We start from the raw sequence: 55,742 nt of genomic DNA, 5'->3' as shown, positions 1-55,742 counted from the left end.
GCCGGAGCCTTCGGGCCCCGCGAGCCACATGATCCGGCTCGGCCATTCCGGCCAGCTGTCGATCAGGGCTAGGCCGGCCGCGTTGGCCGGGCCCTCGAGGAAATTGTCCCGGCTGAGGCTCTCCGCGTGCGGAAGCGAGAACGCCAATTGTCGAGGATGAACGCGGCCTGCCACGCTTGCTTTGCTCCGTGCCGGCGCGCCGGCGCTGTCTGAAAGAGATTCGACTTTATTTGGTCGGGAGTTGGCCTTTTACGGCGCCATGTCCCAGCTCATTTGGCCTCGATCGTGCTCATGTGCCGCAGCCACTCGACGAGATAGAGCGACACGGACGAGAGCGTGAACACCGTGACGAGGCCCATCAGCACTATATCATAAGGTGCCGGCCCAAAGCCGAAGGCAAGGGCGGCCAGCACCAACGCCGCATAGGCCACCTGGGCTACTGTGTTGAGCTTCGACACCTTCGACGGTTTCATCTCGACCGGCTTGTCGAACAGCCAGGATACGATCACCGCGGCGACGATCATGATGTCGCGCGACACCACCAGAATGACAATCCAGCGCGGGATGTCGCCCCAGATGCCGAGAGACAGGTAGATCGAGACCAGCAAGGCTTTGTCAGCCAGGGGGTCGAGCAGGGCGCCGAGCTCGCTCTGCATGTTGAAACGCTTGGCCAGGAAACCGTCGACGGCGTCGCTGATGCCCGCGATCAGGAAGACGGCGAACGCCACTTCCATTTGGCTCGACACGATGGCCCAGACGATGATCGGGACCAGCATGATGCGGCCCAGGGTAATGATGTTCGGAATACTCACGCGGCGCTTCCCGGCACCCGGCCTGACCTCGAATCCGGCCCCTTGGAAGGCTGAACCGGTTGATATCTACATAGTATAGGCGGGCGCGCCATGCGAGCCATTGCGCGTCCCCGGAATTCGACGTAACCAGCCGCAAACCCACTGGAAATCGGGCATGACCGACCGCAAAAACGGCCTCACTTACGCCGATTCAGGCGTCGATATCGACGCGGGCAACCGCCTGGTCGACCTGATCAAGCCGATGGTGCGCGCCACCGCACGGCCGGGCGCCGACGCCGAGATCGGCGGATTTGGCGGCCTGTTCGACCTCAAGGCGGCTGGCTTCAAGGATCCCGTTTTGGTCGCCGCCACCGATGGCGTCGGCACCAAGGTCAAGATCGCGATCGAGACCGGCCTGCATGGCGGCATCGGCATCGACCTCGTCGCCATGAGCGTCAACGACCTCGTGGTGCAGGGCGCCGAGCCGCTGTTCTTCCTCGACTATTTCGCCTGCGGCAAGCTCGACCCTGAGGCCACCGCCGCCATCGTCGCCGGTGTTGCCGAGGGCTGCCGCGAGTCCGGCTGTGCCCTGATCGGCGGCGAGACTGCCGAAATGCCCGGCCTCTACAAGGACGGCGACTATGATCTCGGCGGCTTTGCCGTCGGCGCGGCCGAGCGCGGCACGTTGCTGCCGCGCAAGGATATTGCCGCGGGCGATGCCGTCATTGGCCTCGCCTCCTCGGGCGTGCACTCCAATGGCTTCTCCTTGGTCCGCAAGATCGTGGAACAGTCGGGCCTCGGCTTTGCTGCGCAGGCGCCGTTCGCGCCTGTCATGACGCTCGGTGGGGCGCTGCTGACGCCGACGAAGCTCTATGTCAAATCCTGCTTGCGGGCGATCCGCGAAACCGGTGCGGTGAAGGGCCTCGCGCACATCACCGGCGGCGGTTTCACCGACAACATCCCGCGCGTGCTGCCCGCAGATCTCGGCGTCGGTATCGACCTTGCGCGCCTGCCGGTGTTGCCGGTATTCAAATGGCTGGCCGCGCAAGCCGGCATCGCCGAGCTCGAAATGCTCAGGACCTTCAATTGCGGCATCGGCATGATCGCGGTCGTCGAGCCTGACAAGGTCGACGAGGTCGTGCGGGTCTTCACCGATGCGGGCGAGACCGTCGCGCAGCTCGGTACCGTGATCCCGGCCGAAGGCGAGCACCGCGTCGTCTACAACGGCAAGCTCGATCTGGCGCTGTGATGAAGCGGCGCGTCGCCATCCTGATCTCCGGCCGCGGTTCCAACATGGCCGCGCTGATCAAGGCTGCCAGTGCGTCCGATTTTCCGGCGGAGATCTCGCTGGTCATCTCGAACAAGGCCGATGCGCTCGGTCTCGAGCGGGCCAAGACCGCCGGTGTGAAAACACTGGTGATCGAGAGCAAGCCGTTCGGCAAGGACCGCGCCGGTTTCGAGAAACTGCTGCAGGCCGAGCTCGACCAGCACGGCATCGAACTGATCTGCCTCGGCGGCTTCATGCGCCTGTTCACGGCCGAGTTCACCAAGGCCTGGTACGGGCGGATGCTCAACATCCATCCGTCGCTGTTGCCGTCGTTCCCCGGTCTCGACCCGCATGGCCAGGCGCTGCGCGCCGGCGTGAAACTGTCCGGCGCGACGGTGCATTTCGTGATCCCAGAGACTGATGCCGGCCCGATCGTGATGCAGGGCGCGGTGCCCGTCAGCGATCAGGACACGGCCGAGACGCTGTCCGAGCGCATCCTCGAAGTCGAGCACCGTATCTATCCGGCGGCGCTGAGCCTGCTTGCGACCGGCAAGGTCAGGATCGAAGGCGACGTCTGCAAGACGGCGGGAAGTGCGGCGTCGGGGAATTTTTTGGTTGCTCCGGTGCTGAGCTAAAGCCGTTTCGGACTCACGAGCTGCGAAATGACCGATTGATCAGCTGGTAATTCGGCCGGGGCTGATCGAACACACCAGCGAAGCCTCATCGGGAAGCTCAGAGCCGAAAACGTCGAAAGCGGTCGTCATTCCAAAATCAAGGCGTGCGGCGTCCCGAGTTGAAATCGGGCGCTGGTGCTCGCGAATCGTTGTTTCCGGTCGTTTGATCGTGATATTCGAAGCTCCGGCCAAGCGCTTAGTCCGCTTGTACTGTCTAAACAAAATCCCCCGGCAGAGCCGGGGGCATCGTCATGGTCTCTCGCTGATAGCTTTGAGACTCAGGAGACCTTGAGGTTCTCCGCGGACGATTTGCCGCGGTTCTCCACGAGGTCGTATTCAACCACCTGGTTCTCGTTCAGGGTCGAGAGGCCCGCACGCTCGACGGCCGAGATATGGACGAACACGTCCTTGTCGCCGCCGTTCGGCTTGATGAACCCGTAGCCCTTGGTCGGGTTGAACCATTTGACGGTGCCCTTTTGTGGCATCGTTAGTCTCCTCCGCTAGATAATAAAAAGACGCGGCCGCTTTTTCGCGTACCACGTCACAAACGGGCTTCCGGAAGTCTGTTCGAGTCTTGAGTCTGTCGCGAAACGCACAGCCGAGCGGCCAATTCCGATTGTGTACGATATTCCAACACGAAAACCGCGCGCTAGCAAGCCGCGCGCGAATTTCAAGACCGCAGCGAAGATGTCCCGCGGCAATTTGCGAGCTGTGGCAGCGGAACCACAATCAGGGGCAATCACCCTGGCGAGAGCATGCCAGCCGGTTGACCCTTCGTGGCAGTTCGGCACAAATCGCCGCACCTGCTCGCGCTTCGTGTTGCATTTTTGCGAGCCGTCTTTTTGCTTCAGGATTTGTCGTCATGTGCTGCACGCGGCAGCTCCAGGGGATACGGCGGACGATCGGGCTGGACCGTGTCCACGGGATCGTGACGGCAATTGCCTTGGCCGTTTCAGTGATCGTGATGATGCCGGCGTCCTCGGGCTTTGCGCAGAGCCCGACACCTTCAGCATCTCCGACGCCGACTCCGACACCCACCCCGTCGCCGACCCCACGCCCAACGCCGACCAATTTCGACCAGTCCCCGGGCCGCAGCACGCTCGATCTCGGCTCGAACTTCCTGGAGCGCCTCGGCAACCAGGCCTCCGGCGGCATCAACCGGGTCTCACGCACCAATCCCGGTGGGGGCGGTGCCTCCGAGAGCACCGAGGATCCGCGCTATCGCACCTGGTACGAGGGCTACGGCATCTCGATCCGGACCGATGCTCAGGGCGACTTCGTCGGCGACAAGCGCAAGACGTTCGGCGGTGTCGCCGGTTTCGGTGCGCGGATCGCGCCTGGGGTCAATCTCGGCTTCTCCGTCGACCAGAGCCATACCGACATCGACGTGCCGCTCGCGCTTCAATCGGCGACGCTCGATCTGACCCAGGTCGGCTTCAACGGCTCCGTCGACAAGGGGCCGTGGACCTGGGCCTTCGCGGTCGTGCATGGCTTCGGCAAGGTCCGTTCCAGCAGGGACACCGGCTTTGGCTTTGCGACGGCGGGCTATCGCGCCGCGGTCGACGGCGCGCTGACCGAGATCAGCTATTACTGGACCAGGGACCAGATGCGCGTCGTGCCCAAGGGCGCGCTTGAATATGTGCACGCCACCGGTGCTGCATTCCAGGAGGCCGGCGGCCTGGATCCCCTGAGCGTCGGCGCGAGCGCGATCGCACGCGCGCGCGTCATGATCGGCGCCGAGATCGGGCGCTATTTCATCTTCGACCGGAAGATTCTCGACCTGTCGGCCTACGGCAAGTTCGTCGACAATTTCTATCAGGACCTCGGCTCGGTGCAGGTCAGCCTGGGCACCCAGAACATCATCGTCCCCGGCATCGGCGAGAGCCGTTACGGCATGGATGCCGGCGCATCCGCCTCGCTCAGCCTCACCAACACCGCGCGGCTCTACGTCGTCTACGACGGCAAGTTTCGCAACGAGCTGACATCGCACCAGGGCACGGTCGGCTTCGAATACAGGTGGTGATACGCCGGCGCGTCTTTATGCCGGTGTTGCCGCAACGTATCCGGACAATCCAAAGCCCTCGCGTGCACCCGTCATCATCGGCACCAGCGCGTTCGGATGGATGAACTCGTCGCGGAAGCAGGGATAGGTCCTGGGATCGAAGATCTGCTTCAGCCAGTCGACCACGATCCTGTGCCGCTCGGAGGTGCGAAATTCCTTGTGATAGGTCAGCCAGAGATCGGCGTGGTGGCTGACGCCGAGGTCGACGGCGATCAGCGACGCGCCTAGCGCGATCGACACCGTCGGCAGGAAACCGATGCCGGCGCCGCGCTCGACCGCATAGAGCACGCCGACCGAGGAATTGGTCTTGATCCCGACGATGCCCTCGAGGGATTTCAACCCGAGCACGCGGGCGTAGGCGCCGTCGTCGACCTGAGGTGCGCTCTGCTTGATGATGCGGTGGCTCGGCAGTTCGGCGAGCGTCGCCGGCACACCGTAGAGATCGGCATAGTCCCTGGAGACGAACGGATAGATATGCAGGCGGCCGAGCTTGGCGACGATGAGATCGGGATTGGTCGGCGGCTCGAGCTGAATCGCGATGTCCGACTCCAGCCGGGCGACGTCGGCCTGCTCCATGGCGCAACGCAGGTCGACGGTGATCTTGCGATAGGTCTTCTGGAAGTCGATCAGCCGCGGCAGGATCCAGAAATTTCCGGGGCCTTCCGTCACCGCGACCCGCACCGTGCCCGACGTGTCGTTCGACGAGCGCGAGGCGCGGCGGAAGACGTTGAAGGCGTGACGCTCCATGTGTGCGACGTCGGCGATCATGGCAGCGCCTTCGTCGCTGAGCGTGAGCCCGCTCGGGTCGCGCAGGAAAAGCTTGCAACCGATGCTGTCTTCGAGGCGGTCGATGCGGCGCATCAACGTGGTGGAGGTGGCGCCGAGCTCTTCGGCCGCGTTGCGGAAACTTTTAAATTTCGCGCAGGCTAAAAACAGTTTCAAATCGTCCCAGGACGCGTTTAGCGCTTCTTCATGGTGCTGCATCATTGCAGCACCCCGGTGCAATACTTGCTGCATACTCCTGATCTCCAGCCGCTAAGCTTCTGCTCATGGCGGCGTACAAAACCTCCGAACGATAGAGGGACGACATGAGTATGGAAAGGGGCACGTTTGCCGCAAGGCATGATTTCGATGCCTTGCCGCTGAGCCCCGAGGTGGACGTTCGTTGTGCGCAATTCTCCGAAATCGACGCGCTCGCGGAGATGGCGCACCGCCTGGTGCCGGGTGTTCAGATCGAGGGCATGGAGCTCGCGAAGTATTTCGCCTTCGATCCGCAGAGCATCCTGACATTCTCTCGGAAAGGCAATCTGCTCGGCGGCATGGCCTTCCTGTTTCTCAACGACCGCGGGCATGATGCATTGCTGCTCGACGATATCTGTCTGACCGCGCCCGAAACGCGTTATCTCGCTGCCGCGGATGAGGACGTCGCCGCCATCTACATCTGGGCGATCGCCGCGACGGGCCGCGGCATCGCAGGTCTTGGCAAGGCTGCGGCGCATCTGCGGCAGATAAGATTTCGAAGCGCAGATTGCTATGCGCAGCCGTCAACCGTGGCCGGCCGCGAGATCATGAAGGCGACCGGCTTCGCGCCGGTTTCGAGCTTCCAGCCCGACCTCTGGTGTTACGAGCGCCCCTGGCATCGGCAGCCGATGCGGATGTCGGGCGCAATCATCCAAGCAAGGAGTTTCGCAGATGCACGGCACTAGGATCCCTCTCGCTAAGCCCGACTCCCGCGCGATCACCATTCGCCTCGCGCGAAATCCGAGCGACCTCATGCTGGTGACCGCCATTCGCTCCGCGGTCTATCTCGCCGAGCAGGATTGCCCGTTCGACGAGGAGTTCGACGGTAACGACATGGTCGCTGCGCATTTCATCGGCTATATCGGCAATGAGCCGGCGGGCTGCCTGCGGGTCCGCTTCTTTGGCGACTTCGCCAAGGTCGAGCGGCTGGCGGTGCGGCATCAATATCGTCGCTCGCGGCTCTCGTTCAAGCTGGTGCAGGCGAGCATCGACTTCGTGAAGCGCAAGGGCTTTCGCAAGATCTACGGCCAGGCGCAGGACCGGCTGGTCGATTTCTGGGCTCATTTCGGCGCCAAGCCGCTCGGCCACAACAGGAAGATCACCTTCTCGGATTTCTCCTACACCGAGATGCTGCTCGAGATCGAGCCGGGGCCCGATGCGATCACGCTGGACAGCGATCCCTACGTGATCATCCGCCCCGAGGGCGACTGGGACCGCCCGGGCGTGCTCGATGCCTCGTCGGGACGGGCGGTGACGTCGCCGCTGCGGGACCTCGCGCTCGCCGATCGCTGAAACAGATGCAGCTCTGCGCAAGACGATGCCGATCTCCCATGATGATCCGCTGGTCCTGATCTGCGCGGACCTCCAGGTGGAATATCTGATCCCAGGGCGTCGCCACGTCATCCTCGACGGCGACGCCACCATCAGGCGCGGCCTGGAATTGTTGGCGCTATGGCGGAGCAATCTCTGGCCGGTGATGCATTTGAAGCGCATCGCGCAGGCGTCGTGGTTCAATCCGTCATCCAGGCTGACCGATTGGATGGCAGAGGCAAAGCCCAGGCCGGGCGAGATGACGTTCGAGCACCCGCTGCCTTCGGCCTACAGCTCGGCGCGTTTTGCCGACCACATGTCCAGCGTCCGCCATCTGCGTTGCGTCATGACTGGTTTTTCCCTCGACGAGACCATCCTGGCCACCGTCGTCGAGGGCTTTCATCGCAGCCACCGCTATCGCGTGATCAGCGATGCCGTCGCCTGTCGGACGCCCGGCACGATCGAGGCGGCGACCTACAAGCCGTCCGTGATGAATGTCATCGCCAATTTTGCTACAATCCAGTCCAGCGCCGAACTGATCAAGACGAGCGGCGCCGTCGCGGTCTAGCTTGACGCGATCGGCGGATGGATGGGGTGGAACATTGTCTCGGGAGGACGAACTGAAAGAGCTGGCGAGCGACCTGTCGCGTGCCGTTGAGACCGCACGCCGGGTCGGTCTGCCCACGACCGTCTATCTGCTCTCGATGGCGCTGGTCGAGGTGAGGGAAGCCGCAGGGAAGGGCGAGGATGACGACGGCGCGGCCTGAGCGCTGCCCGGCGTCCGGCTTTGTGCAACGCTGCTGAGCGCCCGCTGCCGACGAATTGGCATTGCAAGTTTGGTCCCGCCGCAATAGCCAAGTAAGCCTGATCCACGTGACGTGACAATCGCGTGCGAGGCCGGCCCGCCCTGCTGCCGTCACGAGTTAAAGGATATCTGCAAATGTCGATGCTGCCCAACTCGCAAGAAGCCCGGGATGTGGCTTACCAGCTCCATGCTTACACCAACGCCCGCGCCCATCAGCAGGCGGGTCCCCTGGTGATCGAGCGCGGCGAGGGGCCTTACGTGTTCGATGCGTCGGGCAAGCGCTATTTCGAGGCGATGGCGGGCCTGTGGAGCGTCGGGCTCGGCTTCAACGAGAAGCGCCTGGTCGAAGCCGCGCACAAGCAGATGCAGGTACTGCCGTTCTATCACACCTTCTCGGCCAAATCGCACGGCCCTTCGATCGACCTCGCCGAGAAGCTGGTGGCGCTGGCGCCAGTGCCGATGAGCAAGGTGTTCTTCACCAATTCCGGCTCGGAGGCGAACGACACCGTCCTCAAGCTGATCGCCTACCGCTCCAATTCGCTCGGCCAGCCGCAGAAAAAGAAGATCATCAGCCGCATGCGCGCCTATCACGGCGTCACCATTGCGTCGGCGAGCCTCACCGGCCTGCCCAACAACCACCGCTCGTTCGACCTGCCGCTGCCGAACATCCTGCACACCGGCTCGCCGCACTTCTACAAGGACGGGGTTGCAGGCGAGAGCGAGGAAGCCTTCGCGACGCGCCGGGCCGAGGAGCTCGACGCGCTGATCCAGAAGGAAGGCCCTGATACGATCGCCGCCTTCTTCGGCGAGCCGGTGATGGGGGCGGGCGGCGTCGTGGTGCCGCCGGCGGCCTATTGGGACAAGCTCCAGGCGGTGCTGAAGAAGTACGACATCCTGCTGATCGCCGACGAGGTGATTTGCGGCTTTGGTCGCACCGGCAAGATGTTCGGCTGCGAGACCTATGGCATCAAGCCCGACGCGATGGTGGTCTCCAAGCAGATCACCTCGAGCTATTTCCCGCTGTCGGCGATCATCATGAACGACCGCATGTTCGAGCCGATCGCCGACGAGAGCAACAAGATCGGCGTGCTCGGCCACGGTTTCACCGCCGGCGGCCATCCGGTCGGATCGGCGGTTGCGCTGGAAAACCTCAAGATCATCGAGGAGCGTGGCCTCGTCGCGCATGCGGCCGAGCTCGGCGGCTATATGCAAGGCAAACTGCGCGAGCTCACCAGCCATCCCCTGGTCGGCGAGGTCCGCGGCGTCGGCATGATCGCAGCGCTCGAGCTCGTGCTCGACAAGGGCCGCAAGACCGCCGCCGCAACGCCCGGCGCGGTCGGCGGCATGGCGAGCCGCATGCTGCAGGAGCGCGGCGTCATCTCGCGCAACATGCTGGATGCCATCGCCATCTGCCCGCCGCTGATCACCACCAAGGCCCAGATCGACGAGCTGGTGGCGGCGATCACGGGCGTGCTCGATGACATGAAGGGCGAAGTTGCGAAGCTGACGCCGGCGTAGGAGTTCAGTCTCTCCTCGTCATTGCGAGGAGCCCTTGCGACGAAGCAATCCAGACTGTTGCTACGGAAAGATTCTGGATTGCTTCGCTACGCTCGCAATGACGGTGTGGTTGGCATTGTGCGATGCCATAGGCCCGCGAGGCCTACGTCCGCTGCACCCCGATCACGCGGCCCTTCTCGATCGCCAGCGCAAGCTCGCCGCGCTTCAGCTTCAGCGCGGCATCGCCGAACAGCTCGCGGCGCCAGCCGCGCAGGGCCGGTACGTCGGCGTCGTCGTCGGCGGCGATCTCCTCGAGGTCGTCGACGGTCGCAATCACCTTGCTCGCCACCGCATGACGCTCGGCGGTCATGCGCAGCAGCACCTTCAGCAGCTCGACGGTCGCCGCGCCGTTGTTATTGTTGCGCGGCTTCTCCAGCTTCGGCAGCGTCGAGAAATCCCGCGCCAGCCCGCGTTCGACCGCGGCGACGATGTCGGCGCCCCATTTGGACTTCTCGAAGCCCTTCGGCACCGAGCGCAGATGCGCAAGCTTCTCCAGCGTGTTCGGCGCGTGGGTGGCGATGTCGGTGACGGCTTCGTCCCGCAGCACGCGGCCGCGCGGCACGTCGCGGCTTTGCGCCTCCTGCTCGCGCCAGGCGGCGACCTCCATCAGCACGGCGAGGTCTTTCGGCTTGCGCACCCGCGTCTTCAGCCGTTCCCAGGCCCGCTCGGGGTGGAAGTCGTAGGTCTTGGGCGAGGTCAGGACCTCCATCTCGATCGAGACCCATTCGCTGCGGCGGCGCTTCTTGAGGTCGGCATCGAGCGCGGCGAAGACGTCGCGCAAATGGGTGACGTCGGAGACTGCGTAATGCATCTGCTCCTTGGTCAGCGGCCGGCGCGACCAGTCAGTGAAGCGGTGGGTCTTGTCCGGGCGGTGGCCGGTGACCTTCTCGACCAGGGCATCGTAGGCGATGCTGTCGCCGTAGCCGAGCACCATCGCCGCGACCTGGGTGTCGAACACCGGGTGCGGAATGATGCCCGCCTGGTGCCAGATGATCTCGATGTCCTGGCGCGCGGCGTGAAACACCTTCAGCACAGCCTCGTTAGCCATCAGCTCGAAGAACGGCTTGAGGTCGATGCCCTCGGCCAGGGTGTCGATGACGACAGCTTCCTCGGGACTGGCCATCTGCACCACGCACAGCAGCGGGTAATAGGTGGTCTCGCGCAGGAACTCGGTATCGACGGTAATAACGGGGTGCTTGGCCAGCCGGCTGCAGGCAGCCGCGAGGTCAGCGGTGGTGGTAATCAAATCCATGAACGGCCCATGACACTTGCCATCAGCCGTTCTGCCGAAAGCGCTGTGATGTCAAGGGGCTCTAAGCGAATTCGAGCCTTGCATCGCCTGGGAATCGCTCGTTGCGGCTAAAATTCCTATTCGTAGCGGACCCGACCTGACGATTTGCGGGCGCAGGGCAGGGCCACCACTACGAGGCACATGCCGACCAGCGCCAGCCCCAGGAACTCGAAAACCAACAAATCCACGGCGGAAATCTCCAGAAACATCGGTCAATTTGTCGGGACCGCGTTGAGGGTCTGTTAATTGCAATGGTTACCGGCGGCGGGCCGGGCGGGATGGTGGACGCGGGGTTAATGGGGGGCGGACGCCGCATCATGTCATCAGCTCCGGCAGCGCGGCGGCGAGCACATCCACGGCCGCGCGGACTTTGGGCGGCATCTGTGGCGAACGGGGCCACAGCGCATGGCAGTCGTAGAGGAATTCGCCCTGACCCCTGAGGACAGCAACCAGCGCGCCGCCATCAAGACGTTCACGGACCAGCCAATAGGGCAGCCAAGCGAGCCCCATGCCCTGCGATGCGGCGTCGGCAATCGCCTCGAGATCATCGAGCCTCAGCCGGCCTGACGGCATGATCGCGCGCGGCGGCTGGCCTTGTTGCGGAAACAGCCATGGCCGGACGCGCCCGGAGCGGCGGTAGATGATCGCCTGGTGCGCGGCGAGATCGTCGAGCGTCTTCGGCTTGCCATGGGCGCGCAGGTACGACCGCGCGCCGCACACCACCATGCGCTGGCCGCCGATCTGCCGCGTGATCAGGCCGGACTGGTCGTCGAGGTCGCCGGTCCGGATCGCAAGATCATAACCGCCTTCGATGATGTCGGCGATCGGATCGCCGAAGAAGAGATCGAGCTCGAGAAGCGGATATTTTCGCGCAAGCTTCATGAGCAGGGGCGCGATGCAGTGGCGTCCAAGCAGGGCCGGCATCGTCACGCGCAGCCTGCCGCGCGGCTCGGTGCGGTCGTCGGCCACGACGGCATCTGCGGTCTCGGCTTCCCTGAGCACGGCGCGGCAGCGCTCGTAATAGGCCTGCCCGGCCTCGGTCAGGCTCTGGCGACGCGTGGTCCGGTTGAGAAGGCGGACGCCGAGGCGCTCTTCGAGGAAGCGCACATGCTTGCCGACCATCGGCCCCGACATCTCCAGAGCGTCGGCCGCCGCTGCGAACGAGCCGAGATCGACGGCCCTGACGAACACGGCCATGCTGGTCAGGCGGTCCATGATTGAAAACTCCTGGTTTCGACTGCTCGCCGATTTCCGCGATTTATCCGTTTCCGCGGCTGCGGCATAGCTCCATTCAATTCAACTGTTTTGGAGTGGATCCATGGCCCGGATCTTTCGTTTTCATCAGCATGGCGGTCCCGAAGTGTTGCGCATCGAGACCGTCGACGTCGCGCCGCCGGCGCGCGGCGAGGTGCAGATCCGCGCGAGGGCGCTCGGCCTCAATCGTGCGGATGCGCTGCTGCGCAGGGGCACCTATATCGAGACCGCGACGTTTCCGTCGGGCCTTGGGCTGGAGGCGGCGGGTATCGTCGAAGCCGTCGGCGAAGGCGTGGCCGGGTTTGCGCCGGGCGACGCCGTCAGCATCGTCCCGCCGCGCTCGATGGTGCGATCGCCGGCCCATGCCGAGCTTGCGACGTTTCCAGTCGACCTCATCGTCAAGCATCCGCGCGAGCTTAGTTTCGAGGCGGCGGCGGCCGTGTGGATGCAATATCTGACGGCGTATGGCGCACTGGTGGACATCGCCGGGCTGGGGCGCGGCGACGTCGTCGCCATCACGGCCGCATCGAGCAGCGTCGGGCTCGCGGCCATTCAGATCGCGAACCGGATCGGCGCAATCCCTGTCGCGCTGACGCGGACCTCGGCCAAGCGGCACGCCTTGCACGAGGCCGGCGCCGCGCATGTCATCGCCTCAGCCGAAGAGGACATCCGATTGCGGCTGGAGGAGATTGCCGGTGCAAACGGCGTTCGCATGGTGCTCGACGCGGTTGGCGGTCCGGCGTTCGAGCCGTTGACCGCGGCCATGGCGCCGGGCGGCATCCTGCTCGAATATGGCGGGCTCAGCCCCGAGCCGACGCCGTTTCCACTGTTCAACGTGCTGACCAAGAGCCTGGTCTTGCGCGGCTACCTCGTGCACGAGATCACCGGCGATGCCGCTCGCCTGGCACGGGCCAAGGCCTTCATCCTCGACGGGCTGGCGGACGGCTCGTTGAAGCCGATCATCGCCCGAACCTTTCGGTTCGAAGACATCGTCGAGGCGCATCGGTTCCTGGAATCCAACGAACAGTTCGGCAAGATCGTCGTGACGATCTGAATGGGTGCGCCCGAAAACGCGTTCGGCGCCCCGTAGGGCGGGGCGCCGAAGTTCGTGTGCCGGTGCAGTCGCCTTACGGCAGCTTCAGCGAGGTCTCGGCGTTGTACGGCTTCAGCGTCTCGTCGGCGGCTTTCTGGGCGGCGGCGAGGGCTTCCTTCGGCTGCTTCTTGCCGTTGAGGACCAGCATCACCTCGTCCTCCAGGTTCTTGCGCACGGGCACGGTCTTGTAGGTCGCGAACCAGGGCTTGGCGACGTCGAGCTGCTCGACGGCGGTCTTGGCGTCCGGGTTCTTGTTGAGGAAATCGACCATGTCAGGCGTCTTGTAGGCGGCCATGTTGGGCGCGAAATAGCCGGTGGCGCGGCTCCACCAGGCGCTCTTCTCGGGCGAGGTCATCCACTTGATCAGCGTCCATGCGGCCTTCTGCTTGTCGGCCTCGACGCCCGAGGGAATGATCAGCGAGGCGCCGCCGATCGGCACGGCGTTGCGGACGTTGCGCGGGATGAAGGCGACCTTGTAGTTGAACTTGGCGTTGTCGCGCACGTAAGTCAGCGAGCCCGTCGACAGCATCATCATCGCGGCATTGCCTGAGATGAAGGAGGTGCTGACGGCAGGGCCGGGCGTTGCGCCGGGCGGGTGGACCTTGTGCTTGCTCACGAGGTCGTTCCACCAGGTCAGCGCGCCGAGCATCGAGGGCGTATCGTAGTAGACCTCGCCGCCGAACTCCTCGTTGTAGTAGCGCCCGCCATTGCTCATGGTGAGCGTTTCCATCATCCAGCCGCAATAGTCATAGGCGCAGGGGATCGCGATGCCCCATTGCGTCACCTTGTCGCCCTCGCGCTTGGTGAGCTTCTTGGCCCAGTCGGTGAGCTCGGCCCAGGTCTGCGGCGGCTTCTCCGGATCGAGGCCGGCTTCCTTGGCCTTGTCGGCGTTGATGTAGAGCAGCGGCGTCGAATTGTGGAAGGGCACGCCATAGACCGAGCGGTTGATCACCGCGTTGCCTTGCAGCGCGGGGAAGAACTGGCCCAAGAACTTTTCCTTGGTGCTGCCGTCGGCGGCGATCAGGGAGTCGAGATTGGTCAGCTCGTTCTCGATCTGCATGTCGAGCAGGAAGTTCGCCGACATGATCACGGCTGAAGGCGGCTTGCCGGCCTTGATCGAGGCGCGTGTCTTGATCAGCGTGTCGTCATAGGAGCCGGTGTAGACCGCGGTCGCCTTGATATCGGGATGACCCTCGTTGAACTCCTTGATCAAGGTGCCCATGTCGCGGGCGAGCTTGCCGTCGACGGGGACCGGGAAAAACAAATCGATCTCGGTCGGGCCTTCGGCCATCGCCGGGACGGCGAGGGCACTTGCCATGGAGCCTGCCATGGCGAGGCCCAGCATGAGCCTGCGGGAGAACAGCATCGGAAAATCTCCTATTTGATGCCTGAGGTGACGAAAGAGCTGATGAAGCGCTTCTGGAAGATCAGGAAGGTGATGAGGAGCGGCGCGATCACCATCAGCGTGCCGGCGGCGATCGTGCCCCATGCCTGCGTGCCTTCGGCCGTCTTGGTAAAGACCGAGAGCCCGACCGTGAGCGGCCGCTTGTCCGGCGAGTTGATCACCATCAGCGGCCACAGGAAGTCGTTCCAGTGGCTGGTGACCGAGATGATCGCAAACGCCGAGAAGCTCGGCAGCGACAGCGGCACGTAGATGTGGCGGATGCGCTGGATCAGGCTGGCGCCGTCGATCAGCGCGGCGTCCTCGAGCTCGGTCGGAATCGCCTCGAACGCCTGGCGCATCAGGAAGGTGCCGAAGGCGGAAGCGAAGAACGGCATCATGACGCCGGCGAGCGTGTCGTAGAGGCCGAGCTGCACCACCAGGCTCAAATTCGGCACGATCAGCAGCACCGGCACCAGCATCAGCTGCATCAGGAACAGATAGAAGATCGGCGTCTTGCCGGCGAAGTCGAGCCGCGCGAAGGCAAAGCCCGCCAGCGTGATGGTGACGAACTGCACCAGGAGGATGCCGGTGCAGATGATCGTGGTGTTGAGGACGTAGCGCGGGAAATCGCCGATCTCCCAGGCATCCCTGACATTGTCGAGCGTCGGCTTCAGGCTCGGCATCAGCTCGGCCATCAGATTGATGCCGTCGGAGGACGGGCGCAGCGTCGCGACGCCCATCCACAGGAACGGGATCAGCCAGGCGAGCGCGAGCACGACCGTGAGCAGGAAGCCGAGCTTCGGCGTGATCTCGTTGCGCGTGGCGAGCGGGGCGTCCTTGTAGAGGGCGTCGATCAGCTTCATGGCCCGCCCTCGCGCTTGGCCATGGTGCGGAACGACAGTGCGGTGAGGGCCATCAGGGCGGCGAGCGTCAGAAGCGTCGCGGCCGAGGCCTTGCCGACGTCGAAATGCTCGACCGCCTGCTGATAGATGTAGAACAGCACGAGGTTGGTTGCGTTGGACGGGCCACCCTGGGTCAGGACGAAGACGTGGTCGACCTGCGTCACCGCGTTGAGGGTGGCGATCACGGTGACGAACAGGAAGGTGGGCTTGAGCTCCGGCAGGATGATGTAGCGCAGCCGCATGAAGGGGCCGGCACCATCGAGATGCGCGGCTTCCATGACGTCTTCAGGGACGGCCTGGAGGCCCGCCAGGAAGAACAGCATGTAGTAGCCCGCATTCTTCCAGATCGTGATGATCATGATCGCGGTGAGCGCGACGTCGGGGTCGCCAAGCCAGTTCGGCAGCACCGGCAGCAGGCGGCCGATGTAGTGGTCGAGCAGGCCGACATTGGGCAGGAAGATGAAGAGGAACAGCGCGGAGGCCGCCACCATCGGGATCAGCACCGGCAGGAACAGCGCCGCCCGCAGCGCACTGGTGACGGCGTTGGTGCGCGCCAGCGCCAGCGCGAACAACAGCGCAAGGCCGATGCTCGGGATCGCGGTGCCCAGTGCATAGATGAGGTTGTTGACGACAGCGCCGGTGAAGGCGGGGTCGGTCAGCACGGCACTGATATTGTCGAGCCCGACGAAGCGGAGCGGCGCCTTTGGCGTCGCGCGCTGGTAGAGTGCGTCGATGAGCACGCGGCTCATCGCGCCATAGGTGAACAGCGCCAGGAAGATCAGCGAGGGCAGCAGCAGCAGGTAGGCCGGCAGCGAGGCCTTGAAGCGGCTCGTGAACCGCTTCAGGACATTGAGACGCGGTGCCGCCGACGTCGCGACCGGGAGAGCCGCGGGTTCGGCAAGGCTCATGTCACCGCGCCGGGAAGTTGAGCGCATAGTCGCGACCGTCCACTCCGGCAGGGGGCTCGAACGGGAAGCGCAGACTGGTGTCGAGGAAGTCGTGGCTGTGCACGACGAGGTTCTGATCGTCGATCAGCACCACGCCATAGGCCGGCGGCTCGTGGCTGGCGAGATGGTCCGCGGCGTTGGCGTCGAGTTCGAACCAGACCTGATGATTGGTGCCGCGCAGCGTCGAGAACGGAATCTTGCCATAGCTGCCGAAGATCGGCCGGTGCACATGGCCGAAGAAGAGATGGCGGATCCGCGACCGATAGGGCGCGATCACCTCGGCGAACTCCGCGCTCTGCTTCAGCGCGATGTCGTCCATCGCGCGGACCCCGACCGGGAAGGGCGGATGGTGCATGAACACGACGAACGGCTGGTCGGCGGGCGCGGCCGCCAGCGTCTTCGCCAGCCAGTCGAAGCGCCTGGCGCACATCTCGCCGGCGTGGCTGGTCTCGTCCAGCGTGTCCAGGAACACGAACAGGCCGTGCTCGGTGGTGCGGGTGCCCTGCACGAAGCCATTGGGATCGCGCGGCGCGGCCTTGAGGCCGTCGAGGCAGGCGACACGCTTGTCGTGATTGCCGACCATGGCGACGTAAGGCATTTTCAGCGCCGCCATCGCCTCGGCGAAATTGGCGTAGGACTCGGGTTCGCCCCAATGGGTGAGGTCGCCGGTCACGACCGCAAACGCGGCATCCGACTGGTGCCTGTTGATGTCGGCGACCGCCGCGTCCAGCCGCGCGCGCGGGTCGAGGCCATAGAGTGTCAAGCCGGGGTTCGCGAGATGCGTGTCGGTGATGTGGATGAACTTGAAGGGCATGGTGCGCTTTGTCGGGGCTGCTGGAGGATGGGCGCCCCCGGCAGGACGGCCCTGGCAGGGCGTTAGAGCGCGTATGTTTCAGTTTGATGACAGCGGTTCCCGTTTCCACAACACGCGCTGCGTAGGGTGGATTAGCGAAGCGTAATCCACCTCTTTGCTTCCCGCGCGCGTCGGAGACGTGGTGGATTGCGCCTTCGGCTCATCCACCCTACGTACCCGGCTTGTCGCCATCAGCGATGCACGGCACTTTCAATCAACTCAAAATTGCGATATCCGTCGCGCATGTCCGACTATCGCCGCGCATTCGTTCCCGGAGGATGCTGGTTCTTCACGGTGAACCTGCTCGATCGGTGGAAGGCTCTCTTGACCGACCGGATCGACATTCTGCGGGACGCCGTCGCTGCAACGCGCAAGAGACATCCTTTCGAGATTGATGCTTTCGTGGTCCTTCCGGATCATCTGCACGCCATCTAGAAGTTACCGCCTGGCGACGCGGATTTTTCGCTCCGTTGGCGATTGATCAAGACACGTTTCGCGAAAGCGCTCCCGGCAAATGAACGGCTGAGCGCCGTTCGGCGCGCCAGGAATGAGCGCGGCATCTGGCAACGCCGGTTCTGGGAGCATCTGATCCGTGATGAGGCCGATTACGCGCGCCACGTTGAATATTGCTATTACAATCCCGTCAAACACGGGCTTGTTTCGAAGGTGAGCGACTGGCCTTATTCATCATTTCATCGCGACGTCCGCGCGGGGTTGTTTCCGGAAGATTGGGGTGGCGACACGAAGGTCGCAGGCGAATTCGGAGAACAGGCAGGCCCGTAGGGTGGATTAGCGAAGCGTAATCCACCTCTTTGCTTTCCGCGCGCGTCGGAGAATTGGTGGATTACGCCTTCGGCTAATCCACCCTACGCACCGAGCTTGCCTCACGTCCCGCAAAACGTCTGCAACACCCGCTGATCCGGCAGCGGCGGATCGGCGTAGGCCGCGTAGGCCGGTTGATCCTCATACGGCTTCGCCAGCACCTTTACCAGTTCCTCGAACGGCGCGTAATTGTCGTCGTTCACCGCGGCCTGGATCACGGCCTCGACGCGGTGGTTGCGCGGGATGAACATTGGGTTGACGGCGTGCATCGCGGCTTGCCGCTCAATCGCAGTCTGCGGCTCCAGCGCGATGCGTGCGCGCCAGCGGCCGGCCCATTCGTCGAAGGCTGCGGGCTCCATGAACTGCGCGCGGACATCGGCGCCGTCATCGACGGCGGCGTCGCCGAGCTTGCGGAAGGTGAGGGTGAAGTCGGCCTGGTCCTTGGCCATGGCGTCGAGCAGGTCCTGGATCAGCGCCTCGTCGCCGTCGCGCTCGGTGAACAGGCCGACCTTCTTGCGCAGGCCGGCCTGATAGGCGGCGCTGAACGTCTCGCCGAAAGCGCCGAGAATGTCCTGCGCTTCCGCGACCGCCTTCTCCTGGTCGTCGGAGAACAGCGGCAGCAGGCATTCGGCGAGGCGCGTCAGATTCCACAAGGCAATGCGCGGCTGGTTGGCATAGGCGTAGCGGCCCATCTCGTCGATCGACGAAAACACCTGCGAGGGGTTGTAGGCATCCATGAAGGCGCAGGGGCCGTAATCGATGGTCTCGCCAGAAATGGACGAGTTGTCGGTGTTCATCACGCCATGGATGAAGCCGACCAAGAGCCAGCGCGCGATCAGCTCGGCCTGGCGCGCGACGACGGCGGCGAGCAGGGCGTGATAGGGCCGCTCGGCCTGCAGCAGATCCTGATAGTGCCGGCTGATGACATGATCGGCGAGCCGGCGCAGCGCCTCGGTGTCGCGGCGCACGGCGAAGAACTGGAAGGTGCCGACGCGGATATGGCTCGAGGCGACGCGCGTCAGCACCGCGCCGGGCAGCGCGGTCTCACGGATGACGTGCTCGCCGGTGACGACGGCGGCGAGCGAGCGCGTGGTCGGAATGCCGAGCGCGAACATGGCTTCGCTGACGATGTATTCGCGCAAGACCGGCCCCAGCGCAGCGCGGCCGTCGCCGCGGCGGGAGAACGGGGTCGGGCCTGAGCCCTTGAGCTGGATATCGCGGCGAACGCCGTCGCGATCGATGACCTCGCCGAGCAGGATGGCGCGGCCGTCGCCGAGCTGGGGCACGAAATGGCCGAACTGGTGGCCGGCATAGGCCATGGCGATGGGATCGGCGCCCGATGGAACCGTCTTGCCGGCCAGGATCTCGGCGCCCTCAGGGGTCTCCAGGAGATCAGGATCGAGCCCGAGCTGGACCGCCAGCGGCCGGTTCAGCTTGATCAGCCGGGGAGCCGAGACAGGGGTCGGCGCGACGCGGGCGAAGAAGCTGTCCGGCAGCGCCGAATAGGAGTTCTGGAACGGGAAATGGACGGTCATGGAGGTAAAGATAGGCGGGGAACGCGGGATGGCAAAGGCCGGGAGCCCAATCGGCTAAAAATGGGCGCTTTCGGCCCAAAACAGCCCGTTCCCTTGGTTGCCGCACCCGGTCTCGTCGGGTAAACCCTGCCGCAACGTCGGACCGGCCCTTGGCCGTCCGATTCGTATCCTCCGACATTGATTTTGGGACGACCATGCATCGCTACCGGTCACATACATGCGGCGCGCTCCGCGAGAGCAACATCGGCGAGACCATCCGCCTCTCGGGCTGGGTCCATCGCGTTCGCGACCATGGCGGCGTGCTGTTCATCGATTTGCGCGACCATTACGGCCTGACCCAGTGCGTGGTCGACCCGGACTCGCCGGCGTTCTCGCTGGCCGAAAAGCTGCGCTCGGAATTCGTGGTCAAGATGGACGGCAAGGTCCGCCGCCGCCCCGAGGGCACCGACAATGACGATCTGCCGACCGGCAAGGTCGAGGTCTATGTCAGTGAGATCGAGGTGCTGGGCCCCGCCGGCGATTTGCCGCTGCCCGTGTTCGGCGACCAGGAATACCCTGAAGATATCCGCCTGAAGTACCGCTTCCTCGATTTGCGTCGCGAAAAACTGCACCAGAACATCATGACGCGCGTCGAGATCATCAAGTCGATGCGCCGGCGCATGGAAGGGCAGGGCTTCTTCGAGTTCAACACGCCGATCCTGACCGCGTCCTCGCCGGAAGGCGCGCGCGACTTCCTGGTGCCCTCGCGCATCCATCCCGGCAAGTTCTACGCGCTGCCGCAGGCGCCGCAGCAGTACAAGCAGCTCTTGATGATGTCGGGCTTCGACCGCTACTTCCAGATCGCGCCCTGTTTCCGCGACGAGGACCCGCGCGCCGACCGTCTGCCCGGCGAGTTCTACCAGCTCGACGTCGAGATGAGCTTTGTCACGCAGGAAGACGTCTTCGCGGCGATGGAGCCTGTGATCACGGGCGTGTTCGAGGAATTTGCCAAGGGCAAGCCTGTCAGCAAGAACTGGCGCCGCATCCCGTTCGCCGAGGCGCTGCGCAAATACGGCAGCGACAAGCCGGATCTGCGGAACCCGATCGAGATGCAGGATGTCTCCGAGCATTTCCGAGGGTCAGGCTTCAAGGTGTTCGCGCGCATGCTCGAGGATCCCAAGAACCAGGTCTGGGCCATTCCCGCGCCGGGCGGCGGCAGCCGCGCGTTCTGCGACCGCATGAATTCGTGGGCGCAAGGCGAGGGGCAGCCTGGCCTCGGCTACATCATGTGGCGTGAGGGCGGCGAGGGCGCAGGGCCCCTTGCGAACAACATCGGGCCGGAGCGCACCGCCGCGATCCGCGCGCAGATCGGTACCAAGGAAGGCGATGCCGCCTTCTTCGTTGCCGGCGATCCCGACAAGTTCTGGAAGTTCTCAGGCCTTGCCCGCAACAAGGTCGGCGAGGAGTTGAACCTCACCGACAAGGAGCGGTTTGAGCTCGCCTGGATCGTCGACTTCCCGATGTACGAGTACAACGAGGAGGACAAGAAGGTCGACTTCTCGCACAACCCGTTCTCGATGCCGCAAGGCGGCCTCGACGCGCTGAAGGGCCAGGACCCGCTGACCATCAAGGCGTTCCAGTACGACATCTGCTGCAACGGCTACGAGATCGCCTCCGGCGGCATCCGCAACCACGTGCCGGAAGCCATGGTGAAGGCGTTCGAGATTGCCGGCTACGGCGAGCAGGAAGTGGTCGATCGCTTCGGCGGCATGTACCGCGCCTTCCAGTACGGCGCCCCGCCGCATGGCGGTATGGCCGCGGGCGTCGACCGCATCGTGATGCTGCTCTGTGGCACCACGAATCTGCGCGAGATCTCGCTGTTCCCGATGAACCAGCAGGCCATGGACCTCTTGATGGGCGCGCCGTCGGAAGCCACCACGAAACAGCTCCGCGAGCTGCATATTCGGGTGAACCTGCCGCAGAAGTGAAGCGGCTCTTGCTTCGCCCCTCTCCGCGGTCGCTAAAGGCGGATGCGGAGGAGGCTGCCTCCACATCGTCATTGCGAGCGTAGCGAAGCAATCCAGATTCTCTCCGCGGTCTGGATTGCTTCGTCGCAAGAGCTCCTCGCAATGACGGGGAGAGAGCTTGCTCTCTCTCTCTCCTACAGCCCCGTCGATGCTTCGATCCTGAACTGCGCCAGCGCGCTCTGCGGGTCGGTCTGCAGAAGCTGCATCAGTTGCATCAGCGGCGCCTTGGCGCGGGGCGTCAGCTTGACGAGAAGCGTCTGACCCGGCGTTTCGAGAAAGCTTGCGATGGCGTCCACGGCGGCGCCCGCGTCCGGATTGGCGGCGGCGATCTCCTCCCGGTGCGCCCTGACGCTGTCGGCGAGCGCCTGACGTGCGGCGTCGCGGCTCACATTCTTGCCGCGTGCATATTGTGCTGCGGCGGCCTCGACGCCACCCTGGTCGCGCAGTGAGAACGCCAGCGAGCCCGCCTCGATCCTGACAGCCTGGCCCATGAACTGGGCGGGATCGGCCGAAAACGCCTCGCGCGGCACGTTGCCGAGCGTGATGGCCAATTGCGCTCTTGCGATCCCTCCGATGTCGAGGGTCGCCGGCGTCAGGGCGAAGCTGTTGGACTGCTCGGTCCACGCGGCGCCAAGATCAAGGTCGATCGCGAGCTTGTCGATGCCGGCTGCAATCAGCGCAAGCTGCTTCGGATCGGATGGATCAGTCGGGGTGACGAACTTCGCCACGACATGCGCTTTGCTCGGGATCGCGCCGATCAGTTGCCCCCAGTCCAGGCTCACCGTGTCGATCGTGACCAGCTTCCTGGTGTTTTTGAAGGGCGCTGTCACGCCCTTGATCTCGGCGCCTGCGAGCACGCCGAACAAGGCGAGCATCTGGTCCGGCACGGGCGGCCGCCCGGCGTTCTTGCTGAGGTCGGCTGCCCAGCGCAACAGGTTCGGCGCGCTGAAGGACTTCAGCGCGAAGCGCTCCATCCTGAACTGACCTTGCGGCGACGGCGTGTCGACGCCTTCGACCGCGATTTCCCCGTCCTTGTACCTGATCAGATTGACGCTGCCCGTTCCTTGCGGGGTCGCGATCGAGGTCTTGCCGACCTCGATCTTGCCGACGCGCAGGCCTTCATAGAAGTCGGCCAATTTCTCCAGCATCGCGCGCGCCTGAGCCGGCGTCGGCGGCGCCGACTGGTCCTTGGGCAGCATGGCAAGCATCTCGGACATCCGGAATTTCGACGGCTGCACGGCGATATCCTCGACCGAGAGGCCGTCGATCTGGAAGCGAGCGTCACCCGATGTCACCGTGTAGGTTCCGGCCGAAACCCGCTTGTACAGCTGACGGATGCTGTCATCATTCGTCTTTTCAGGATCGAGCGCGGCGAGCATGCCGCTCGCATCGAAATCGCTCATCGCCAGGTTCGACAGTTCTCCCGTCATCTGGCCGGGCTGCGCCACCTTGAACGTAAAGGTGAGCCGGTCCGCCTTGGTCGCTTCGACCTTGCCCTGCCTGAGGTTCTTCATCGCCAGGCCCGAATAGGTGAGATCGCCGCCTTCGGGGCTGGCGGTATCGGCCTTGGTGACGACGGTGACGGCGATGCTGGGCACCTCGACCGAGGACGCCGAGACGCTGCTGAACTGCTCGAGACCGAACCGGTAGAGATCGGTAATGGCGTTCGAGGCCGGCAAGGCTCGCGCCCTGATCGTCCCGGCGTAATCCTTTATCGTGGCCTGGGCGATCTTGTAGTCGGACTTCACCGGTGACGGACCGACGGTGCTGTCGATGGCAAACGCGATGCCCGAGATCTCGATGGTATCGGCGGAGAACTGCCCTTCGTCGCCCTGGCTCAGGCCGCTCGCCTTGACGCCGGCAATCTTGATATGCGTCTGCGACTGCGGACTGGGATCGACGGCAATGTCCTTGATCGTGAGCGTGCGGCTCGGCAGATCGAACCCGATCTTGCCGTGGCTCGCCTGGCCGCCCTGCTTGCGGATCTGCTCGAACGCCGCCTCGATCTCGGCGGTGGCGCGATGCCTGGCGTAGAGGTTGAAGCCGAACCAGCCGCCGACGGCGAGCAGGGCAGCCACGATCAGGCCAATCAGGATCCGCTTCATTCCCAGCTCCAGTTGCTCGTTGTGCGCTGCGCAACTTGCCATATTAGGGAAACGTCGCGAGGTCCAGGGAAAGCTAACGCTGTCAGATATTTGAAGGTGAGCTTTGTTGATGGGGGCACAATCGGATGTTGCCACCGGGCCTTCGGCCGTGCTTCATCCGGTTTCCACGACCCGGAAATACCATTCACTTGGATGGGCGCTCCGGATGATGCATTTTGAGGCCGGTAACGCGAGGCAAGAGACCGCATGTCGTCCTATTCCGATGATCTCCACCAGGCGGCGCTGGCCTATCACCGACTGCCGCGCCCCGGAAAGCTCGAGATCCAGGCGAGCAAGCCGCTCGCCAACCAGCGCGACCTCGCGCTTGCCTATTCTCCGGGCGTTGCGGCCGCCTGCACCGAGATTGCCAAGAACCCGGCGGAAGCGGCAACCCTGACCACCCGCGCCAATCTGGTCGCCGTGGTCTCCAACGGCACCGCGGTGCTCGGCCTCGGCAATATCGGCCCGCTGGCTTCCAAGCCTGTCATGGAAGGCAAGGCCGTCCTGTTCAAGAAGTTCGCCGGCATCGACGTGTTCGACATCGAGATCGCCGCCGACACCATCGAGCGGGTGGTCGAGACGGTGGCGGCGCTGGAGCCGACTTTCGGCGGCATCAATCTCGAGGACATCCGCGGACCGGAGTGCTTCGAGATCGAGGCACAGCTGAAGGAGCGTATGAAGATCCCGGTCTTCCATGACGACCAGCACGGCACCGCCATCATCGTCGCCGCCGCCATCACCAATGGTCTGCGCCTGAACGGCAAGAAGCTCTCGGAGGTCAAGATCGTGGCATCGGGGGCAGGGGCGGCGGCGATCGCGACGCTGAACCTCTTGGTGTCGATGGGCGCGCAGCGTAAGAACATCTGGGTCTGCGACATCGACGGCCTCGTGCATGAGGGCCGCAACACCACGATGGATCGCTGGAAGGCGGTCTACGCGCAGAAGACCGACAAGCGCACGCTCGCCGACGTCATCGGCGGCGCCGATATCTTCATCGGCCTGTCGGCACCGGGCGTGCTCAAGCCCGAGATGGCCAAGGCGATGGGCGAGAAGCCGCTCATCATGGCGCTCGCCAATCCGACGCCCGAGATCATGCCGGAAGAAGCGCGAAAAGTGCGCCCCGATGCCATGATCTGCACCGGGCGATCGGACTATCCGAACCAGGTCAACAACGTCCTCTGCTTCCCCTTCATCTTCCGCGGCGCGCTCGATGTCGGCGCCAGCGCCATCAATGAGGAGATGAAGCATGCCGCCGTCGAGGCCATCGCGCAGCTCGCGCGCGAGGCGCCGTCGGATGCGGTCGCGCAGGGCTTTGACACCGGCGAGACCCAGGGCTTTGGCCCGGGCTCGCTGATCCCGAGCCCGTTCGATCCGCGCCTGATCCTGCGCATCGCGCCGGCCGTGGCCAAGGCTGCGATGGAATCCGGCGTCGCAACGCGTCCGATCACCAATTTCGACGAATACACCGCGCTGCTCGAGCGCTTCGCCTTCCGCTCCGGCCTCGTCATGAAGCCGATGTTCGCCAAGGCCAAGACCCAGCCGGTGCGCGTGATCTACGCCGAGGGCGAGGACGAGCGCGTGCTGCGCGCCACGCAGGTGGTGCTGGAGGAGAATTTGGCCCGCCCGATCCTGGTCGGACGTCCGTCGGTGGTGGAGGCGCGCATCAAGCGCTTCGGCCTCTCGATCCGCGCCGGCAAGGACTTTGACCTCGTCAATCCCGAGGACGATCCGCGTTACCGGTCCTATGTGCAATCCTATGTCGAGGTCGCCGGCCGCCGCGGTGTGACGCCGGACGCGGCGCGCACGGTGGTGCGCACCAACAACACGGTCATCGCCGCGCTCGCGGTCACGCGCGGGGAGGCGGATGCCATGCTCTGCGGCGTCGAGGGCCGCTACATGAGCCATCTGCGCCATGTCCGCGAGATCGTCGGCTTCTCGCCCGGCATCAGCGATTATGCCGCGCTGGCGCTGCTGATCACCAGCAAGGGCGCCTTCTTCATCGCCGACACGCAGGTGCGGCCCAATCCGAGCGCTGAGGAGCTTGCCGAGATCGCCTCGCTCGCCGCGGTCCACGTCCAGCGCTTCAACATCAAGCCGAAGATCGCCTTCGTCTCGCACTCGGATTTCGGCAGCTACGACACTGAATCCTCGCGCAAGATGCGGCGCGCGACCCAGCTCCTGAAGGAGAAGCATCCGGAGATCGAGGCCGACGGCGAGATGCAGGGCGACACCGCGCTCTCGGCCGCCGCGCGAAAGATGGTGCTGCCGCACTCCAAGCTGGAGGGCGAGGCCAACATCATGATCATGCCGAGCCTGGACACCGCCAACGTCGCCTATCAGATGATCAAGTCGCTGGCAGATGCGCTCCCCGTCGGCCCGATCCTGATCGGTCCGGCGCGACCCGCGCACATCCTCACCCCCTCAGTGACCGCGCGCGGCATCCTGAACATGACGGCGGTCGCGGTGGTCGAAGCGCAGGAGCGCGCCGCGCGGCAGCAGCCGACGTTGTTCACGTAACGGGCGGTCCTACTTTCCCTCTCCCTTTGTGGGAGAGGGTGGCTCGCCGCAAAGCGGCGAGCCGGGTGAGGGGTTCTCTCCGCGGACACTCTCTGACAGTGAGTCGCGGAGAGAACCCCTCATCCGGCGCTTCGCGCCACCTTCTCCCACAAGGGGAGAAGGAGTCCGCCCACGCGGCCAGTTGAATAACTCCTACTTTTCCATTTCCCCGTTTGAAAACCACACGCGGACTCTTCATAATCCTCCGGCGAGTTTGCGTTTTGCCAAGAGGCCGACCATGCCAGCGTTCGTGACTTTCGGGCGAATCCTGTTCGCCGTGCTGTTCATCTACACGGGCGCCACCAAGTTCTTCCCGCTCCAGGCGACGGCCGATCTCATCGCCGGCAAGATCGTGGTGCCCGATGTGATCGCACCCTATGCCAAGCAGGTCGAGACGGCGACCGCGATGACCACGCCGCAATTGCTGGCGATCGCGCTCGGCGGGCTCGAGATTCTCGCGGGGCTCATGATCGCGCTGAATTTCGGCGCGCGATTCTTCGCGATGCTGATGGTGATCTACATCGCGGTCTCGACCGTGCTGTTCGCCGATTTCTGGAATCAGGCGGCACCCGAAAATGCGGCGGTGGTGGTCGACGCGCTGAAGAACCTTTCGATCATCGGCGCGCTGTTCATGATCATGGGTTATGGCCGCGAGACCCGTCCGGCCGAGGCCGCCTACGGCGACGTGTAGCGATGTGACAAATCTATGACGCTGTGCCCGGCGGAGCGGACCTCGTGTGGCGGGCGTGCCGGGCGTGCTCACCATTGATAGCGCAGCATGCCCTTTCCTGCGTAGGACCGCGTGACGTTGGAAAACTCGCCTTCGAACGTGGCGGCGGCGGACCAGCCGTTGCGCCAGCTCATCTCGGCGGAAGCGGTGGTCAGCGCCGACTCGGAGGCCAGTGCCGCGCCTGAGACCACGAAGCTCGCCCCCGGCAGAGCCTGGAATGTCGCCGCGATCGAACGGTTCGGATTGAAGTCGTGGGCCCAGGCGAGGCGGCCGCGCAGGGTCAGCGTGCCATCCGGCAGCGCGAAGGATCTGTCGCTGCGCAGGCCAAGCTCGCTGCGCGTATCCGTCACGCTCTTGGCGGCATAGCTCAGCGCGAAGCTCGATCCGCCGGCCAGCACCTGCTCGGCATAGGCCGGCAGCGCCAGCGCCGTCACCTGCGCGGCCGCATAGGGCGTGATGCCGATGCCGCCCCATGGCGAGACGAAGCGATAGCCGCCTTCGAGGCGCGCGCTTCCCGCATTGGCGTCGAACTGTGCCCGCAGCCGATCGGCGCCTGCGATGGTCACGGTGCGATCGGTGGTGATGTTTTGCCAGCCATAAGCGAGCGCGGCTGTGAGATAGGCCGGGCCGCTGGCGTGGCGCAGATAGGCCGCGGCCTGGAACAGGTCCGAGCGGCCCGAGCCGAGGCCGCTGACGCTGAAATTGGTGCCGCCGCCGGCAAGTGCGAAGCCTGCCAGGGTCTGCGGCGCGAGCCGGTAGTCGGCGCCGACCGCTGTGCCGTAGATGCTGCTGGTGGTGTTGTTGGAGCCGACGATGGTGTTGCCCGCGGTTGATTGCGAGCCGCCGAAGCCTGCGGCCCACACGTTCCAGCGCGATTCGAATGCCGGTGCTGGCGGCGCCTTGCCGAACATCGCGAACGCATGACCCGGCGGATGCGCGGCGGCCGTATCCGCAAAGCCGAGCACGGTACTGCCCGTGCCGGGTCCGCTGTCGCGAGTGGGATCGGTGAGCAGGCCCATGAACTGACCCATGGCGTTGAACGTCGTCTGCTGCGGCGAGGTGCCGAGTTCGCCGGAGGCCTGGGTGAGGGCGGCGGGCGTCAACGCACCATAGACCATCGGAATGGTGCCGTTGGTGTTGAAGTAGGAGATCAGGGCGTCGCCGACCGCCTGCTGGTTGCGGTTGAGCCCGCCGGGGATACCGAAGGCGAGCCCGAGATTGAGATAGGCATCGTTCGCATCATAGCTCAGGCTGGTCGAGAAATTCGCCGGCAGATTGGTATTCACCACTCTGCCGAAGCTGCCGGAGACGCCACCGCTTGCGGTGAGGATGGTGTAGGTCTTGCTGACATAGCTGCCGTTGGCGAACATCGCATTGACGGTGGCGCCACCGAGCGCGGCGCTGCCGGTCACCGTGGTGAAGGATGCCGTGGTGGGATTGAGCTGGACCAGATAGATCGCCCCCGACTGCAAGGCGAGATTGCCTGCGATCGACAGCGAGCTGCCGGGGGTGCCGTTGCCGGGCGCGAGCGCGCCGCCAGTGGCGATCGAGACCAGCAGCGGATCGACCAGGCCGGTCCCGGTCAGCGTACCACCGGCGTTCACCGTCACCGCCGAGGTGCCGGTGATCGCGCCCACGACGTCGAGCACGCCGCCGTTCACGGTCGTCGCGCCGGTGTAGCTGTTGGTGCCGAGCAGCGTCGTGGTGCCCGACAAGGTCGTCAGCCCCGCGCTGCCGCCGATGCCGCTGAGCGTGCCGCCGGTCGATGCGATCGCGGCATTGAGCCAGCCGTTCTGGATGGTGCCGCCATTGAGCGCCACCAGGCTCTGGGTCTGCGTCGTGCCGCCGAGATCGAGCGTGCCGCCGCTATTGATGGTGGTGACGCCCGCGACATCGCCCAGCGTGCCGGCGCCGCTGAGCGCCAGCGTGCCGCCGTTCACGAACGTGCCGCCGGTATAGGTGTTGGCGCCGGTCAGGGTTAGCGTGCCGAGCCCTGTTTTTGTCAGCGATCCCGTGTTGATGATCTGTCCAGAGAGCGTCCCGTTGAAGCCGTTGGTATCGAAGGTGCCGCCGCCCGCGAGCAGCGACACCGTTCGTGCGCTGTTGAATGCGCCCGTGAACCGCAATGTGCCGCCGTTGAAATTGATATAGGAGCCGAAGCCGAGCGGCGTCAGGGCCGCATCATTCGGGACCGAGAGCGCGCCGCCGCTCGCCACCAGCACGTTTGGCCCGATGAAGCCGGTGCCGAAGTTGCCGTAGGACGTGAGCGCGCCCGGGAGCGAGACGGTCTGGACGACGGTGTTGGTCGCGGTATCCAGGACATACACCCCGGTGCCCGCAGTGACATAGGCCCGCGTGCCATCAGGCGTGAGGGTCACGCCGAGGCTGGTCTCGGGCAGAGATATCGTCGTCATGACGCTATTGCTGACCGTGTTGATCACCACGAGATTGTTGCCCTCAGTGGTCACATAGAGCCGCGAGCCGTCCCGGCTAAGCGCGACGCTGAGAGGAGCTTTGCCGCTGAGCGAAATCGTCGCCGTCACTGTCTGCGACGCCGCGTTGATGACGGAAACGGAGCCGGTCTGATTGGCGACATAGATCAGGGCGCCGTCGGGCGAGACGGTGACCCCATAGGAGCTACCCCCGAGCCCCACCGTGCCGAGCACCGCCCGGGAGTTTGCGTCGATGATCGAGACATTGTTGCTCGTCTGGTTGACGACGTAGACTCGCGTTCCATCCGGCGAGATGGCGACACCGGTTGGCGCTGCACCGACCGCGATCGGGCTTCCGACGACCGTGTTGGTCGTGGTGGAAATCACCGAGACCGAATTGCTGTTTGCATTGGTTACATACAGCGTTTTTCCATCCGGGCTGAGCGCCAAGGCCACAGGGGTCGTGCCGACAGCAATCGTGGTCGTCACGGTCCGGCTGGCAACATCGATGACCGAGACATCATTGTCGAACCAACTGATGATATAGGCATAGCGGCCGTCCGGAGAGAACACCGCATTTTGTGGCGCGGCTCCAACGGTAAGGCTCGATCCGATCTGCGCATTGCTCAGCGTGTCGAACATGATCGCCACGCCAGGGGTCGCATTGATGCTCGTGGAAAGGCCGTAATTGTCGATTCCCGCCCGGCCCGGCGAGGTCGCCCCGAGGATCGATGGGACGATCAGCGCGGCTGTCGTCAGGAGGCGCGTTCGAAGACGCGGTCCAAAATGCCTAAATTCATTATGTGACGTCCCGCCGAGCGAAGCCCGTTCGGCGTCGTCCAATCCCCTCCGCAACAGCACCCGGCACCCCATTTCCCTAGACCAGCCCCTGATCCGGCCCGCAGTCGTAACGCGAATCTCACGATGCCGAGCGAACAAGCGAGACGGGACCTAGCAGGGCTGTAGGGAGAACACTGTGCCGAGCGTCTCACGGGCGAAAAAAACCGAGGTGTCACTGAGGAGCAAGCGACCTCATTCGGATTACCGTTTACCGCAGCGGCTCGGCGCGCAGAGCTGCGCGACACGGATCGCGTCCGTTTGCAGATGAGCGCCGTGAGCAATTCGCGGTTGGCGCGATCGATCTCGGCCCCGGCGCTGGTGGCACTGCCGACGGCCTCGGCGATGTGATCGCGTCCTCTGCCAAGCAGGTCGAGACGGCGACCGCGATGACCACGCCGCAATTGCTGGTGATCGCGCTCGGCGGGCTCGAGATTCTCGCAGGGCTCATGATCGCGCTGAATTTCGGCGCGCGCTTCTTCGCGATGCTGATGGCGATCTACGTCGCGGTCTCGACCGTGCTGTTCTCCGATTTTTGGAATCAGGCGGCACCCGAGAATGCGGCGGTGGTGGTCGACGCGCTGAAGAACCTTTCGATCATCGGCGCACTGTTCATGATCATGGGCTATGGCCGCGAGACCCGTCCGGCCGAGGCCGCCTACGGCGACGTCTAGGACAGGCTGAACGACTCGCGTCTGTGTCTTCCGAGCCACAGCTGAAACCGGGAAAGGATGGTACATGGGTCCTGCCAACTCATGTCGTCCGATGCCGAACAACTCTCTGACCTGATCGCCGCGATCTACGACACCGCGTTCGATCACGCGCGCTGGCCGGAGGCGCTGGAGCGGACAGCGTTGTTCATGGGTGCAACGGGCGCGACCTTTGTGGCCCATGACGCGGCACGCAAGGAAGGCAATCCCGTCTACACCTATGGCGGCGATGCCGCGCTCAACGAGCGCTATTTCGCCGAGACCGTGAAATTCAATCCGGCGCTGGTGCCGATCAGCCTGTATCGCGAGCCCGGCGAGGTGTTTCATCTCACCGAGCTCGTGCCGATCGACGAAGTGCGGCGCTCGCGCCTGTTCAAGGATTGGATGGAGCCGTCCGACTGGGGCGATTTCACCCATACGTTGGTGGAAAAGTCCGGCACGCGCTTTTCCACGTTCGGCGTCGCCCATCCGCTGAGCCGGTCGCCGGCCACGGAAGCCGTGAAGGATCGCTTGCGGCTGCTGGTGCCGCATGTGCTGCGTGCCGCGCAGATCTCCAACACGATGCAGCTGCAGCGGATCGAGGTCGACGGCATGACCGCCGCGCTCGATGCGCTCGGCGCCAGTGTCTTTCTTGTTCGCGCCGAGGGCGACTACGTCTATGCCAATCCGAGCGGGCTGAAATTTCTCGCCGAGGCGGGGCTGCTTGCCGAGGTCGACGGCAAGCTGCGCCCGACCGCTGCCGACGCGGCGAGACTATTGCGCGATACGGTGCAGGCCTCCGCGACGGACCTCGCGCTGGCCAGTCAGCCGGTCGCCATTCCGCTCGGTGACCATGCCGGCGATGCCTGGGTCGCCCATGTGGTGTCGCTGCGGCAGGGCTCGCGCCGCCACGCCGGCCGTCGCTACGACGCGGTGGCTGCGATCTTCATTCACCGCGCCGAAGTGCGCCGGCCGACGCTGGTGCAGGTGATCACGGCGCAGTTCAAATTGACGGCCGCCGAGGCGCGCGTGCTGTTTGCGATCCTTGCCGCCGAAGGCGTCGCGGAGACTGCCGGTGTGCTCGGAATCTCCGAGGAGACCGTGAAGACGCATCTGAAGCGGATCTATGCCAAGACCGGCGCCAGCGGTCAGGCCGAGCTGTTCAAGCTGCTGCTGGCCTATGCCAACCCGATGGTGGGTTGACGGACATCCGGCGTCTGTGTCCGGGTCGCAACATAAGTTTCCAAACGCTTCTTTCATCCCTCGCGCGGGGGACGACCGGATGCCGCAGCCTGGCTAAGCCTCTCCCATTGCAAGCAGGCGATCTGCCCGACAGCGGGTCGCGTTTGGGGGAATGATGATGAAGCGAATTGGTCTGATCGCCGCCGGCGTTGCGGTTTTCGGTTTTGCCGGCGGTGCGCAGGCGGCCGATCTGGCGGCGAAGGTCTACACGAAAGCGCCGGCACCGATCGCGGCCATCTACGATTGGAGCGGCTTCTATCTCGGCCTCAACGGCGGCGGCGGTTGGAGTCGCAAATGCTGGACCAACACCAGCACGCTGGGCGCCCCGACCGTCCCGGGCTTTAACGAGGGATGCCACGACGCCACCGGCGGCCTGGTCGGCGGTCAGGTCGGCTATCGCTGGCAGTCGGCCAACTGGGTGTTCGGGCTGGAGGGGCAGGGTGACTGGGCCAACCTCAAGGGATCCAATGCGAGCCTCGCCTCGGCCCCGATCTTCAACTTCCCGGCCATCAACCAGAGCAGGATCGATGGCATCGGACTGATCACCGGCCAGGTCGGCTATGCCTGGAACAGCGTGCTCTGGTACGCGAAGGGCGGCGCCGCCGTGGTGCACGACACCTATACGGGCGTCCTCGCCGCGACCTCCGCTTCCTTCGATCGCGGCAGCGAAACGCGCTGGGGCGGTGCCATCGGCACCGGGCTGGACTTCGGATTTGCGCCGAACTGGTCGGTCGGCGTCGAGTACGATCATCTCTTCCTCGGCCGTCGCGACGTGACGTTGACGTCCCTGCTGCCGCCGGCCGGCGGACCGTCCCGCACCGACAGCATCAAGCAGGACGTCGACATGGTCACGGTGCGGCTGAATTACCGGTTCGGCGGGCCCGTGGTGGCGAAGTACTGAAGCCGTCCGAACGCCACCACATTCAAGCTTCGACGGCACTGTGCCTGACACGACGGCCCTCGATCACCGCTGTTGGCGTGATTGTCCGCGCCAGCGGTGGCGATCGGAGACGCCTACGCGCTACGACGACGCTTTTGCGTGCGTTTGGACGATTTTCATCCTTCGCGCGGTGACGACCGATCGTCGAACCGCAGCTGGCATTTACGTGGATTTCGCGGCAGCAGACTGTGCGGCCGATCGTTTGTTGGGCTCGAATATTTGTTTGGAGGCGTTATGGCGACGCGGCTGAGTGTTGCTCTCCTGTTGGCAGGTTTCGTTTCAGTGAGCGAGGCGGAAGCCCAATCCATCGACATCCCGCTGCAGTACGAAGTGAGCTCGAACGGAGTACAGCTCTTCATCTATGTCGGCGTTGGCAGCAACGGCGCGCAGAAATATCTGTTCGATACCGGCTCGAACTCCTTCAATCTGGAAGCGACCTCGGCGACGCTCGGATCGCAACTGTCGAGCCTGTCGCAACAGGCCAACCTGCCGACCGGTCTGCACTACTCCTATTCGAGCGGGCTCGATCTCTCTGGCAATCAGGTCGGCGTCCCGTCGCTGACGTTCTACTCGCCCGGCAATCAGGCCGTCGGCACGATCGCAGCGTCGGGCTCGGGCGGAATTCTGGTCGATGCGCTCTACGCTTACAAGAATGGTTCGGCAGGACCGACCACGACCTTCTCGTCTCCGACCCTTCTGCCCGGGTTCAATGGCTATGGTGTCTTCGGCGCGGGCTATTTCACCAGTTCGACCGGAGCTGGAGCCAACAACGCCGTTTCGACTTATGCTTCGCCGCTGGGGCAGGCAGTCGTGCCCGGCACGACAGGAGGATATGTCGTGGCGGCAAACGGGCAGTCGCTTCGTTCGCTCGACTCCCAGAATCTGCTGAATACGGCCAATTACGGCAACGGACCCCAAGCCAATCAATCCATCACCTCGTGCAGCCCATGCGTCATGCTTGGCCTTACTCCGGCGCTTCTTGCGCAGTTCCCGGCGGCGAGCCGCTTGCCATGGAATTCGTCGAGCACCCCGTTTCCCAACTCGAACTATTCCGCCACGACGCAATATGGAATCAATCTGGATCTTGCGGTGGTGTCGCCGACTGGGGTGACGACGACGTACAGCAACGTCGCCACGCAATTCGACAGCGGCAAGCCGATCAACATCATCTACGACGCCGGTCTCAACCAGCACTCGCGCGCGCTTCCCGGCGGATCGACCCTCATCATTTCGCCCGCGGGATCGAACAATGCAGCCGCGGAAACGCAGACCACGGTGCCTGTCAATTCGACGCCGCAACCCTATACGCTCTCGCTCAGCAATCGCAGCGACACCAACCCTCAACGGCCACAACAGGGGCAAGGCATCGGCGTCTCGTTCTATCTCGAAAACTCGGTGCTCTACGATCTGTCCGGACGGGCGGTGGCCTACACGTCGAACTTCGTCACGGACCAAAATCTGACGACGATGACCGCTCATCCGCTTGTTATCGACGCCGCCTCTCCGCCACTCGGCCTTGCCGGCGTCATTGCGGGTGATGGCGGGGTGACGATCGGCCGCGGCGGCGCGGCTACGCTCAGCAATGCGAATACCTATCACGGGGCGACCAGCATCGATGGCGGCTCCCTCGCGCTTGTCGGCCCTGGAACGATCGCCAATTCGAGCGGCGTTGGGATCGTGAACTATGGCGTGCTGGACATCTCCGGAGCAGGGGCGCCTGCCGTCGCGCTGCAATCGCTGTCGGGCGATGCGACTGCGCAGGTCGTCCTCGGGGATCGGATGCTCGCAGTTCTCAATGGCAGCGGATCGTTCTCGGGTGTCATTTCGGGCGTCGGCGGCGGCGTGACCCTGGCCGGCGGGTTCTTGGGATTGACCGGCACCAATACCTATACGGGTGCGACGAACGTCCTGTCCGGCATCCTTCAAATCGATGGGTCGATCGGCTCATCGGTGCTGACGAGTGTGGCGCCGGGTGCGAGCCTTGCCGGCTCAGGCACGGTGGGCAATCTGCTTGTTTTCTCGCAAGGCACATTCGCGCCTGGTTCTGCTGCGGGCGGTTCGATGTCCGTGTCGGGCAACCTGACGCTGGAGGACGCGGCCCGTTACCTGGTCCGCATCTCTTCGGCGGGCGCGAGTTTCACGACCGTCAACGGAACGGCTTCACTCGGCGGTGACGTTCAGGTGCTTGCGACGGGCGGCGTCAAGTTTGGGCGGATGACTATTCTTTCGTCGGCCGGATTGAATGGAACGACCTTCAACTCCCTGTCGATCGGGCCGGCCGGTATCAGCGGTGCTCTGTCCTATACGTCAACCGCGGTTCAACTCGCGCTGACATCGAGTCTCGGTCAGTTGCCGGGCGCAGGCAGCAACCAGAAGTCAGTGGGTTTGCTGCTCGATAATGTCTTCAACTCCGCCGGCACGACGGGAGCGTTGGGCGCCATCTTCTCGGGCAATGTTCTCGTCAATCTCCAGCAGGCCACGGGAGAGACGGCTGCGGGATCGCAGCAGGTCACATTCAATGCGATGAACCAATTCGTCGGTCTGCTGACCGGACCGGATGGCGGCGGCCCCGCGCCGGGGACGGGCGTTCCGGCCTATGCGGAGGAAGCCATGACCATTGCCGATGCAGCGACGGATCGCATGCGCCTCGATGCCGAGCGGAATGCCTATGCGATGTTCGGCAAGGCGCCGCTGCGCAAGGCCTATGAGCCGCGCTGGAGCGTGTGGGCCTCCGGGTTCGGCGGCTCGCAATCGACCGACGGCAATGCTTCCGTCGGTTCCAGCAGTGCCACCAGCCGCATCTTCGGAACCGCTGTGGGTGCCGACTATCTGCTCTCGCCGCGGACGATCGCAGGCTTTGCGCTTGCCGGCGGCGGGACCAGCTTCAGCGTCGGCGGGCTCGGCTCGGGCCGCTCCGATCTGTTCCAGGCCGGTGCCTATGTCAGGCACAACAGCGGCCCTGCCTATGTGTCGGGGGCGCTCGCTTATGGCTGGCAGGATGTCACAACGGATCGCACGGTGACGATCGCCGGATCGGATCGCCTGCGGGCCGAATTCAAGGCCAATGCATGGAGCGGACGGATCGAGGGTGGCTATCGTTTCGTGTTGCCGTGGACTGGCGGCATCGGCCTCACGCCTTATGCGGCGGGCCAGTTCACCACGTTCGATCTGCCTGCCTATGCCGAGCAAATTGTGGCGGGCACGGGCGCGTTCGCGCTGGCCTACGGCGCAAGGAGCGTCACCGACACGCGTAGCGAGCTCGGTGTGCGCACCGACAAGTCGCTAGCGATGTCAGATGGTGTTTTGGCGCTGCGCGGACGCATGGCCTGGGCGCACGATGTCAATCCGGACCGGACCGTCGCCGCGACCTTCCAGTCGCTGCCGGGCGCCAGCTTCGTCGTCAACGGCGCGGCGCAGGCGCCGGACGCGGCGCTTGCGACCGTGTCGGCGGAGATGCGCTGGCTGAACGGGTGGTCGGCGGGCGCGAGCTTCGAGAGCGAGCTCTCGCAAGTCACGCGTTCTTACGCCGGCAAAGGCGTCGTCCGATATGCCTGGTAATCCCGGAGCATGGCGTGCGGTATCAAATTGCCGGTACTGTGCATGGGGTTGTTTTGAGGTTCTTCAGCGAACCTGCCGCCGCCATGGCGTCACGGTGACGTCGTGCGCGGCGTCGAGCATGTAAGGCGTGCCCGGCGATAGCCCGTGTGATCTCAGCACCTCGTGCGGCGTCCGGCTCGGTACGTCGACGAAGCAACCTTCGCCGCCGGGCAGCGCGACATGCGGAGCTTCCGACAGCCAGAACGTGTCGTAGCGGTCCATGAACATCTCGAACACGACGGGGCCGCCGATGATGGCGACGCGCCCCGAGGCGACGTCGGCAAAGGCGCAGGCCTCCTCGAAGCTCGCATGCTCCGGATTCCACAGCGTCGCGTTCGGCATCTCCGGATCGACAGTGAGGGCCTTGATCTTGCGGGTGGCAATCAGCCGCTTGCGCTTCGCCGAGTTCGGCTGCTGCTCATGCGAGTTGCGGCCGTGCACGATCAGCGCGGCGCCATCGAGCGCCTGCTCGAAGAACAGCTTGTCGCCTCTGAACTTCAGGCTGTCGGGCATAACGTGGCTGGCGTCGGCAAGCATGCCGTCCGCCGAGACGATGACGTAGCCTTCGAAATGGAACGACAAGCGAGGTCTATTCGGAAACGGTCGTCACCACGGAGTTGACCGGGCGCGTGCTCACCGTCGGCAGCTTGACGTCCTTCATCAGCTCCTGATCGTATTCGGGGAGCGAGGCGACCGGCGCCTTGGCGCGCATCGCCACCACCTTGTAGCCGCCGGCCTTGAGACGGTTCAGAAGCTCGGGCAGGGCTTCGGCGGTGTGCTTCTGGAAGTCGTGCATCAGGATGATGCCCTTGCCCTTGCTGTCGAGCTTCTTCATCACGGTGTCGATCACCTTCTCCGGCTTGGAGGCCTTGAAGTCGAAGGAGTCGATGTCGCAGGAGAAGATCGCGACGTTGCGGTTGCCGAGATAGGTGACCATCTCCGGCGGATGCTGCAGCGCCGGGAAGCGGAAGAACGCTGCCGGCGAGATGCCGCCGAGCGCCCATTTCACGGCACTGATGCCCTTCTCGATCTCTTCCTTGCGCTGCGCTTCGGTGAGCTTCTTGTTGTTGAGATTGGCGTGCGACCAGGTGTGGGTGCCGACCGTGTGGCCGGCCGCATACACTTGCTTCAAGATCTCCGGCTCGTAGGTGGCGTGCTTGCCGATCGAGAAGAAGATGCCGGTGGTGCATTGGTCGGCGAGCGCCTTCAGCACCGCCGGCGTGTTGTGCGGCCAGGGACCGTCATCGAAGGTCAGGACGACCTCCTTGTCGCGCAGGAAGTCGAGCTCCTTGAAATGCTCGAAGCCGAAGCCGGGACCGCCTGTGGTGTCGATCTCGACGGTGCGGGCAACGCCCAGCGCGTTCGGATTGTTGCAGGCCGCGCGCGCCGGCTGCGGCGCTTGTTGCGGCGGAGGCGGGAAGGCGGCGGCCGGTTGCGCGGCAGCCGGAGCCGAAGCCGCAGCCGGCGTTGCCGCAGGGGCTGCTTGCGTCGCGGCCGCTGGCTTTGCAGCCGGGGTCTGCGACCACGCCGCGCCTGTCAGCGCAGCCGACATCGCGCTTGCCAAAATCAGTCCTGCCGCCACGCGCATGGTCTTGTCCTCGAGATTGATCCCGTTGTTCGGCCGTGGCTTTTCGCCTCCGACAAAACCTGTCCTGCCCCTCATCATCCTAGCCTAGATGGTGGCCCATCGCTATGGCAACGGCCATTTGGCGCTTCGCCACAATTGTGCCCAGGCCTGTTCGGGCAAGGCCTTCAACTGTCGGCCAAGACTCTGGCGATTGCAGTCTTGATCCGGGTGTCGACAGGCTCCACGGCGGAGGGGAACACCACCGCGATGTAGCCATCACGGCCGATCAGGTATTTGTGGAAGTTCCAGCGCGGAACCTCCTTGGGCCGGGCCTCGGCGGCCCATTTGTAGAATGGATGTGCCTTCGCCCCGACCACAACGGCCTTGGCAGCGATCGGGAAGGTAAAGCCGTATTGATGGTGCGCGGTCTCCGAGATCTCGCTGGTGCCGCCGGGCTCCTGGCCGCCGAAATCATTGGAGGGCACGCCGATCACGGTGAGCCCGCCCTCGCGAAATTCGCTCCAGAGCTCCTGCAGGCCGGCATATTGCGGTGTGTAGCCGCACAGCGAAGCGGTGTTCACGACCAGCAGTGGCTTGCCGGTAAAGGCGGCGAGGCGAATGTCATCGCCTGATAGTGCTGGGAAGGAAAAGGCGTAAGCGGAAATCCGACTCATCCCGCCGTCGGCCCGCGCGCGCCTCGCCGAAGCGGCTGCCGCGAGAAGCGCCGTGGCGAGCATGGTCCTGCGGTTCAGCATGGCGGTGTCCCCGGCTGTGATCCGGCGCGAAGCTTACCCCGCCGATCCGGCCGGCCCGCTCAACACCCCGTTATCTGAGGCGGGTTGGTCTCAATAGAGCCGGACGATGAAGTCGGTGCCTTCGCCGGTCTCACCCTGGTTGATGCCTTGGTCCGAGACGATGACCGAGCCGCCTGACGTGAGCATCTCGTTGATCTTCGCCATGGCGTCGGCGGGGATCGTGATGCGATCCAGTGCCTCGGCCGGGCTGTCAGGCGTGATCACCGGCTTTGCGGCAACGGGGATCACCGCAGCGTTGCGCTGGCGACGCGCGATGTGGCCGTCGTCCTCGCGCGCCGCGGCGCGGACGTTGACGGGCAGCGAGACCACCGACCAATGCAGCGCATTGGTATCGGTCTTGTCGACTTCCGCGGTGAAAACATGGGTGCCGAGCGGTCGCTCGCTCGCCGCAATCGTCACCGGCACGTCGAACAGCGGCGCAAAGTTCTGCCGCACATAGAGCTTGGAATCCTTGCGGCTGATGAACACGGCGATCTGGCCCGTCCGCTTCGGCAGGTCGGGCTTCACGGACGGCGCCGGATCGGCGACACGGGTCTGATCTTTCTTTGCGTCCGGCGAAGCGGCTTGCGCGGGCGCACTGCTCGTCGCCGCGGTGTCAGCCTTGACCGGCTCGGATTTGGCAGGTTCGACAGCTGCGTCTGTCTTCGGCGCCTCGGCCTTCGGAGCATCTGAAGGCTCAGACTTTGCGGCCTCGACCTTGTCGTCCGACGTCGCCTTGGGCGTTTCCGCAACCTCGGCAGGCTTCGCTTCAGGCGCATCAGCCGTCTTTGCGGCCGTATCGGGCTGCTTGGCAGGCTCCGAAGGCTCGGCAGCCTTGGTCTCGGTCCGCGCTTCCTCATGAGCCGGTGCGTTGTCGGTGGTCGCATCCGACATCACGGTATGGCCGACGGTGGAGCGCAGCTCGAGCACGCCGTCAGCGCTGGCGGTCTTCCTTTCGAGCGATTTGGTTTCGACGGGCTTGGTCTCCGCGACCTTGGTCTCGGGAGCACCCTTGTCCGCCTTGTCGCCAACGCTCGTCGTCGGCTCGAGGCCTGCAGCCGGCTGCGGCGGAACGCGCAGCGAGGTGAGCATGGGATGCGAGAAGCTTTGCGGGGTCATCTGGCCGGGCGCGACGATCACGCGCGCACCCATCTTGGTCCAGTTCCACATCTTCACCGCGAACGCCATCGGCATGCGGATACAGCCGTGCGAGGCCGGATAGCCCGGCAGCACACCGGCATGCATGGCGACGCCGGACCAGGTGATCCGCTGCATGTACGGCATCGGTGCGCCGCTATAGATGTTGGAGTGGTGGAATTTGTGCTTCTGGATGACGCTGAACACGCCCATCGGCGTCGAGTGGCCTTTCATGCCGGTCGACACCGGCGACTCCGCGAACACCCCGTTGGAGTCGTAGACTGTTACCTTCTGACGGTCGATCGAGACGACAATGACGAGCGGACCTTGCGGCTTTGCGCCGGTTTCCTTCTCGACAACGGTCTCTGTCTTGGTCTTGGCCGCGCCGCGCTTCTGCGGCTTCTGCCGCGGCTCGTCAAACCGTCGCTCCTGCCGGCCGTAGGATCCGTCGGAATAATCCGACCAATAATAAAATGCCGCTTCCGCCTGGCTCACTGTGCCGATCGCACCTGCGGCCGTCAAAATGGCGACCTGCCACAGCCGCGTCGGCGCGGCAGCAAACCGGGACCCATTCACGCTATTCATTCCTCGAATCCACAATCCAAATCAGACGTTAGTGTCGCAGAGGGGATACGCGTTCACCAGCATGGCGGTTCTGCCATCAGCTACTTTTGTCCAAGACGTAGCAAAAAAGCCTCACAGAGCGGTAAACGGCGGCCGCTTCTCAAGGCACGTCGCCTTCCTGTCAGGCTGGCGCGCCCCTACATTGCGGGGACTTGTTATCGGAGAACTTCATGTCATCTCGTTTCCCTGGTCTTTCCGGCATCCGTTTGAAAGACCTTGCTTTATTGCTCCTGATGCTCGCCATGCCCGTGGCCTCCGCATCTGCCGCCGACGAGCCAGATCTCATCTTTCGACGCTCCACGGTGTTCAAATGGATGAGCCCGAATGACAAGCTTGCGACCTATGGCCTCGACGACCCCGAGGTCGAGGGCGTGGCGTGCCATTTCACGGTGCCGGAGAAGGGGGGCTTCAAGGGTTGGCTCGGTCTTGCGGAAGAGGTTTCCGACATCTCGCTCGCCTGCCGCCAGATCGGCCCGATCAAGTTCAAGGACAAGATGGAGCAGGGCGATGATATGTTCCGGAAGCGCCGATCACTCTTCTTCAAGAAGATGCAGATCGTGCGCGGCTGCGACGCCAAGCGCAATGTGCTGGTTTACATGGTCTATTCGGACAAGCTGATCGAGGGATCGCCGAAGAACTCAACCTCGACGGTGCCGATCATGCCGTGGGGGCCGGCCGACGCGAACGTGCAGAAGTGCGGCGACTTCTTTACTCAGTGATGGGATCGCGACCGATGCGCGGCTTGACAAGGTGCGAGCCGCTCAGCCGTACGAATGCCTGCGGCGCGGCGTCGTAGCCGCGTCCCGATTGCAAAGCCATTGCGCCGGGCGAGCTGTCGCGGCGGCTGCTCTGTCGATCGGTACTGTCGGCAGCCTGCGCCGGCTCGCGCCTCGTTGCGCGATCTTGCGCCATCATGTTGGCCATCCCTCAACTATGTGCCCTGACGATGACGGGCCTTTCGGTTTCGAAGGCTTCGGTCGCACCCGAGACGCGCCGGGTTCACGACCCGCCTTCGTTTGCCGATCTCTTCAGCAGAAAACCGTAAAATGCATGTGAAGTGCTGACGTCGCGGATATGACTGCGCGGCTTCAACCAAGCCGAACGAAAGCTCCCAAATGGGTTCACGCTGCCGATCGCCTCATCTGAAAAGATTGATGTTTTCCGGCAATTGTTTCGTCGCGCCGCGGCCGATGAAACAATTCTCACGAGGACGAAACCATTTTGGGCTTTGGGCGCATCACGGGAGAAACCGCTGATGGTTATCAGGATCACAACAACGACGGCGCACCGCCGGCCACGCAATCCGAAGAGAGACCCATGCGCGCGCTCAGCTTTGTCCTTGCCTTCGGCTTCGTTCTTGCAGGTTCCTCCTTCGCAGGTGCTCCTGATGGCAATCTGCCTGGGATCGGCACCTTCCAGTACTCGGGCTCACCGGTCACCATCACATCCCCGCAGCCGATCGTTCTCGCGGCGCGCCTCTGATCACCAACAAGAAAATCAGCCGGCAAAAAGGCCACCATGTACCTTCGTCTCTGCGTCGCGGCGTTCCTGTCGCTTCTGACGATCGGCCCCGTTGAGGCGCAAGTGCGCGCACCGAGCCGACTGCCGGACCCGCGCACCGAATTTGTGCGGCAATGTGCGCCGCGCATGCTGGGCCGTTGGGAACATCCGGAGGAGGTGTGCGGCTGCCTGCACGACCATGCCGCCGCCGTCGTCGAGGATCGCGACCTGCGCGAGGCGCTGTTGCGTGGCATCAGCGAAACCGGTGTACCAACGATTGAAACCGATTGGGTGCCCGCGGCAAAGCAAAGCGAGATCGGCGCGACCTTTACCAAGATCGCCAAGCCGACCTTGCAGTGTATGTTCGATCCGGCAAAGGATCGTTCCTAGCCTCGCTCTATCGACGGGTTACTTCGACTTGTTACTTCGACTTGGGACCGAACCGGGCCACGCAGGAGGCGGTTCGCACCAGACCCTTGTCGGTCATCTTAGAACCCCGCACTTCCTTGATCTGACCGGCCGGGCAGGTTCCGTCATCCACTTGCACGCGCTGACCGAGTTTGAGATCGACGATATCCTGCTCGCGCCCGACCGTGGTCGCGTGTGCCGTTGAGGCGAGGAAGATGGAGATCAGCAGCGAGAGGCGGGTTGCACGGCCAAGGGACATGACGAGTGACATGGTGAGGGATCCTGGAATGAATGTCGCGAAGGTTACGAAGCGAGCGGCGATTCTGATAGTGAACCTTCGTTATGCCCGCCGCGCGGATTTGCCACTGCGGCGCAAGGCGGTGCGTGCTTCCTCCGCCAGCCGCTTGGCGGCGGCAACCAGACGCGGAACCGTGTGCCCCGAAAATCCGAGCACGAAACCGGGCAGTGGCCGCGCTCGCGCATAGGTATCGGCGAGCAACCAGCCTTCCGCGCCGGCGGCCCGCTTCGCCTCAGTCGCAACCGCTGGGGAGACCGACGGGTCGAATCGCGCCACGAGGTGCAGGCCCTGTGACGGTACCGGGACTGTCAGCGCGCCATCCGACGCTGTTTCGAGCGCCTCGGCCAGCGCGTCGCGCGCCTCACGATAGAGCTTTCTCACGCGCTTCACGTTGGCCGTAAACGCGCCGGAGTTGAGCATGTCGGCGACCGCTCCTTCCATCAACGTGCCAGGGAAGCGGTCGAGCGTGGCGCGCGCGGCCGTGACGTCGCCGACCAGGCGCTCGGGCAGGGCGCAATAGCCAATGCGCAAGCCCGGAAACAGGGTCTTGGAAAAGGTGCCGAGGTAGATCACGCGCTGGAGGTGATCGATTCCGGCCAGCGACATCAGCGGCGCGCCGTCATAGCGGAACTCGCTGTCGTAATCGTCCTCGAAAACGAAAGCACCGGCCTGTCTGGCCCAGTCGAGCAGCTCCAGCCGGCGCGGCATCGACATCTGCACGCCCAGCGGAAACTGGTGTGACGGTGTGACATAGGCCGCGCGTGCGGACGGTGCGAGCGTGCGGCCTCTGGCGATTTGCAGGCCATGCGCGTCGACGGGGACCGGCACAGTGCGATAGCCGCACTGCGCGATGGTTCTGCGCGCAATGGGATAGCCCGGGTCCTCGCACCAGACCTCATCGTCCGCCTTCAGGATCGCGCCGAGAACAAGGCGTAGCGTGTGCAAGGTGCCCGATGTCAGCATGATCTGGTCGGGGTCGCAGCGCAGGCCTCGAGCCGACAGCAGGTGATCGGCGATCGCGACCCGCAACTCGCGACTGCCGCGCGGATCGCCATAGTGCAGGTGCTCGGTGCCGAAGGCGCGCATGCGACGGCCGACAAAAGCGCGGAAGCGCTGCATCGCGCGCTCGTCGATATGGGTGCAGCCGAGCGAGAGGACGCCTTGCTGCGGCGTCTCGACGATCGCCTTCGGTTTCTTGAACGCGGCGGTGCGGGCGGGGATGCGCGCGGCGACGAACGTGCCGGACCCCACGGTGGCTTCTGCAAAGCCGTCGACGATCAGGCGCTCATAGGCGGTGACAACGGCGTTGCGCCGAAAGCCGGTCTGCTTGGCGAGCGTGCGCGATGGCGGCAGCGGCTCGCCGGGTTTGACGAGACCGCCGACGATCATCTCGCACAGCGCCTGGTACAGTCGGTGTGCTGAAGAAGCGCCGACGGTGACATGAGGGCCCGTGAGGTCCAGCGGCAGCTCGGTCTTGCCAGGCGAATTGGTCGGAATTTTTTGCATGGAATTGGCACTATCGCAGACCAAATGTGCCGCTACAACCATCCTGGAATTCTTCCAATCCCGACAGGAGCGGCCGTGAGCCAGACCGAGAGCCAAACTTCCTATCCGACGTCAGCGCGCAACCAGGTCAAGCGTCGGCACGACCGCGGCTTCTACGATCACGCCACCGTCCATCACATCCTGGATTCCTCGATGCTCTGCCACGTCTCCTACGTGATCGACGGCCAGCCCTATTGCACGCCGACTTTCTTCTGGCGGGAGGGAACGAGGCTCTACTGGCATGGCTCGAGCGCGAGCCGCATGCTGCGCAGCCAGACCAAAGGCGAGCGCGTGTGCCTGACGGTCGCCCATCTCGATAGCCTCGTACTGGCGCGCTGCGGTTTCAACCACTCCGCCGACTACCGCGCGGTGATGGCGTTCGGAACCGCCTATCTCGTCACCGACCCCGCGGAGAAGGAGCGCGCGGTGGTCGCGATGGTCGACCGCTTCTTCCCGGATCGCACCGCGAGCTTGCGGGCAAGCAACACGCAGGAGATCAAGGCGACCTCCTTCATCGCCATGGAGATCGAGGAAGCCTCTGCAAAGATCCGCGCCAAAGGTGTCGCCGACGACGAGGAGGACTATGAGTTGCCGATCTATGCCGAGCGCATTCCGGTCCGCACTGTTCTCGGCGCGCCGGAGCCTTGCCCGCGTTTGCTCGACGGGGTGAGCCGGCCCGCGACGCTCGATGGCTATTCCGAAGGCCGACTGCTCGAAGATGCATTGCGGGATGCTTATTTTGTGGAGTACCCGAACGGCTGAAATCGGTTAGCTTGCGCGCACCCTTGATCATTTGGATGCCCGGAGTTGCCTGATGAATGTCGAAACGCAGCAGAGGATTCTTGACGCCGTCGATGCCGGCTTCGAAGCCCAGCTTGCGACCACCCGCGATTTCGTCGCCATCCCTTCGACCCGCGGAGCGGAGGGGCCGTGCCAGGACATGATCGGCGACCTCCTGCGCGCGCGGGGCTACGAGGTCGACGATTGGCATATCAACGTCGACGATCTCAAGGACCTGCGCGGCTTCGGCCCGATCGAGCATGATTTCTCGAAGGCGCGCACGGTGGTCGGCACCTATCGTCCGACGACGGAGGCCGGCAAGTCGCTGATCCTCCAGGGGCACTGTGACGTGGTGCCGGCCGGGCCGCTGGAGCTATGGGACACACCGCCGTTCTCGCCCGTCATCAAGGACGGCAAGATGTTCGGCCGCGGCGCCTGCGACATGAAGTCGGGCACGATAGGCGCGCTCTATGCGCTGGATGCGATCAAGGCGGCCGGTCTCAAGCCGACGGCGCGGATCCACTTTCAGTCGGTCATCGAGGAAGAGAGCACCGGCGTCGGCGCGCTTTCGACGCTTCAGCGCGGCTACCGTGCCGATGCTTGCTTCATCCCCGAACCCACCGCGGGCAAGATGGTGCGCTCGCAGGTCGGCGTGATCTGGTTTCGCCTGCGCGTGAAAGGTCATCCCGTCCATGTCGCACATGCCGGCTCCGGTGCCAACGCGATCATGGCGGCCTACCATTTGATCCAGGCGTTGCAGAAGCTCGAGATCGAGTGGAACGAGCGCGCCAAGGCCGATCGTCACTTCAAAACGCTGAATCACCCGATCAACTTCAACCCCGGTATCATCAAGGGCGGCGATTGGGCGTCCAGCGTGCCGGCCTGGTGTGACGTCGACTGCCGCATTGCGGTGTTGCCGGGCTGGTCGATCGCGGATCACCAGAAGGAGATCTTGGCCTGCGTCTCGGCCGCTTCGCGCACCCACCGCTTCCTCGCCAACAATCCACCGGAGGTCGAATGGTCCGGCTTCCTGTCGGAGGGCTATGAACTGACCGATTCGGCGGCGCCCGAAGCGGCTTTCGGCAGGGCCTTCAACAAGGTCTATGGCGGCGCCGTCGAGGATCTCGTTTTCACCGCGCTGACTGATACCCGTTTCTACGGTCTCAACCATGGCATCCCAAGCCTGTGCTTCGGCGCCAGCGGCGGCGAGATGCACGGATTCAACGAATTCATCGATCTGGAGTCGCTGAAGAAGACGACCAAGGCGATGGCGCTGTTTATCGCCGAATGGTGCGGGGTGGAGAAGGCGTAGCTCTCTCCGCCGTCATTGCAAGGAGCCCTTGCGACGAAGCAATCCAGACTGTTGCTGCGGAAACAAACTGGATTGCTTCGCTACACTCGCAATGACGGCTGGGGCTCCCCTTGCCCGAAACAACGGCTTGTTCAAATCCTTTAAGCTTAAAAGAAAGACTAGGACGTAGCCGTTCCCGGTGGCAGACTGGCGTCCGGTTCGCTGGACGAGTCCCGGGGAGTGACCATGCGCGATTGGGATGATGCTTACGCCAACTCGGCCCATATCCCGGGCTCGGACAAGATGCCGACGCAATGGGCGGAGCGGGCAGCGGCTTACCGCGCTGGATTGAAGGATTTTCGCGCTGACATTGCCTATGGCCCTGGTGAGCGCCAGTGCTTTGACCTGATTCTGCCCGACGGCGACAGCAACGGTCTTGTCGTGTTCGTGCACGGCGGCTACTGGATGCGCTTCGACAAATCGACCTGGACGGATCTCGCCGAAGGTGCGCGGCACCACGGCTGGTCGGTTTGCTTGCCCAGTTACACGTTGACACCGGCCGCGCGCATCTCGGACATTACCGCGGAGATTTCGGCTGCGATTGCGAAAGCGGCTTCGCTCGTCTCGGGTCCGATCCGGCTCGCCGGCCACTCCGCAGGCGGCCATCTGGTCACGCGCATGCTGTGCGACGACAGCCGGCTCGAGCCTTCAGTCTTCAACCGCATCGCCGGGACGCTCTCGATCAGCGGGCTGCACGATCTGCGTCCGCTTCTGAAGACGAAGATGAACGAGACGCTGCGGATGACCTTGGAGGAGGCGACGCTCGAGAGCGCGGCGCTGCACCTGCCGCGTGGTCATTCGCCTGTGACCGCTTGGGTCGGTGGCGGCGAGCGGCCCGAATTTATCCGCCAGTCCGACCTGATGGCCAATGTCTGGACGGGATTCGACGTGCCGACGCACCTCGTCGTCGAACCCGCGCTCAACCATTTCACCGTGATTGACGGGCTGAAGGACCCGTCGTCGCAGATCACCGCACGCCTGATCGGGCTCGATTGAGGGCAGGGATGATCGATCGAAAGGGCCTGTCATGACCTCCAGCGATTACGATCCCTCAAGCGAAGGCGCCGAGACCGATTTCGCAAGTCGCATGTCCTACGGCGACTATCTGGCGCTGGATGCGATCCTTGGCGCGCAGCATCCACTCTCCGAAGCGCACGACGAGATGCTGTTCATCATCCAGCATCAGACCACGGAGCTGTGGATGCGGCTTGCGATTCACGAGCTCAGCGCCGCCCGCCGTGCCATCGCAAGGGACGAAGTGCAGTCCGCGATGAAGATGCTGGCGCGGATGTCCCGCATCTTCGAGCAGCTCAACAGCGCCTGGGACGTGCTGCGCACGATGACGCCGAGCGAATATACGCGCTTCCGCTCCCAGCTCGGCCAGTCCTCGGGCTTTCAGTCGCGCCAGTACCGGCTGATTGAATATCTGCTCGGCAATCGCAACCATGCCATGCTGAAGCCGCACGCCCACGATGCCGAGACGACGAGGCTGCTCGAGGCCGAGCTCGCAACGCCGAGCCTCTATGACGAGGTACTGCGGCTGGCCGATCGCAACGGGTTGAGGATGCCGGCCGCGGTGCTCGCACGCGACGTCCGCGAAACGCACAGTTTCAGTGAGGGCGTGCTTCATGCCTGGCGCGAGGTCTACCAGGCGCCGGAGACGCACTGGATGCTGTATGAGCTTGCCGAGAAACTGGTCGACTTCGAGGACTATTTCCGGCGCTGGCGCTTCAACCATGTCACGACGGTCGAGCGCGTCATCGGTTTCAAGCGGGGCACTGGTGGCACCGGCGGCGTCAGCTATCTCAAGCGCATGCTGGAGGTCGAGCTGTTCCCCGAGCTCTGGCGCGTCCGCACCATATTGTAAGAGACTGATATGACAAAGCTTCGCGTCTACGACGACACCAGAGCCTTGTTTCATCTCCCTGAGGACGTCATCTATCTCGACGGCAACTCGCTCGGCGCGTTGCCGTTGGGCGTTGCCGAGCGTGTCAACCGCGTCATCACATCCGAGTGGGGCAATGAGCTGATCCGCGCCTGGAACACGGCGGGCTGGTATGTCCAGCCACGTCACGTCGGCGACCGCATCGCGCGCCTGATCGGTGCTGAAGCAGGCTCAGTGATGGTCGGCGACACGCTGTCGCTGAAAGTCTATCAGGCGCTTGCGGCTGCGCTCGATTTGAACAGCGGGCGCAAGATCGTCCTGTCCGACACCGGCAATTTTCCGACCGACCTCTATATGGCCGAGGGCCTGATCGCGACGGTCGGGCGCGGTCATCAGTTGCGCCTGGTCGCGCCGGAAGAGATCGAGGCTTCGTTGTCGGAGCAGGTTGCGGTGCTCTACATCACCGAGGTCGATTATCGCACCGGCCGTCGCCATGACATGGCGAAACTGACTGCGAAAGCGCATGCCCTCGGCATCATCACGGTCTGGGATCTCGCGCATTCGGCCGGCGCTTTGCCGGTCGATCTCGCCGGCTGCGGCGCCGATTTTGCCGCCGGCTGCACTTACAAATACATCAATGCCGGTCCCGGCGCGCCGGCCTTCCTCTACGTCTCGCCGCGTCATGCCGACGATGCCCGTGCGGCTCTCTCCGGATGGATGGGCCACGCCAAGCCGTTCGCGTTCGAGCTTGCCTACGCGGCGGCCGGCGGCGTCGAGCGCATGCGCGTGGGCACGCCACCGGTGCTGGCGATGGCGGCGCTGGAGGCCTCGCTCGATATCTGGGATCGGGTTGACATCAAGGAGGTCCGAACCCGCTCACTGGCGCTCGGCGACCTTCTGATTGCGGAAGTCGAACGCCGCTGTCCATCTCTGGGGCTCGTGACCCCGCGCGCTCACGCCAGCCGCGGCTCGCAAGTCTCGTTCGCCTTCGCGGGTGGTTATGCTGCCATGCAGGCCCTGATCGCCCGCGGAGTCATCGGCGACTTTCGCGCGCCTGACATCATGCGGTTCGGGATCACGCCGCTCTACATTGGCGAGGGCGAGATCGTGCGGGCTGCCGAGATCATCGAGGAGGTGATCGCAGGCGAAGTGTGGCGCCGATCGGAGTATCAGGTCGTGAACGCGGTGACATAAGGGAGGCGCTCTGCCCACCTGCCGCCCGAGTTAGTTGAAGCGCCCCTGAGGCCCGCGGCGACGTCACGATCTCCATTACCTCGGACGTCATTGCTTTGCGGCCTGAAGCCATTCAGGCTGAGATAACAAGGAATTGGGAGGAGATCTGATGACGCCGCTCGAGAAACTTAAAGCGATGAAGATGCCGTTCGCCGAGCTCAAGGGCGTCGAATTCGTCGAGGCGGACAGGGATCGGGTGGTGGCGCGGATGATCGTTCGGCCTGATCTCTGCACGCTGCACCAGACCATCCACGGCGGGGCCGTGATGGCACTTGCCGATTCCGTTGGAGCCGCCGCCACGGTGATCAATCTGCCTGATGACGCCAAGGGCACGACGACGCTCGAGAGCAAGACCAATTTCATTGGAGGCGCCAAGGAGGGGACCACCGTCATCGCCACCGCGACCCCGGTCCACCGCGGCCGGCGGACCCAGGTCTGGACCACCCGGCTGGAGACGGAGGACGGCAAATTGGTCGCGGTAGTGACCCAGACCCAGCTGGTCCTGTAAGACTACGGGTCCTTGATTTTGTTAACGAATTGGTCGCTGTCGCTGCCTCAAACTTGGGCGGGTTCCCGTCTTGAAAAACTTGTTGCGATGCACAATATTGGAGGCCTAGGGATTCGAACGCCTCCTCGAGGGACACCAAGAGGAGTTTTGACGTGGTACTTGAAGACACCGTCCGCACCGCCCCGGGCTATGTGCGGACCCTGATCCAGCAGGAAGAATTGCCGCTGTTGCGCGATCACCTGCTGAGGCTCGATGCCGAAAGCCGGCACGACCGCTTCAACGGTTTTCTCGACGATAGCTTCATCGAGCGTTACGCGGCGCGTTGTGCCGAGGATGGCACCGTGATCGTCGCCTATATCGTCGATGGCGTGGTCCGCGGCGCGGCCGAGCTGCATCCGCCGGAGGGCGATTCACTGCCCGAAGTCGCTTTCAGCGTCGAAGCCTTTGCGCGACGTCAAAACGTCGGCACCGTGCTGTTCAGCCGTCTGATCGCGGAGGCACGCTGGAAGGGCTACAAGAGCCTTCGCATCACAACGGGTGCGGAGAATCACGCCATGCGCGCGCTCGCCAGGAAGTTTGGCGCGCACCTCGCTTTCCGCCATGGGGAATCGACCGGCACGATCGATCTTGCCAAGACTCCCGAGGACGAACTTGCCGATCTCGCAGCGGCACCGTTCAAGGCCGGCCGCGCGCTTCTGAGCTTCAATTCGACCTGCTGGAAGCTGATCTCCAGCATGTACGGCAATCGCGCGGCCTGAATCAGAAAGCGGACCGGCTGAGCCGGTCCGCTTTCTGTTGAAGTGAGGAGATAAAGGTCAGGTGCCGGTGCGCTTGTCGTTGCCGAAGCGGCGGACGACGCGACGTTCGACCACGACGGAGCGCTGCGCGCCCTGTTCGCCGGCAATCACGCGCGTGGCCGTGATGCGGCTGTTGGTGCGAGCCTGCTTCTTGACCTCGGCCTGAACAACGTCGAGTGGCATCCCCATCAGCGCGGCAGCGATCTCGGCCTGCTGCTCCTGATCGTCGGTGATGCCAACGGCGGCGAAGATCGCCTCATCCAGGGTGGGCGGATCGTGGCGGACGCGCCGCGTGCCATATTTGGTATTCCAGTCTGCGCTCATAACGGCCTCGTTTTGATGCCGGGATACCTAGTGCCCTTGATGTTGCATTGCAATATGAAATCGGTGTGGCATCTCAGCTATGCACCGCTTGGGTGTCGCAGCGGTGACGCAACACCGGAGCCAACCTCAACCCGTTGCTGCGGCCAGCGCTGCAGCGCCGCACGTCCCGCCTCAGTCAGTCCGTAGATTCCCCGGTCTGCACGCTCGAACCAGCCATACACGTTGTTAAGCAAGATCTTGCCGGCATCGGGACAGCGCTCGCGCAAATCGCGCACGCGCCGCGGGCCGCTCGCGAGTTCTGATGCGCAGGCCAGCGCCTGCTGCCGATAGGCTGTCATGATCGGTGCGCGGGTGCTGCCGCCGAGGACGGGATCGCCTTGGCGACGCTGATGTTCGGCCACGAGCCGCGAGCGCGTCTTTGGCTCGCGGCGAGGGGCGGCGGTCGGGGGCTTTACCAGCACCTCGACCTGGCCCTTGTCGGTTACCCCGAGCATACCAAAGCCGAGGCGGCGACACAGATTGCGATAGCGCGCGTCGCTCTCGCGCCCTTTGCCGCGCGCCGAGATTTTGGCCGCGATCCAGATTTCGTCGCCCGCCGGTGCGCGATCGACCGCTTGCAGGATCAGTTCGAGATTAAAGGCGAGCTTGAGTTCCCCGATCACCACTATCGGAGGATCGCCGGCGCTCAGACCGACGAGATCGCAGCCGCGGATCTCGCCCTTCACGTCGAAGCCGAGGCCTTCGAGGAAGCGCTTGACGGGGAGGTAGAGTGCGGTTTCCAAGGTGAGTTTCCGATCGAGGAATCAGTTGCTTCCAGTCTAGCCCGGATCATGACTAGAGAGCTGACGGGCATTTGCCCGAACACGGCCGGGCCGGCTATATCCCTGTAGGGGGAACAGGGCGCTTGCGGCATGACGATCAGGAACGGGCTTTATCACATCCGGATCGAGTTCCTGGATAGTGTCCAGGGCGGCAATCAGGGCGTCATGGTGCTGCGCGACGGCACCATGCGCGGCGGCGATTCGTTCTTCTTCGCCTATGGCAGCTACACCTCTGCCGACGGCAAATGGAAGGGTGAGCTGACCAACGAGGAGCATTCGCCCTCGTTCGACGAGCGGCCGGTGTGGGGCCGCAAGGTCGTGACCATCGGATTCAGCGGCACCTACACCGACGAGACCGCCTATGGCGAGGGCATCGCACTCGCGGGCAAGCAGAGCATCCGTTTCAAGGGCAATCTGCGGCTGCTGGTGCCGGATTGATCACACCCGTCCGCTGACCGGAATCAGCGCTCCGGTGACGCCGCTCGCGGCGTCGCTGACGAGGAACAGGATCACCTCGGCCAACTCCTGCGGGGTCACCCATTTGGAGAAGTCCGCTTTCGGCATGTCGGCGCGGTTGGCCGTGGTGTCGATGATCGACGGTAGCACTGCATTCACCGTCACCTTACCTTTCCATTCGCTGGCCAGCGCCTCAGTCAGGCGATGCACCCCCGCCTTCGACGCCGCGTAGGCCCCCATGCCGGAGCCAGCCTGGAGTGCGCCTATGGCGCCGATATTGACGATGCGGCCTGCCGTTGAAGCGGCAAGATGCGGGAGCGCCGCGTGCGAGGTGTTGAGCGCCGTCAGCACGTTCAGCGCATGCATGCGCTGCCAGCTCTTGACGCCGCCGTCGCCGACGGTCTCGAAGGCAAAGCCGCCAGCGATGTTGATCAAGGCATCGAGCTTGCCGAAATGCTTGGCGGCAGCCTCGACCGCCGCTTTCGCTTGCGCGGCGTCGGACAGGTCGACCCCGCCGATTTCGATGCGTTCCGCCGTCGCCGGCATCTGAGAGGGCGTGTGATCGATGCCGGCCACCCGCGCGCCGCGCGACAGCGCGATGTCGGTGACCACCTTGCCAAGCGCGCCGAGCGCACCGGTTATGATCAAAACTTTGCCTTGCATCATCGATCTCCCGGGCGCGGCCGCCTACGATTGCAGATAACGTTCCTTCAGTGCGGTCCGCTCGGCCGCGCCGAGCTTGAGGCCATCGCGCAAGTAGGTTTCGATATCGCCATAGTCGCGTCTGACGGCGTCGAAAGCTGCGTCGAGATAGGAGGTCTCGACCGAACCGATCGCGTCGAGGACGTCGACGGGCAGATCGGAGACGCTCGAGACGTCGCGCTTGTAGTGGCTGTTGGTCAGCAGATAATCCTCCGCAATGACGGCATCGGGCACGCCCAGAGCATGCAGTATCAGCGCGCTGGCAAAGCCGGTGCGGTCCTTGCCGGCGGTACAGTGGATCACGAGCGGTGCGCGGTCTTCCAGCAGATGGCCGAACAGCGTACGAAAACTATGCGTGTTGTGACGGACATAGTTGCGGTAGGACTGGCGCATCACTTCAAGCGCGACCGGTCCGGTCAACGCGCCTCTCGCGAGTTCGGCGCGCAGCGCGGCGACAACCGTGGGCTCGATCGGCAGCGAATGTACGGTGATCTCGCTCACGACGCAGACGCCGCCCGTCCGCTCCTCGACACCGCGGAAGTCGAACGCGCTTCTCACGCCGAGCGTGCGGACGATCGCGATGTCTTCAGCGCTGAGCTGGCCGAGATGGTTGGATCGGAAGATGTGGCGCCAACGGGTGGTGCGGCCGTCGGCTGTGGCATAGCCGCCGAGGTCGCGAAAATTGCTCGCGCCTTGCAGGGCGAGGTGGCGGGCAGGGGAATCTGACATGAGGTTGGGTTATGGTTCCATGGACGGTCTGAAGGCGTCCTTGGAGTCTATCACGCTCAGGACCGGTAAGACCTGGCCATCAAGCTCGAATATATTGTGTTCGGTTGCTGCTGGTGCGGTGATCCCACCACCCATCTTCGGAATCAAAAAGGGTCGAAACCTCGTTGTTTCGACCCTTTCAGACTTCCGCTGAGCGCTTGAGCGAGCGCGGCGGCCTCGCACCCGGTGAAGGCATTAGCGTTCCCATTTGGGCTTTGCTTCGTCGACTGCGTCCTGGTGGTACCAGCTCTCGCTGCAGATCGAGGCGTTCGCGGGAAGCGAAGCGTGATCGGCAGGAAGGCGGGTCTCGCCGTAGCGGCGTACCGTGAGAGCCGCTCGGCCCCCGACCGGGAATTGGTAGATCTTCGCAGATCCCTGACTTAGTCCATTATTCAGCATTGCGATTGCTCCATAGTCGAAGCGCCTTAGCCTCCATCGTGCGCCCGACTCGTTCTGATGTGGTTACTGGAATCCCCATATCGACCGCGCGCATCAAAATGCAAAGTGCTGAAAAGGAAATCAGTTTCAGCCCAATTCTTGGGCAGCTGGCTGTTTGCACCCACCAAGGCACGGTATTGGTGACTAACGGCTGAGCCATTCCAAAGGTTGCTAGGCAGGGGCGGGCCACTTTGCGAAAATTGCCGGACGTTGATGCGCGTTTCATCGGCAACTTCAGGCGGAGGGCGCGTTGCTCCAGAAACGGGCGTTTTCCCCGGAGTTTTTGCGGTGCAGCTTCACGGGAAGGTGCGCGTCTATGACGCATGCTGGTGTGTAAGTTTCTCGATCCCGTGGCCGCCCGCCGCCGCGGTGGAAAACGTCCCGCGCTGCGGCCTTTTGGCACGTTAAATGCTTGTAAAGGGCCGGCCGATGATGGCCGGGTACAAACGTGCGGGGCTCTCAACCCCACCTTTCGCATCATCTACAGAGAGGCTCAATGACCAAGTATAAGCTCGAGTACATTTGGCTCGACGGATATACGCCGACTCCGAACTTGCGCGGCAAAACTCAGATCAAGGAATTCGCGTCGTTCCCGACGCTTGAGCAGCTTCCGCTCTGGGGCTTCGATGGCTCCTCCACCCAGCAGGCCGAAGGCCACAGCTCCGATTGCGTGCTGAAGCCGGTCGCGGTGTTCCCGGACGGTGCGCGCACCAACGGCGTGCTGGTGATGTGCGAAGTCATGATGCCCGATGGCAAGACCCCGCACCCCTCCAACAAGCGCGCCACCATCCTGGACGACGCCGGCGCCTGGTTCGGCTTCGAGCAGGAATACTTCTTCTACAAGAACGGCCGTCCGCTCGGCTTCCCCGAGGCCGGTTATCCGGCGCCCCAGGGCCCGTACTACACCGGAGTCGGCTATTCGAACGTCGGCGACGTCGCGCGCAAGATCGTCGAGGAGCATCTCGACCTCTGCTTGGCGGCCGGCATCAACCATGAAGGCATCAACGCGGAAGTCGCGAAGGGCCAGTGGGAATTCCAGATCTTCGGCAAGGGCTCCAAGAAGGC

Annotated in this window: 53 protein-coding genes and 1 pseudogene (2 of these 54 only partly in view); 29 read left to right on the top strand and 25 right to left on the bottom strand. The window is 64.0% G+C overall.

All coding sequences use genetic code 11. The features are described 5' to 3' along the window. Together G8O24_RS02365 and G8O24_RS02360 are read right to left on the bottom strand one after the other, a co-directional pair. On the bottom strand, positions 1–174 hold the start of the coding sequence (locus tag G8O24_RS02365) for a P-loop NTPase family protein (RefSeq protein WP_188096091.1). The gene continues 504 nt to the left of window position 1, outside the view; the window shows 174 of its 678 coding nt (coding positions 1–174); it begins with the start codon at positions 172–174; its stop codon lies off the left edge, out of view. Between the two features lie 95 nt (positions 175–269). Further along, positions 270–812 carry a CDP-alcohol phosphatidyltransferase family protein gene (locus G8O24_RS02360; protein WP_188096089.1) on the bottom strand — a complete coding sequence of 181 codons (543 nt, stop codon included), beginning with the start codon at positions 810–812 and terminating at the stop codon, positions 270–272. 154 nt (positions 813–966) lie between these two features. Here G8O24_RS02360 and purM point away from each other — a divergent pair, with 154 nt between their 5' ends. Together purM and purN are read left to right on the top strand one after the other, a co-directional pair. Further along, positions 967–2,040 (top strand): phosphoribosylformylglycinamidine cyclo-ligase, encoded by a 1,074-nt coding sequence (gene purM, locus G8O24_RS02355; protein ID WP_188096087.1) that lies wholly within the window; start codon positions 967–969, stop codon positions 2,038–2,040. Next, a complete protein-coding gene (gene purN / locus G8O24_RS02350) occupies positions 2,040–2,693 on the top strand; it encodes a phosphoribosylglycinamide formyltransferase (RefSeq protein ID WP_188096085.1) in 654 nt (217 codons plus the stop codon). The genes purM and purN overlap by 1 nt, the downstream gene beginning before the upstream one ends. A 317-nt stretch (positions 2,694–3,010) precedes the next feature. Here the strand turns inward: purN and G8O24_RS02345 are convergent, their stop codons facing one another. Next, complete coding sequence (locus tag G8O24_RS02345) at positions 3,011–3,217, bottom strand: cold-shock protein (RefSeq protein ID WP_008551638.1); 207 nt, start codon at positions 3,215–3,217, stop codon at positions 3,011–3,013. Positions 3,218–3,594: 377 nt separating this feature from the next. On the opposite strand from G8O24_RS02345, the gene G8O24_RS02340 reads away from it, so the two are divergent. Continuing rightward, positions 3,595–4,755 (top strand): autotransporter outer membrane beta-barrel domain-containing protein, encoded by a 1,161-nt coding sequence (locus tag G8O24_RS02340; protein ID WP_188096083.1) that lies wholly within the window; start codon positions 3,595–3,597, stop codon positions 4,753–4,755. A 15-nt stretch (positions 4,756–4,770) separates the two neighbouring features. On the opposite strand, the gene G8O24_RS02335 is transcribed toward G8O24_RS02340, so the two are convergent. Then, entirely contained in the window at positions 4,771–5,811 is a 1,041-nt protein-coding gene (locus tag G8O24_RS02335) for a LysR family transcriptional regulator (RefSeq protein WP_188096081.1), read from the bottom strand. A gap of 71 nt (positions 5,812–5,882) precedes the next feature. Between G8O24_RS02335 and G8O24_RS02330 the strand changes: the two genes are divergently transcribed. The 5 genes from G8O24_RS02330 (at position 5,883) to G8O24_RS02310 (ending at position 9,448) form a co-directional block, all read left to right on the top strand. Continuing rightward, positions 5,883–6,500, top strand: a complete 618-nt coding sequence (locus tag G8O24_RS02330) for a hypothetical protein (RefSeq protein ID WP_188096079.1) — start codon at positions 5,883–5,885, stop codon at positions 6,498–6,500. Next, positions 6,487–7,107, top strand: a complete 621-nt coding sequence (locus G8O24_RS02325) for a GNAT family N-acetyltransferase (protein WP_188096077.1) — start codon at positions 6,487–6,489, stop codon at positions 7,105–7,107. The genes G8O24_RS02330 and G8O24_RS02325 overlap by 14 nt, the downstream gene beginning before the upstream one ends. Before the next feature lie 25 nt (positions 7,108–7,132). Further along, positions 7,133–7,693 (top strand): cysteine hydrolase family protein, encoded by a 561-nt coding sequence (locus tag G8O24_RS02320; RefSeq protein WP_188096075.1) that lies wholly within the window; start codon positions 7,133–7,135, stop codon positions 7,691–7,693. Between the two features lie 34 nt (positions 7,694–7,727). Further along, the gene (locus tag G8O24_RS02315; RefSeq protein WP_188096073.1) at positions 7,728–7,892 is read left to right on the top strand and encodes a hypothetical protein; all 165 of its coding nucleotides are present in this window, start codon (positions 7,728–7,730) and stop codon (positions 7,890–7,892) included. Positions 7,893–8,065: 173 nt separating this feature from the next. Further along, the gene (locus tag G8O24_RS02310; RefSeq protein ID WP_188096071.1) at positions 8,066–9,448 is read left to right on the top strand and encodes an aspartate aminotransferase family protein; all 1,383 of its coding nucleotides are present in this window, start codon (positions 8,066–8,068) and stop codon (positions 9,446–9,448) included. 142 nt (positions 9,449–9,590) lie between these two features. Here G8O24_RS02310 and rnd read toward each other — a convergent pair whose 3' ends face one another. Together rnd and G8O24_RS02300 are read right to left on the bottom strand one after the other, a co-directional pair. Next, positions 9,591–10,739: a ribonuclease D gene (gene rnd / locus G8O24_RS02305; protein ID WP_188096069.1), complete on the bottom strand. Its 1,149-nt coding sequence runs from the start codon at positions 10,737–10,739 to the stop codon at positions 9,591–9,593. A gap of 354 nt (positions 10,740–11,093) precedes the next feature. Beyond that, positions 11,094–11,993, bottom strand: coding sequence for a LysR family transcriptional regulator (locus G8O24_RS02300; RefSeq protein WP_188096068.1), 900 nt, complete (start codon positions 11,991–11,993; stop codon positions 11,094–11,096). A gap of 103 nt (positions 11,994–12,096) precedes the next feature. Between G8O24_RS02300 and G8O24_RS02295 the strand changes: the two genes are divergently transcribed. Then, on the top strand, positions 12,097–13,086 hold the full coding sequence (locus G8O24_RS02295; RefSeq protein WP_188096066.1) for a zinc-dependent alcohol dehydrogenase family protein: 990 nt from the start codon (positions 12,097–12,099) through the stop codon (positions 13,084–13,086). Between the two features lie 73 nt (positions 13,087–13,159). Here the strand turns inward: G8O24_RS02295 and G8O24_RS02290 are convergent, their stop codons facing one another. Genes G8O24_RS02290 through G8O24_RS02275 form a run of 4 tightly spaced genes read right to left on the bottom strand, consistent with a single transcriptional unit; the run spans position 13,160 to position 17,172 of the window. Continuing rightward, the gene (locus G8O24_RS02290; RefSeq protein ID WP_188096064.1) at positions 13,160–14,491 is read right to left on the bottom strand and encodes an ABC transporter substrate-binding protein; all 1,332 of its coding nucleotides are present in this window, start codon (positions 14,489–14,491) and stop codon (positions 13,160–13,162) included. 11 nt (positions 14,492–14,502) lie between these two features. Beyond that, positions 14,503–15,372 (bottom strand): carbohydrate ABC transporter permease, encoded by an 870-nt coding sequence (locus G8O24_RS02285; protein WP_188096062.1) that lies wholly within the window; start codon positions 15,370–15,372, stop codon positions 14,503–14,505. Beyond that, a complete protein-coding gene (locus tag G8O24_RS02280; RefSeq protein ID WP_188096060.1) occupies positions 15,369–16,319 on the bottom strand; it encodes a carbohydrate ABC transporter permease in 951 nt (316 codons plus the stop codon). Before G8O24_RS02280 ends, G8O24_RS02285 begins: the two co-directional genes overlap by 4 nt. Before the next feature lies 1 nt (position 16,320). Further along, complete coding sequence (locus G8O24_RS02275) at positions 16,321–17,172, bottom strand: phosphodiesterase (RefSeq protein ID WP_188096058.1); 852 nt, start codon at positions 17,170–17,172, stop codon at positions 16,321–16,323. A 282-nt stretch (positions 17,173–17,454) separates the two neighbouring features. Here G8O24_RS02275 and G8O24_RS02270 point away from each other — a divergent pair. Beyond that, positions 17,455–17,994, top strand: a pseudogene (locus G8O24_RS02270) (REP-associated tyrosine transposase). Between the two features lie 101 nt (positions 17,995–18,095). Here the strand turns inward: G8O24_RS02270 and G8O24_RS02265 are convergent. Continuing rightward, entirely contained in the window at positions 18,096–19,568 is a 1,473-nt protein-coding gene (locus G8O24_RS02265; protein WP_188096057.1) for a protein adenylyltransferase SelO, read from the bottom strand. Positions 19,569–19,762: 194 nt separating this feature from the next. On the opposite strand from G8O24_RS02265, the gene aspS reads away from it, so the two are divergent. Next, a complete protein-coding gene (aspS, locus tag G8O24_RS02260) occupies positions 19,763–21,535 on the top strand; it encodes an aspartate--tRNA ligase (RefSeq protein WP_188096180.1) in 1,773 nt (590 codons plus the stop codon). Positions 21,536–21,708: 173 nt separating this feature from the next. On the opposite strand, the gene G8O24_RS02255 is transcribed toward aspS, so the two are convergent. Next, positions 21,709–23,679 (bottom strand): aq_1923 C-terminal domain, encoded by a 1,971-nt coding sequence (locus G8O24_RS02255; protein WP_188096055.1) that lies wholly within the window; start codon positions 23,677–23,679, stop codon positions 21,709–21,711. A 246-nt stretch (positions 23,680–23,925) separates the two neighbouring features. Between G8O24_RS02255 and G8O24_RS02250 the strand changes: the two genes are divergently transcribed. Then, positions 23,926–26,235: an NADP-dependent malic enzyme gene (locus tag G8O24_RS02250; RefSeq protein ID WP_188096053.1), complete on the top strand. Its 2,310-nt coding sequence runs from the start codon at positions 23,926–23,928 to the stop codon at positions 26,233–26,235. 277 nt (positions 26,236–26,512) lie between these two features. Further along, positions 26,513–26,965, top strand: a complete 453-nt coding sequence (locus G8O24_RS02245) for a DoxX family protein (protein ID WP_188096051.1) — start codon at positions 26,513–26,515, stop codon at positions 26,963–26,965. A gap of 68 nt (positions 26,966–27,033) precedes the next feature. On the opposite strand, the gene G8O24_RS02240 is transcribed toward G8O24_RS02245, so the two are convergent. Further along, positions 27,034–30,078 (bottom strand): autotransporter domain-containing protein, encoded by a 3,045-nt coding sequence (locus G8O24_RS02240; RefSeq protein WP_188096049.1) that lies wholly within the window; start codon positions 30,076–30,078, stop codon positions 27,034–27,036. Between the two features lie 392 nt (positions 30,079–30,470). Here G8O24_RS02240 and G8O24_RS02235 point away from each other — a divergent pair, with 392 nt between their 5' ends. The 4 genes from G8O24_RS02235 (at position 30,471) to G8O24_RS02220 (ending at position 36,702) form a co-directional block, all read left to right on the top strand. After that, positions 30,471–30,947 carry a DoxX family protein gene (locus G8O24_RS02235; RefSeq protein ID WP_368736590.1) on the top strand — a complete coding sequence of 159 codons (477 nt, stop codon included), beginning with the start codon at positions 30,471–30,473 and terminating at the stop codon, positions 30,945–30,947. 81 nt (positions 30,948–31,028) lie between these two features. Further along, positions 31,029–32,165 carry a helix-turn-helix transcriptional regulator gene (locus G8O24_RS02230; RefSeq protein WP_188096047.1) on the top strand — a complete coding sequence of 379 codons (1,137 nt, stop codon included), beginning with the start codon at positions 31,029–31,031 and terminating at the stop codon, positions 32,163–32,165. A gap of 157 nt (positions 32,166–32,322) precedes the next feature. Next, positions 32,323–33,105 (top strand): outer membrane protein, encoded by a 783-nt coding sequence (locus tag G8O24_RS02225; RefSeq protein ID WP_188096045.1) that lies wholly within the window; start codon positions 32,323–32,325, stop codon positions 33,103–33,105. 273 nt (positions 33,106–33,378) lie between these two features. Further along, positions 33,379–36,702 (top strand): autotransporter family protein, encoded by a 3,324-nt coding sequence (locus tag G8O24_RS02220; RefSeq protein ID WP_188096043.1) that lies wholly within the window; start codon positions 33,379–33,381, stop codon positions 36,700–36,702. 63 nt (positions 36,703–36,765) lie between these two features. Here G8O24_RS02220 and G8O24_RS02215 read toward each other — a convergent pair whose 3' ends face one another. The 4 genes from G8O24_RS02215 to G8O24_RS02200 form a co-directional block, all read right to left on the bottom strand. Continuing rightward, positions 36,766–37,323 carry a dihydrofolate reductase family protein gene (locus G8O24_RS02215; protein ID WP_188096040.1) on the bottom strand — a complete coding sequence of 186 codons (558 nt, stop codon included), beginning with the start codon at positions 37,321–37,323 and terminating at the stop codon, positions 36,766–36,768. Positions 37,324–37,330: 7 nt separating this feature from the next. Next, positions 37,331–38,329: a polysaccharide deacetylase family protein gene (locus G8O24_RS02210; RefSeq protein WP_188096178.1), complete on the bottom strand. Its 999-nt coding sequence runs from the start codon at positions 38,327–38,329 to the stop codon at positions 37,331–37,333. Between the two features lie 164 nt (positions 38,330–38,493). Next, positions 38,494–39,063 carry a glutathione peroxidase gene (locus G8O24_RS02205; protein ID WP_188096038.1) on the bottom strand — a complete coding sequence of 190 codons (570 nt, stop codon included), beginning with the start codon at positions 39,061–39,063 and terminating at the stop codon, positions 38,494–38,496. Between the two features lie 90 nt (positions 39,064–39,153). Further along, positions 39,154–40,824 (bottom strand): L,D-transpeptidase, encoded by a 1,671-nt coding sequence (locus tag G8O24_RS02200; protein ID WP_188096036.1) that lies wholly within the window; start codon positions 40,822–40,824, stop codon positions 39,154–39,156. Positions 40,825–41,033: 209 nt separating this feature from the next. On the opposite strand from G8O24_RS02200, the gene G8O24_RS02195 reads away from it, so the two are divergent. After that, entirely contained in the window at positions 41,034–41,582 is a 549-nt protein-coding gene (locus G8O24_RS02195) for a CreA family protein (RefSeq protein WP_188096034.1), read from the top strand. Here G8O24_RS02195 and G8O24_RS02190 read toward each other — a convergent pair. After that, complete coding sequence (locus G8O24_RS02190; protein WP_188096177.1) at positions 41,572–41,778, bottom strand: hypothetical protein; 207 nt, start codon at positions 41,776–41,778, stop codon at positions 41,572–41,574. The genes G8O24_RS02195 and G8O24_RS02190 overlap by 11 nt on opposite strands. Before the next feature lie 402 nt (positions 41,779–42,180). On the opposite strand from G8O24_RS02190, the gene G8O24_RS02185 reads away from it, so the two are divergent. Together G8O24_RS02185 and G8O24_RS02180 are read left to right on the top strand one after the other, a co-directional pair. Further along, a complete protein-coding gene (locus tag G8O24_RS02185; protein ID WP_188096032.1) occupies positions 42,181–42,345 on the top strand; it encodes a hypothetical protein in 165 nt (54 codons plus the stop codon). Positions 42,346–42,381: 36 nt separating this feature from the next. Continuing rightward, complete coding sequence (locus G8O24_RS02180; RefSeq protein ID WP_188096030.1) at positions 42,382–42,753, top strand: hypothetical protein; 372 nt, start codon at positions 42,382–42,384, stop codon at positions 42,751–42,753. Positions 42,754–42,784: 31 nt separating this feature from the next. On the opposite strand, the gene G8O24_RS02175 is transcribed toward G8O24_RS02180, so the two are convergent. Continuing rightward, positions 42,785–43,030, bottom strand: coding sequence for a DUF6719 family protein (locus tag G8O24_RS02175; protein ID WP_188096176.1), 246 nt, complete (start codon positions 43,028–43,030; stop codon positions 42,785–42,787). An 81-nt stretch (positions 43,031–43,111) separates the two neighbouring features. After that, positions 43,112–44,575, bottom strand: coding sequence for a MocR-like pyridoxine biosynthesis transcription factor PdxR (gene pdxR, locus G8O24_RS02170; RefSeq protein ID WP_188096029.1), 1,464 nt, complete (start codon positions 44,573–44,575; stop codon positions 43,112–43,114). A 75-nt stretch (positions 44,576–44,650) separates the two neighbouring features. Here pdxR and G8O24_RS02165 point away from each other — a divergent pair, with 75 nt between their 5' ends. The 7 genes from G8O24_RS02165 (at position 44,651) to G8O24_RS02135 (ending at position 51,129) form a co-directional block, all read left to right on the top strand. Beyond that, positions 44,651–45,376 carry a pyridoxamine 5'-phosphate oxidase family protein gene (locus G8O24_RS02165; protein WP_188096027.1) on the top strand — a complete coding sequence of 242 codons (726 nt, stop codon included), beginning with the start codon at positions 44,651–44,653 and terminating at the stop codon, positions 45,374–45,376. 52 nt (positions 45,377–45,428) lie between these two features. Beyond that, the gene (locus G8O24_RS02160; protein ID WP_188096025.1) at positions 45,429–46,706 is read left to right on the top strand and encodes an ArgE/DapE family deacylase; all 1,278 of its coding nucleotides are present in this window, start codon (positions 45,429–45,431) and stop codon (positions 46,704–46,706) included. Positions 46,707–46,931: 225 nt separating this feature from the next. Beyond that, a complete protein-coding gene (locus G8O24_RS02155; protein WP_188096023.1) occupies positions 46,932–47,741 on the top strand; it encodes a hormone-sensitive lipase in 810 nt (269 codons plus the stop codon). Positions 47,742–47,772: 31 nt separating this feature from the next. Then, on the top strand, positions 47,773–48,612 hold the full coding sequence (kynA, locus tag G8O24_RS02150) for a tryptophan 2,3-dioxygenase (RefSeq protein WP_188096021.1): 840 nt from the start codon (positions 47,773–47,775) through the stop codon (positions 48,610–48,612). Between the two features lie 9 nt (positions 48,613–48,621). Continuing rightward, entirely contained in the window at positions 48,622–49,824 is a 1,203-nt protein-coding gene (gene kynU, locus G8O24_RS02145) for a kynureninase (protein ID WP_188096019.1), read from the top strand. Positions 49,825–49,972: 148 nt separating this feature from the next. Beyond that, on the top strand, positions 49,973–50,371 hold the full coding sequence (locus G8O24_RS02140) for a PaaI family thioesterase (protein WP_188096017.1): 399 nt from the start codon (positions 49,973–49,975) through the stop codon (positions 50,369–50,371). Between the two features lie 152 nt (positions 50,372–50,523). Beyond that, positions 50,524–51,129, top strand: coding sequence for a GNAT family N-acetyltransferase (locus G8O24_RS02135; protein ID WP_188096015.1), 606 nt, complete (start codon positions 50,524–50,526; stop codon positions 51,127–51,129). Positions 51,130–51,186: 57 nt separating this feature from the next. Here G8O24_RS02135 and G8O24_RS02130 read toward each other — a convergent pair whose 3' ends face one another. Continuing rightward, on the bottom strand, positions 51,187–51,492 hold the full coding sequence (locus G8O24_RS02130) for a hypothetical protein (protein WP_015686575.1): 306 nt from the start codon (positions 51,490–51,492) through the stop codon (positions 51,187–51,189). Positions 51,493–51,569: 77 nt separating this feature from the next. Next, the gene (locus tag G8O24_RS02125) at positions 51,570–52,274 is read right to left on the bottom strand and encodes a DUF2161 domain-containing phosphodiesterase (RefSeq protein WP_188096013.1); all 705 of its coding nucleotides are present in this window, start codon (positions 52,272–52,274) and stop codon (positions 51,570–51,572) included. 129 nt (positions 52,275–52,403) lie between these two features. On the opposite strand from G8O24_RS02125, the gene G8O24_RS02120 reads away from it, so the two are divergent. Continuing rightward, on the top strand, positions 52,404–52,751 hold the full coding sequence (locus tag G8O24_RS02120; protein WP_057757757.1) for a GrlR family regulatory protein: 348 nt from the start codon (positions 52,404–52,406) through the stop codon (positions 52,749–52,751). On the opposite strand, the gene G8O24_RS02115 is transcribed toward G8O24_RS02120, so the two are convergent. The 3 genes from G8O24_RS02115 to G8O24_RS02105 all read right to left on the bottom strand — a co-directional run bounded on the left by G8O24_RS02115 (position 52,752) and on the right by G8O24_RS02105 (position 54,638). Then, on the bottom strand, positions 52,752–53,432 hold the full coding sequence (locus G8O24_RS02115; protein WP_188096011.1) for an SDR family oxidoreductase: 681 nt from the start codon (positions 53,430–53,432) through the stop codon (positions 52,752–52,754). A gap of 24 nt (positions 53,433–53,456) precedes the next feature. Continuing rightward, entirely contained in the window at positions 53,457–54,200 is a 744-nt protein-coding gene (locus tag G8O24_RS02110; RefSeq protein WP_188096009.1) for a tyrosine-protein phosphatase, read from the bottom strand. Positions 54,201–54,434: 234 nt separating this feature from the next. Continuing rightward, positions 54,435–54,638 (bottom strand): DUF2735 domain-containing protein, encoded by a 204-nt coding sequence (locus G8O24_RS02105; RefSeq protein ID WP_188096007.1) that lies wholly within the window; start codon positions 54,636–54,638, stop codon positions 54,435–54,437. Positions 54,639–55,173: 535 nt separating this feature from the next. Here G8O24_RS02105 and G8O24_RS02100 point away from each other — a divergent pair. Further along, positions 55,174–55,742, top strand: the 5' portion of a protein-coding gene (locus G8O24_RS02100; protein ID WP_188096005.1) for a glutamine synthetase beta-grasp domain-containing protein. 466 nt of this gene lie beyond the right edge of the window; the window shows 569 of its 1,035 coding nt (coding positions 1–569); it begins with the start codon at positions 55,174–55,176; the stop codon falls past the right edge of the window.

Source organism: Bradyrhizobium campsiandrae (genome assembly GCF_014529705.1).
GTDB classification, from domain to species: domain Bacteria; phylum Pseudomonadota; class Alphaproteobacteria; order Rhizobiales; family Xanthobacteraceae; genus Bradyrhizobium; species Bradyrhizobium campsiandrae.
The sequence above is the reverse complement of the archived record's forward strand: the minus strand, read 5'-3'. Positions and strand labels throughout refer to the sequence as shown.

What these genes read in the sequence shown, in the direction of transcription:
- purM (WP_188096087.1), top strand. Translation starts at nt 967, where the DNA reads ATGACCGACCGCAAAAACGGCCTCACTTACGCCGATTCAGGCGTCGAT.
- purN (WP_188096085.1), top strand. Translation starts at nt 2,040, where the DNA reads ATGAAGCGGCGCGTCGCCATCCTGATCTCCGGCCGCGGTTCCAACATG.
- G8O24_RS02345 (WP_008551638.1), bottom strand. Translation starts at nt 3,217, where the DNA reads ATGCCACAAAAGGGCACCGTCAAATGGTTCAACCCGACCAAGGGCTAC.
- G8O24_RS02340 (WP_188096083.1), top strand. Translation starts at nt 3,595, where the DNA reads ATGTGCTGCACGCGGCAGCTCCAGGGGATACGGCGGACGATCGGGCTG.
- G8O24_RS02335 (WP_188096081.1), bottom strand. Translation starts at nt 5,811, where the DNA reads ATGCAGCAAGTATTGCACCGGGGTGCTGCAATGATGCAGCACCATGAA.
- G8O24_RS02330 (WP_188096079.1), top strand. Translation starts at nt 5,883, where the DNA reads ATGAGTATGGAAAGGGGCACGTTTGCCGCAAGGCATGATTTCGATGCC.
- G8O24_RS02325 (WP_188096077.1), top strand. Translation starts at nt 6,487, where the DNA reads ATGCACGGCACTAGGATCCCTCTCGCTAAGCCCGACTCCCGCGCGATC.
- G8O24_RS02320 (WP_188096075.1), top strand. Translation starts at nt 7,133, where the DNA reads ATGCCGATCTCCCATGATGATCCGCTGGTCCTGATCTGCGCGGACCTC.
- G8O24_RS02310 (WP_188096071.1), top strand. Translation starts at nt 8,066, where the DNA reads ATGTCGATGCTGCCCAACTCGCAAGAAGCCCGGGATGTGGCTTACCAG.
- rnd (WP_188096069.1), bottom strand. Translation starts at nt 10,739, where the DNA reads ATGGATTTGATTACCACCACCGCTGACCTCGCGGCTGCCTGCAGCCGG.
- G8O24_RS02300 (WP_188096068.1), bottom strand. Translation starts at nt 11,993, where the DNA reads ATGGACCGCCTGACCAGCATGGCCGTGTTCGTCAGGGCCGTCGATCTC.
- G8O24_RS02295 (WP_188096066.1), top strand. Translation starts at nt 12,097, where the DNA reads ATGGCCCGGATCTTTCGTTTTCATCAGCATGGCGGTCCCGAAGTGTTG.
- G8O24_RS02290 (WP_188096064.1), bottom strand. Translation starts at nt 14,491, where the DNA reads ATGCTGTTCTCCCGCAGGCTCATGCTGGGCCTCGCCATGGCAGGCTCC.
- G8O24_RS02285 (WP_188096062.1), bottom strand. Translation starts at nt 15,372, where the DNA reads ATGAAGCTGATCGACGCCCTCTACAAGGACGCCCCGCTCGCCACGCGC.
- G8O24_RS02280 (WP_188096060.1), bottom strand. Translation starts at nt 16,319, where the DNA reads ATGAGCCTTGCCGAACCCGCGGCTCTCCCGGTCGCGACGTCGGCGGCA.
- G8O24_RS02275 (WP_188096058.1), bottom strand. Translation starts at nt 17,172, where the DNA reads ATGCCCTTCAAGTTCATCCACATCACCGACACGCATCTCGCGAACCCC.
- G8O24_RS02265 (WP_188096057.1), bottom strand. Translation starts at nt 19,568, where the DNA reads ATGACCGTCCATTTCCCGTTCCAGAACTCCTATTCGGCGCTGCCGGAC.
- aspS (WP_188096180.1), top strand. Translation starts at nt 19,763, where the DNA reads ATGCATCGCTACCGGTCACATACATGCGGCGCGCTCCGCGAGAGCAAC.
- G8O24_RS02255 (WP_188096055.1), bottom strand. Translation starts at nt 23,679, where the DNA reads ATGAAGCGGATCCTGATTGGCCTGATCGTGGCTGCCCTGCTCGCCGTC.
- G8O24_RS02250 (WP_188096053.1), top strand. Translation starts at nt 23,926, where the DNA reads ATGTCGTCCTATTCCGATGATCTCCACCAGGCGGCGCTGGCCTATCAC.
- G8O24_RS02245 (WP_188096051.1), top strand. Translation starts at nt 26,513, where the DNA reads ATGCCAGCGTTCGTGACTTTCGGGCGAATCCTGTTCGCCGTGCTGTTC.
- G8O24_RS02240 (WP_188096049.1), bottom strand. Translation starts at nt 30,078, where the DNA reads ATGTTCGACACGCTGAGCAATGCGCAGATCGGATCGAGCCTTACCGTT.
- G8O24_RS02230 (WP_188096047.1), top strand. Translation starts at nt 31,029, where the DNA reads ATGTCGTCCGATGCCGAACAACTCTCTGACCTGATCGCCGCGATCTAC.
- G8O24_RS02225 (WP_188096045.1), top strand. Translation starts at nt 32,323, where the DNA reads ATGAAGCGAATTGGTCTGATCGCCGCCGGCGTTGCGGTTTTCGGTTTT.
- G8O24_RS02220 (WP_188096043.1), top strand. Translation starts at nt 33,379, where the DNA reads ATGGCGACGCGGCTGAGTGTTGCTCTCCTGTTGGCAGGTTTCGTTTCA.
- G8O24_RS02210 (WP_188096178.1), bottom strand. Translation starts at nt 38,329, where the DNA reads ATGCGCGTGGCGGCAGGACTGATTTTGGCAAGCGCGATGTCGGCTGCG.
- G8O24_RS02205 (WP_188096038.1), bottom strand. Translation starts at nt 39,063, where the DNA reads ATGCTGAACCGCAGGACCATGCTCGCCACGGCGCTTCTCGCGGCAGCC.
- G8O24_RS02200 (WP_188096036.1), bottom strand. Translation starts at nt 40,824, where the DNA reads ATGAATAGCGTGAATGGGTCCCGGTTTGCTGCCGCGCCGACGCGGCTG.
- G8O24_RS02195 (WP_188096034.1), top strand. Translation starts at nt 41,034, where the DNA reads ATGTCATCTCGTTTCCCTGGTCTTTCCGGCATCCGTTTGAAAGACCTT.
- G8O24_RS02190 (WP_188096177.1), bottom strand. Translation starts at nt 41,778, where the DNA reads ATGATGGCGCAAGATCGCGCAACGAGGCGCGAGCCGGCGCAGGCTGCC.
- G8O24_RS02185 (WP_188096032.1), top strand. Translation starts at nt 42,181, where the DNA reads ATGCGCGCGCTCAGCTTTGTCCTTGCCTTCGGCTTCGTTCTTGCAGGT.
- G8O24_RS02180 (WP_188096030.1), top strand. Translation starts at nt 42,382, where the DNA reads ATGTACCTTCGTCTCTGCGTCGCGGCGTTCCTGTCGCTTCTGACGATC.
- G8O24_RS02175 (WP_188096176.1), bottom strand. Translation starts at nt 43,030, where the DNA reads ATGTCCCTTGGCCGTGCAACCCGCCTCTCGCTGCTGATCTCCATCTTC.
- pdxR (WP_188096029.1), bottom strand. Translation starts at nt 44,575, where the DNA reads ATGCAAAAAATTCCGACCAATTCGCCTGGCAAGACCGAGCTGCCGCTG.
- G8O24_RS02160 (WP_188096025.1), top strand. Translation starts at nt 45,429, where the DNA reads ATGAATGTCGAAACGCAGCAGAGGATTCTTGACGCCGTCGATGCCGGC.
- G8O24_RS02155 (WP_188096023.1), top strand. Translation starts at nt 46,932, where the DNA reads ATGCGCGATTGGGATGATGCTTACGCCAACTCGGCCCATATCCCGGGC.
- kynA (WP_188096021.1), top strand. Translation starts at nt 47,773, where the DNA reads ATGACCTCCAGCGATTACGATCCCTCAAGCGAAGGCGCCGAGACCGAT.
- kynU (WP_188096019.1), top strand. Translation starts at nt 48,622, where the DNA reads ATGACAAAGCTTCGCGTCTACGACGACACCAGAGCCTTGTTTCATCTC.
- G8O24_RS02140 (WP_188096017.1), top strand. Translation starts at nt 49,973, where the DNA reads ATGACGCCGCTCGAGAAACTTAAAGCGATGAAGATGCCGTTCGCCGAG.
- G8O24_RS02130 (WP_015686575.1), bottom strand. Translation starts at nt 51,492, where the DNA reads ATGAGCGCAGACTGGAATACCAAATATGGCACGCGGCGCGTCCGCCAC.
- G8O24_RS02120 (WP_057757757.1), top strand. Translation starts at nt 52,404, where the DNA reads ATGACGATCAGGAACGGGCTTTATCACATCCGGATCGAGTTCCTGGAT.
- G8O24_RS02115 (WP_188096011.1), bottom strand. Translation starts at nt 53,432, where the DNA reads ATGCAAGGCAAAGTTTTGATCATAACCGGTGCGCTCGGCGCGCTTGGC.
- G8O24_RS02110 (WP_188096009.1), bottom strand. Translation starts at nt 54,200, where the DNA reads ATGTCAGATTCCCCTGCCCGCCACCTCGCCCTGCAAGGCGCGAGCAAT.
- G8O24_RS02105 (WP_188096007.1), bottom strand. Translation starts at nt 54,638, where the DNA reads ATGCTGAATAATGGACTAAGTCAGGGATCTGCGAAGATCTACCAATTC.